The 52,946-nt window shown below is 72.2% G+C and carries 59 protein-coding genes (2 of these 59 only partly in view); 29 read left to right on the top strand and 30 right to left on the bottom strand.

The features are described 5' to 3' along the window. Window positions 1-52, bottom strand: partial view of a PepSY domain-containing protein gene (locus tag ACQKQD_RS08200; protein WP_427508051.1) — the beginning only. 266 nt of this gene lie to the left of the window's left edge; only the first 52 of its 318 coding nucleotides appear in the window; its start codon is at window positions 50-52; its stop codon lies off the left edge, out of view. A 112-nt stretch (window positions 53-164) separates the two neighbouring features. Here ACQKQD_RS08200 and ACQKQD_RS08195 point away from each other — a divergent pair, with 112 nt between their 5' ends. Both ACQKQD_RS08195 and ACQKQD_RS08190 read left to right on the top strand, forming a co-directional pair. Next, window positions 165-743 carry a thermonuclease family protein gene (locus ACQKQD_RS08195; protein ID WP_427508050.1) on the top strand — a complete coding sequence of 193 codons (579 nt, stop codon included), beginning with the start codon at window positions 165-167 and terminating at the stop codon, window positions 741-743. A gap of 85 nt (window positions 744-828) precedes the next feature. Then, a complete protein-coding gene (locus ACQKQD_RS08190; protein ID WP_427508049.1) occupies window positions 829-1,083 on the top strand; it encodes a hypothetical protein in 255 nt (84 codons plus the stop codon). 59 nt (window positions 1,084-1,142) lie between these two features. Here the strand turns inward: ACQKQD_RS08190 and ACQKQD_RS08185 are convergent, their stop codons facing one another. Both ACQKQD_RS08185 and ACQKQD_RS08180 read right to left on the bottom strand, forming a co-directional pair. Beyond that, window positions 1,143-2,129, bottom strand: coding sequence for a catalase family peroxidase (locus ACQKQD_RS08185; RefSeq protein WP_427508048.1), 987 nt, complete (start codon window positions 2,127-2,129; stop codon window positions 1,143-1,145). A 236-nt stretch (window positions 2,130-2,365) separates the two neighbouring features. After that, window positions 2,366-4,726 (bottom strand): transglycosylase SLT domain-containing protein, encoded by a 2,361-nt coding sequence (locus ACQKQD_RS08180; protein ID WP_427508047.1) that lies wholly within the window; start codon window positions 4,724-4,726, stop codon window positions 2,366-2,368. A 200-nt stretch (window positions 4,727-4,926) separates the two neighbouring features. Here ACQKQD_RS08180 and dapA point away from each other — a divergent pair, with 200 nt between their 5' ends. From dapA to ACQKQD_RS08165, 3 genes are all read left to right on the top strand, one after another. Continuing rightward, window positions 4,927-5,826, top strand: a complete 900-nt coding sequence (dapA, locus tag ACQKQD_RS08175; RefSeq protein ID WP_091682544.1) for a 4-hydroxy-tetrahydrodipicolinate synthase — start codon at window positions 4,927-4,929, stop codon at window positions 5,824-5,826. A 15-nt stretch (window positions 5,827-5,841) separates the two neighbouring features. Next, a complete protein-coding gene (gene smpB / locus ACQKQD_RS08170; RefSeq protein WP_020095208.1) occupies window positions 5,842-6,315 on the top strand; it encodes an SsrA-binding protein SmpB in 474 nt (157 codons plus the stop codon). A gap of 259 nt (window positions 6,316-6,574) precedes the next feature. Further along, a complete protein-coding gene (locus ACQKQD_RS08165; protein WP_091980270.1) occupies window positions 6,575-7,144 on the top strand; it encodes a peroxiredoxin in 570 nt (189 codons plus the stop codon). Between the two features lie 4 nt (window positions 7,145-7,148). Here the strand turns inward: ACQKQD_RS08165 and ACQKQD_RS08160 are convergent, their stop codons facing one another. The 3 genes from ACQKQD_RS08160 to rpoZ all read right to left on the bottom strand — a co-directional run bounded on the left by ACQKQD_RS08160 (window position 7,149) and on the right by rpoZ (window position 11,055). Next, window positions 7,149-7,790 (bottom strand): NYN domain-containing protein, encoded by a 642-nt coding sequence (locus tag ACQKQD_RS08160; protein WP_020095206.1) that lies wholly within the window; start codon window positions 7,788-7,790, stop codon window positions 7,149-7,151. A gap of 375 nt (window positions 7,791-8,165) precedes the next feature. Continuing rightward, entirely contained in the window at window positions 8,166-10,439 is a 2,274-nt protein-coding gene (locus ACQKQD_RS08155; protein WP_427508099.1) for a RelA/SpoT family protein, read from the bottom strand. Window positions 10,440-10,644: 205 nt separating this feature from the next. Continuing rightward, window positions 10,645-11,055, bottom strand: a complete 411-nt coding sequence (gene rpoZ, locus ACQKQD_RS08150; RefSeq protein ID WP_010685409.1) for a DNA-directed RNA polymerase subunit omega — start codon at window positions 11,053-11,055, stop codon at window positions 10,645-10,647. Between the two features lie 329 nt (window positions 11,056-11,384). Between rpoZ and fabD the strand changes: the two genes are divergently transcribed. From fabD to fabF, 4 genes are all read left to right on the top strand, one after another. Next, window positions 11,385-12,329, top strand: coding sequence for an ACP S-malonyltransferase (gene fabD, locus ACQKQD_RS08145; protein ID WP_091682547.1), 945 nt, complete (start codon window positions 11,385-11,387; stop codon window positions 12,327-12,329). Between the two features lie 30 nt (window positions 12,330-12,359). Next, window positions 12,360-13,097 (top strand): 3-oxoacyl-[acyl-carrier-protein] reductase, encoded by a 738-nt coding sequence (fabG, locus tag ACQKQD_RS08140; RefSeq protein ID WP_056523896.1) that lies wholly within the window; start codon window positions 12,360-12,362, stop codon window positions 13,095-13,097. Between the two features lie 332 nt (window positions 13,098-13,429). Further along, entirely contained in the window at window positions 13,430-13,669 is a 240-nt protein-coding gene (locus ACQKQD_RS08135; protein ID WP_007559070.1) for an acyl carrier protein, read from the top strand. Window positions 13,670-13,852: 183 nt separating this feature from the next. Next, window positions 13,853-15,115, top strand: coding sequence for a beta-ketoacyl-ACP synthase II (gene fabF, locus ACQKQD_RS08130; protein ID WP_132367551.1), 1,263 nt, complete (start codon window positions 13,853-13,855; stop codon window positions 15,113-15,115). 308 nt (window positions 15,116-15,423) lie between these two features. Here the strand turns inward: fabF and ACQKQD_RS08125 are convergent, their stop codons facing one another. From ACQKQD_RS08125 to ACQKQD_RS08110, 4 genes are all read right to left on the bottom strand, one after another. Then, window positions 15,424-16,137: a YidB family protein gene (locus ACQKQD_RS08125; protein ID WP_427508046.1), complete on the bottom strand. Its 714-nt coding sequence runs from the start codon at window positions 16,135-16,137 to the stop codon at window positions 15,424-15,426. Window positions 16,138-16,213: 76 nt separating this feature from the next. Further along, window positions 16,214-16,414 carry a hypothetical protein gene (locus ACQKQD_RS08120; protein WP_020095200.1) on the bottom strand — a complete coding sequence of 67 codons (201 nt, stop codon included), beginning with the start codon at window positions 16,412-16,414 and terminating at the stop codon, window positions 16,214-16,216. Window positions 16,415-16,498: 84 nt separating this feature from the next. After that, a complete protein-coding gene (locus ACQKQD_RS08115; protein ID WP_020095199.1) occupies window positions 16,499-16,768 on the bottom strand; it encodes a hypothetical protein in 270 nt (89 codons plus the stop codon). A 97-nt stretch (window positions 16,769-16,865) separates the two neighbouring features. Then, complete coding sequence (locus ACQKQD_RS08110) at window positions 16,866-18,881, bottom strand: hypothetical protein (protein ID WP_427508045.1); 2,016 nt, start codon at window positions 18,879-18,881, stop codon at window positions 16,866-16,868. Window positions 18,882-19,080: 199 nt separating this feature from the next. Between ACQKQD_RS08110 and ACQKQD_RS08105 the strand changes: the two genes are divergently transcribed. The 3 genes from ACQKQD_RS08105 to ACQKQD_RS08095 all read left to right on the top strand — a co-directional run bounded on the left by ACQKQD_RS08105 (window position 19,081) and on the right by ACQKQD_RS08095 (window position 20,914). Then, window positions 19,081-20,067: a hypothetical protein gene (locus ACQKQD_RS08105; protein ID WP_427508044.1), complete on the top strand. Its 987-nt coding sequence runs from the start codon at window positions 19,081-19,083 to the stop codon at window positions 20,065-20,067. A gap of 79 nt (window positions 20,068-20,146) precedes the next feature. Beyond that, entirely contained in the window at window positions 20,147-20,395 is a 249-nt protein-coding gene (locus ACQKQD_RS08100; RefSeq protein ID WP_427508043.1) for a hypothetical protein, read from the top strand. Window positions 20,396-20,557: 162 nt separating this feature from the next. Further along, on the top strand, window positions 20,558-20,914 hold the full coding sequence (locus tag ACQKQD_RS08095) for a hypothetical protein (protein ID WP_091682558.1): 357 nt from the start codon (window positions 20,558-20,560) through the stop codon (window positions 20,912-20,914). 27 nt (window positions 20,915-20,941) lie between these two features. Here ACQKQD_RS08095 and ACQKQD_RS08090 read toward each other — a convergent pair whose 3' ends face one another. Continuing rightward, window positions 20,942-21,169, bottom strand: coding sequence for a hypothetical protein (locus tag ACQKQD_RS08090; RefSeq protein WP_091925947.1), 228 nt, complete (start codon window positions 21,167-21,169; stop codon window positions 20,942-20,944). Window positions 21,170-21,605: 436 nt separating this feature from the next. On the opposite strand from ACQKQD_RS08090, the gene ACQKQD_RS08085 reads away from it, so the two are divergent. Next, on the top strand, window positions 21,606-21,857 hold the full coding sequence (locus tag ACQKQD_RS08085; RefSeq protein ID WP_056523875.1) for a hypothetical protein: 252 nt from the start codon (window positions 21,606-21,608) through the stop codon (window positions 21,855-21,857). 51 nt (window positions 21,858-21,908) lie between these two features. On the opposite strand, the gene ACQKQD_RS08080 is transcribed toward ACQKQD_RS08085, so the two are convergent. From ACQKQD_RS08080 to ACQKQD_RS08070, 3 genes are all read right to left on the bottom strand, one after another. Beyond that, window positions 21,909-22,151, bottom strand: a complete 243-nt coding sequence (locus tag ACQKQD_RS08080; protein ID WP_020095193.1) for a hypothetical protein — start codon at window positions 22,149-22,151, stop codon at window positions 21,909-21,911. Between the two features lie 82 nt (window positions 22,152-22,233). Beyond that, a complete protein-coding gene (locus tag ACQKQD_RS08075) occupies window positions 22,234-22,455 on the bottom strand; it encodes a hypothetical protein (RefSeq protein ID WP_427508042.1) in 222 nt (73 codons plus the stop codon). 99 nt (window positions 22,456-22,554) lie between these two features. Next, window positions 22,555-22,734 (bottom strand): hypothetical protein, encoded by a 180-nt coding sequence (locus ACQKQD_RS08070; RefSeq protein WP_427508041.1) that lies wholly within the window; start codon window positions 22,732-22,734, stop codon window positions 22,555-22,557. Window positions 22,735-22,831: 97 nt separating this feature from the next. Here ACQKQD_RS08070 and ACQKQD_RS08065 point away from each other — a divergent pair, with 97 nt between their 5' ends. Continuing rightward, window positions 22,832-23,050 carry a hypothetical protein gene (locus tag ACQKQD_RS08065; RefSeq protein ID WP_210383195.1) on the top strand — a complete coding sequence of 73 codons (219 nt, stop codon included), beginning with the start codon at window positions 22,832-22,834 and terminating at the stop codon, window positions 23,048-23,050. A gap of 95 nt (window positions 23,051-23,145) precedes the next feature. Here ACQKQD_RS08065 and ACQKQD_RS08060 read toward each other — a convergent pair whose 3' ends face one another. From ACQKQD_RS08060 to ACQKQD_RS08040, 5 genes are all read right to left on the bottom strand, one after another. Then, window positions 23,146-23,445, bottom strand: a complete 300-nt coding sequence (locus tag ACQKQD_RS08060) for a PilZ domain-containing protein (protein WP_020095189.1) — start codon at window positions 23,443-23,445, stop codon at window positions 23,146-23,148. A gap of 242 nt (window positions 23,446-23,687) precedes the next feature. After that, complete coding sequence (locus ACQKQD_RS08055; RefSeq protein WP_020095188.1) at window positions 23,688-23,870, bottom strand: hypothetical protein; 183 nt, start codon at window positions 23,868-23,870, stop codon at window positions 23,688-23,690. Between the two features lie 281 nt (window positions 23,871-24,151). Then, window positions 24,152-24,526 carry a hypothetical protein gene (locus ACQKQD_RS08050; RefSeq protein ID WP_100251999.1) on the bottom strand — a complete coding sequence of 125 codons (375 nt, stop codon included), beginning with the start codon at window positions 24,524-24,526 and terminating at the stop codon, window positions 24,152-24,154. Between the two features lie 85 nt (window positions 24,527-24,611). Further along, a complete protein-coding gene (locus ACQKQD_RS08045) occupies window positions 24,612-24,887 on the bottom strand; it encodes a hypothetical protein (RefSeq protein ID WP_026605251.1) in 276 nt (91 codons plus the stop codon). A gap of 223 nt (window positions 24,888-25,110) precedes the next feature. After that, window positions 25,111-25,578 carry a MucR family transcriptional regulator gene (locus ACQKQD_RS08040; RefSeq protein WP_020095185.1) on the bottom strand — a complete coding sequence of 156 codons (468 nt, stop codon included), beginning with the start codon at window positions 25,576-25,578 and terminating at the stop codon, window positions 25,111-25,113. A gap of 318 nt (window positions 25,579-25,896) precedes the next feature. On the opposite strand from ACQKQD_RS08040, the gene ACQKQD_RS08035 reads away from it, so the two are divergent. The 5 genes from ACQKQD_RS08035 (at window position 25,897) to ACQKQD_RS08015 (ending at window position 27,469) form a co-directional block, all read left to right on the top strand. Then, window positions 25,897-26,103: a hypothetical protein gene (locus ACQKQD_RS08035; protein WP_026605250.1), complete on the top strand. Its 207-nt coding sequence runs from the start codon at window positions 25,897-25,899 to the stop codon at window positions 26,101-26,103. Window positions 26,104-26,136: 33 nt separating this feature from the next. Continuing rightward, a complete protein-coding gene (locus tag ACQKQD_RS08030) occupies window positions 26,137-26,322 on the top strand; it encodes a hypothetical protein (RefSeq protein WP_012318898.1) in 186 nt (61 codons plus the stop codon). 52 nt (window positions 26,323-26,374) lie between these two features. Next, a complete protein-coding gene (locus tag ACQKQD_RS08025; protein ID WP_020095183.1) occupies window positions 26,375-26,629 on the top strand; it encodes a hypothetical protein in 255 nt (84 codons plus the stop codon). A 141-nt stretch (window positions 26,630-26,770) separates the two neighbouring features. Continuing rightward, window positions 26,771-27,004, top strand: a complete 234-nt coding sequence (locus ACQKQD_RS08020; RefSeq protein ID WP_026605249.1) for a DUF6894 family protein — start codon at window positions 26,771-26,773, stop codon at window positions 27,002-27,004. A gap of 39 nt (window positions 27,005-27,043) precedes the next feature. After that, a complete protein-coding gene (locus ACQKQD_RS08015; protein WP_427508040.1) occupies window positions 27,044-27,469 on the top strand; it encodes a hypothetical protein in 426 nt (141 codons plus the stop codon). A 16-nt stretch (window positions 27,470-27,485) separates the two neighbouring features. On the opposite strand, the gene ACQKQD_RS08010 is transcribed toward ACQKQD_RS08015, so the two are convergent. Both ACQKQD_RS08010 and thrS read right to left on the bottom strand, forming a co-directional pair. Beyond that, a complete protein-coding gene (locus ACQKQD_RS08010) occupies window positions 27,486-28,496 on the bottom strand; it encodes a diguanylate cyclase domain-containing protein (protein WP_427508039.1) in 1,011 nt (336 codons plus the stop codon). Between the two features lie 277 nt (window positions 28,497-28,773). Beyond that, the gene (gene thrS / locus ACQKQD_RS08005) at window positions 28,774-30,801 is read right to left on the bottom strand and encodes a threonine--tRNA ligase (RefSeq protein WP_020095179.1); all 2,028 of its coding nucleotides are present in this window, start codon (window positions 30,799-30,801) and stop codon (window positions 28,774-28,776) included. Window positions 30,802-31,621: 820 nt separating this feature from the next. Between thrS and ACQKQD_RS08000 the strand changes: the two genes are divergently transcribed. The 5 genes from ACQKQD_RS08000 (at window position 31,622) to ACQKQD_RS07980 (ending at window position 36,007) form a co-directional block, all read left to right on the top strand. Continuing rightward, window positions 31,622-32,596, top strand: a complete 975-nt coding sequence (locus ACQKQD_RS08000) for an IS1595 family transposase (RefSeq protein WP_427508038.1) — start codon at window positions 31,622-31,624, stop codon at window positions 32,594-32,596. Window positions 32,597-32,717: 121 nt separating this feature from the next. Next, window positions 32,718-33,254: an NUDIX domain-containing protein gene (locus tag ACQKQD_RS07995; RefSeq protein ID WP_427508037.1), complete on the top strand. Its 537-nt coding sequence runs from the start codon at window positions 32,718-32,720 to the stop codon at window positions 33,252-33,254. Beyond that, window positions 33,205-33,837 (top strand): hypothetical protein, encoded by a 633-nt coding sequence (locus ACQKQD_RS07990; RefSeq protein WP_427508036.1) that lies wholly within the window; start codon window positions 33,205-33,207, stop codon window positions 33,835-33,837. Before ACQKQD_RS07995 ends, ACQKQD_RS07990 begins: the two co-directional genes overlap by 50 nt. Window positions 33,838-34,016: 179 nt before the next feature. Beyond that, window positions 34,017-34,721, top strand: coding sequence for a hypothetical protein (locus tag ACQKQD_RS07985; RefSeq protein ID WP_427508035.1), 705 nt, complete (start codon window positions 34,017-34,019; stop codon window positions 34,719-34,721). Between the two features lie 380 nt (window positions 34,722-35,101). Continuing rightward, window positions 35,102-36,007 (top strand): NAD(P)-dependent oxidoreductase, encoded by a 906-nt coding sequence (locus ACQKQD_RS07980; RefSeq protein ID WP_056532754.1) that lies wholly within the window; start codon window positions 35,102-35,104, stop codon window positions 36,005-36,007. Between the two features lie 60 nt (window positions 36,008-36,067). On the opposite strand, the gene ACQKQD_RS07975 is transcribed toward ACQKQD_RS07980, so the two are convergent. From ACQKQD_RS07975 to ACQKQD_RS07965, 3 genes are all read right to left on the bottom strand, one after another. Continuing rightward, window positions 36,068-36,304 (bottom strand): DUF6894 family protein, encoded by a 237-nt coding sequence (locus ACQKQD_RS07975; protein ID WP_091680195.1) that lies wholly within the window; start codon window positions 36,302-36,304, stop codon window positions 36,068-36,070. Between the two features lie 72 nt (window positions 36,305-36,376). Continuing rightward, window positions 36,377-38,299, bottom strand: coding sequence for an ABCB family ABC transporter ATP-binding protein/permease (locus tag ACQKQD_RS07970; RefSeq protein WP_427508034.1), 1,923 nt, complete (start codon window positions 38,297-38,299; stop codon window positions 36,377-36,379). Between the two features lie 87 nt (window positions 38,300-38,386). Beyond that, window positions 38,387-38,581 carry a DUF1127 domain-containing protein gene (locus ACQKQD_RS07965; RefSeq protein WP_427508033.1) on the bottom strand — a complete coding sequence of 65 codons (195 nt, stop codon included), beginning with the start codon at window positions 38,579-38,581 and terminating at the stop codon, window positions 38,387-38,389. A 104-nt stretch (window positions 38,582-38,685) separates the two neighbouring features. Between ACQKQD_RS07965 and ACQKQD_RS07960 the strand changes: the two genes are divergently transcribed. Continuing rightward, window positions 38,686-40,020, top strand: coding sequence for a PLP-dependent aminotransferase family protein (locus tag ACQKQD_RS07960; protein ID WP_427508032.1), 1,335 nt, complete (start codon window positions 38,686-38,688; stop codon window positions 40,018-40,020). A 10-nt stretch (window positions 40,021-40,030) separates the two neighbouring features. On the opposite strand, the gene ACQKQD_RS07955 is transcribed toward ACQKQD_RS07960, so the two are convergent. Then, window positions 40,031-41,527, bottom strand: a complete 1,497-nt coding sequence (locus ACQKQD_RS07955) for a LysM peptidoglycan-binding domain-containing protein (RefSeq protein ID WP_427508098.1) — start codon at window positions 41,525-41,527, stop codon at window positions 40,031-40,033. A gap of 227 nt (window positions 41,528-41,754) precedes the next feature. Between ACQKQD_RS07955 and ACQKQD_RS07950 the strand changes: the two genes are divergently transcribed. From ACQKQD_RS07950 to ACQKQD_RS07940, 3 genes are all read left to right on the top strand, one after another. Then, window positions 41,755-42,351 (top strand): TIGR00730 family Rossman fold protein, encoded by a 597-nt coding sequence (locus ACQKQD_RS07950; protein ID WP_091925932.1) that lies wholly within the window; start codon window positions 41,755-41,757, stop codon window positions 42,349-42,351. 34 nt (window positions 42,352-42,385) lie between these two features. After that, on the top strand, window positions 42,386-44,164 hold the full coding sequence (locus ACQKQD_RS07945) for a methanol/ethanol family PQQ-dependent dehydrogenase (RefSeq protein ID WP_427508031.1): 1,779 nt from the start codon (window positions 42,386-42,388) through the stop codon (window positions 44,162-44,164). Between the two features lie 411 nt (window positions 44,165-44,575). Further along, window positions 44,576-47,737: an autotransporter domain-containing protein gene (locus ACQKQD_RS07940; protein ID WP_427508030.1), complete on the top strand. Its 3,162-nt coding sequence runs from the start codon at window positions 44,576-44,578 to the stop codon at window positions 47,735-47,737. On the opposite strand, the gene ACQKQD_RS07935 is transcribed toward ACQKQD_RS07940, so the two are convergent. Further along, complete coding sequence (locus ACQKQD_RS07935) at window positions 47,721-48,641, bottom strand: LysR family transcriptional regulator (RefSeq protein ID WP_427508029.1); 921 nt, start codon at window positions 48,639-48,641, stop codon at window positions 47,721-47,723. The genes ACQKQD_RS07940 and ACQKQD_RS07935 overlap by 17 nt on opposite strands. A gap of 92 nt (window positions 48,642-48,733) precedes the next feature. Here ACQKQD_RS07935 and ACQKQD_RS07930 point away from each other — a divergent pair, with 92 nt between their 5' ends. Next, window positions 48,734-49,615: an aldo/keto reductase family oxidoreductase gene (locus ACQKQD_RS07930; RefSeq protein WP_427508028.1), complete on the top strand. Its 882-nt coding sequence runs from the start codon at window positions 48,734-48,736 to the stop codon at window positions 49,613-49,615. Between the two features lie 158 nt (window positions 49,616-49,773). On the opposite strand, the gene ACQKQD_RS07925 is transcribed toward ACQKQD_RS07930, so the two are convergent. The 4 genes from ACQKQD_RS07925 to ACQKQD_RS07910 all read right to left on the bottom strand — a co-directional run. Then, the gene (locus ACQKQD_RS07925) at window positions 49,774-51,003 is read right to left on the bottom strand and encodes an ABC transporter substrate-binding protein (RefSeq protein ID WP_020092356.1); all 1,230 of its coding nucleotides are present in this window, start codon (window positions 51,001-51,003) and stop codon (window positions 49,774-49,776) included. Window positions 51,004-51,271: 268 nt separating this feature from the next. Then, a complete protein-coding gene (locus tag ACQKQD_RS07920; protein ID WP_427508027.1) occupies window positions 51,272-52,159 on the bottom strand; it encodes a 3-keto-5-aminohexanoate cleavage protein in 888 nt (295 codons plus the stop codon). An 18-nt stretch (window positions 52,160-52,177) separates the two neighbouring features. Then, entirely contained in the window at window positions 52,178-52,936 is a 759-nt protein-coding gene (locus tag ACQKQD_RS07915; RefSeq protein ID WP_020092354.1) for an SDR family NAD(P)-dependent oxidoreductase, read from the bottom strand. Beyond that, window positions 52,933-52,946: the final stretch of a 3-hydroxyacyl-CoA dehydrogenase family protein gene (locus ACQKQD_RS07910; protein ID WP_427508026.1), read on the bottom strand. 937 nt of this gene lie beyond the right edge of the window; the window shows 14 of its 951 coding nt (coding positions 938-951); the start codon falls outside the window, past its right edge; its stop codon occupies window positions 52,933-52,935. Before ACQKQD_RS07910 ends, ACQKQD_RS07915 begins: the two co-directional genes overlap by 4 nt.

The raw sequence follows: 52,946 nt of genomic DNA, 5'->3' as shown, positions 1-52,946 counted from the left end.
CCAGCAGGCCGAGGGCGAGAACGAGGGCGCGTCGGGGCAGGAACGGGCTCATGCGGGCGCAGGCTAGGCCGCGCCGCCTGACGGGACGCTGACAGCCGGCGTCAGGGTCGCGGGGCGGGGCTTCGGCACAAGGGCCGCCATAGCCCTTCCGGAGACCTGAGACCATGTCGCTCTACGTCGGTATCCTCCTCGCCTGCGCGGCCGGCCTCGCCGGCACCCTCCTCTGCCCGGACGACAGGGGCGGCCGCTCGCGCCTGCCGCTCCTCGCCGCGCTCCTGATCGGCGGCCTGTCCTGGCACGCCCCCGCCCGGGCCGGCGAGATCCTGCGCGGCCCCGCCCAGGTGATCGACGGCGGCACGCTGCGCGTCGGCGGGCGGCCGGTGAGCCTGTTCGGGATCGCCGCGCCGGAGGCCGACGCGACCTGCGCGGACGCCCGGGACCGGCCCTACCCATGCGGCCGCGACGCCGCCCGGGCGCTCGCCGACCGGATCGGCGGGGCGGCCGTCACCTGCGAGCCGCGGGGCGAGGCGGGCGCGGCGCTCTGCCGGGTCGGCGAGGCGGATCTCGGGGCCTGGATGGTGGCGCAGGGCCTCGCCCTGCCCGATCGCGACGTCGCGCCGGACTATGCGCCCGCGGCGGACCGGGCCTGGGGGCGCCGCCTCGGCCTGTGGTCGGGGGTGTTCCAGGATCCCGCCGAGCGGCGGGGCCGCCGCGCCGCCGCGGGCCTGCGCGCCGCCGGGTGACGCCCCGTCCTCACGGGAACGCTCCCGGGCGCGCCCGGTTGGACCGGAGAGCCCGCCCGGGCGGCGGTGGACCCGCGGAGGCCCCATGAGGATCCTGACCCGTACCACGCTGCTCGCCGTCCTCCTCGCCGGCGCGACGGGGACCGTTCACGCCGCCGAGGGCCAGGGCAAGGCCGAGGGACGCAAGGATGCCGGCGCGCCCACGACCAGCATGGGCGCGGGCGGCCTCAGCGGCACCGGCGCCACCCGGGACGGCGCCCGCACGGGCCCGGTCGAGAGCAAGGGGCAGCCGGGCGGCGCGAAGCCGCCCTCCGCCCCGAAGGCCGGGACGGGCCGCTGATCCGCTCCGGCACCTCGGGATGAGGCGACGGGTCGGAGACTCCGTCCGGCCGGGCCGCGCTACTGCGAGCGGCGGCTGAACGAGACCGCGTAGGCCTGGACGCGGGCGTCGATCAGCGGGTCGTCCGAGACCTCGATCCCGTCGGTCAGGTTGTTGGGCATGAACAGCAGCGCCTTCTCGGCCTCGGCGCTGTCGGGCACGACCTTGCTCACCGTCACGGTGCCGAGATCGACCGTCTTCCGGTCGTCCGGCCAGGGCTTGGTGGCGTCGTTGGTCGGGTCACCCGGCTCGGCGAGCTGGGCCAGCATCCGGAACCTCGCCGGAGTCTTGGCGACCCGCGGGCCGATCTCGGCCATCAGGAAGTTCGGATCGCGCTTGGCCGCGTCCTCGGGGGCGAGGATCTCCTCGCCCTCCACCGGCACGAAGCGGAACCGGAACGGCTGCCGCTTGCCGGCCGCGTCCACCAGGATGAAGGCGTTGACGCCGTTGTAGGTCTGCCGGGCGAGGCTCGACGGGGTCCTGGCGGTCCCGCCCGCGGTGGCGGCGGCCGGGTGGGCGGCGGCGAAGCGCTCCAGCGCGGTCGGATGGGCGGCCTTCGGGCCGCTCTCGGCGGCGGCCTTCAGGAGGTCGCGGAACTCCTCGCCCGTGGCGACCGGGAAGTACTTGAGCGAGTTCGTGACGACGTCCATCTCGGAGCCGTCGCTCAGCTTGAACTTGAGGGCGAGGCCGTGCGGGTTGGCGTCGGCCGCGCCGTCCGGGATGGTCGGGACGCCGGTGGCGTCCGAGAACCGGATCGTCACCGGCACTGCCGGCCCCTGGAACAGAGAGGCCTTGCTGATCTTCGCCGCCTCGGGCGACGGGGTGAAGCTGCCCTCGGCGACCACGCCCTTGGCGTGGTTGGCCCGGGCGCCCGGATGCTTGCCGAACAGCGTGTTCATCACGTCGATCGTCTGCTCGGCGGTGGAGGCCTCCTGGGCCAGGGCCGGGGCGGCGGCCGCGAGCGCGGTGCTCAGCAGGAGGGCGAAACCCGATCTCGAACGCAGCATGGGAACCTCTCGGCAGCGCGGGCTCTCGGGAGCCGGTCAATGCGGACCGGACCATCTTCTAGGGAGCGAGGCGCCGGAGGCACAACCAAAAGCTATGCCGCTGCGGAGCGGGGTGTGGGGAAAACGGGTGTCGGCATCGCGTGGCCGCGGCGCGAACGGGAGGGTCTCGTGCGTCGAGTGCGTGTCGCGCCCCCTCTCCCGCTCGGGAGAGGGCACCCGCGCCGCGTCCGGGCGGCCTACCGCGCGCCGCGGTGGAGGTCGCCCTCGATCAGCAGGGCGCTGCGGCTGTCGAGCCGCGAGCGGTAGACCTGCAGGTTCTCCATGACCCGCTGCACGTAGTTGCGCGTCTCCGTGAAGGGGATGCGCTCCACCCAGTCGATCACGTCGACGTCGCCCTTGCGCGGGTCGCCGTAGGCGTCGATCCACTTCTTCACGTTGCCGCCGCCCGCGTTGTAGGAGGCGAAGGCGAGCACGTAGGAGCCGCGCCAATCCTCCATCAGCTCGCCGAGATGGGCCTGGCCGAGCCTCGCGCAGTAGGCGGGGTCGCTGGTCAGGCGGTCGACGTCGAAGGCGGTCGAGACCCGGCGGGCGGTGCGCTGGGCGGTGGCCGGCATCATCTGCATCAGCCCCCTTGCGCCGACGCCCGACTGGGCGCGCGGGTCGAACTGGCTCTCCTGGCGGGCGATGGCGTAGACCATGGCCCGCTCGACCTGCGGGACCGCCGTGAAGGTCTCGTAGGTGGGAATGCCGATCGTCGGGTAGGCGTGGGCGTCGAGCGGCAGGCCGCGCTGGACCGCGAGCTTGCCGATCGCCACCAGGGCGCGGGCGTCCTTCATGTCGGTGGCGAGGTCGCCGAGCGCCTGGAGCTCGCGCGGGTCCGAGAGGTCCCGGGCGGCGTCGATGTAGAGCGGCAGGGCCAGCTCCTTGATCCCGGCCTCGCCGAGCAGGCGCAGGGCGCGGATGGAGAGCCGCCCGTCGAAGGCCTGGCGCTCCGCGCCCTCGAGGTCGGCCGGCGCCCGCAGGGGCAGGCTGGTCTGGCCGAGCCGGGCCCGGGCCACCTGGCCGTAATAGGCGATCGGCTGCAGGGCGGCGCGCTCGTAGAAGCGCTTCGCCTCCTCCGACTGGCCGAGCGCCTCGGCCGCCCGTCCCTGCCAGTAGGCGGCCCGCGCCACCGAGATCGGGCTCTCGGCGATCGCCGCCACCCGGGCGAAATGCTGCGCGGCGGCGGCGGGATCGCCGGCGAAGCGGAGCGCGATCCAGCCGGCGTGGAACTCGGCCTCGATACGCTTCTCGGGCGAGCGCGCCGCCGGCTGGCTCGCCACCGCGTAGGCGGTCTTGGCATCGCCGAGGTCGAGGAGCTTGCGCGCCACGATCCGGCGCTCGATCCACCACTCGTCGCCGTCGACCAGCACGTCCGGGTTGCTCGGCGCCGTCGCGAGCACGGCGGCGGCGGCTTCGGCCTTGTCGGCCCGGCGGAGATACTGCGCCCGGGAGAAGATGTAGGACGCGTCGCTGCGCAGCGACGGCGGCACCGCGGCGAGCGCGGCCGCGGCGCCCGAGGACTTGTCCTCCACGGCCCGGCGGGCGCGCACGAGGCTGGCATAGGCGCCGCCCGCGTAGCCGGCGGCCCGGCCGGCGCTCTCCCAGTCGTCCTTCAGGAGCGCCCGCTCCATCCGGTAGCGGTGGTCGACCCGGGTCAGCGCGTCCGGGAAGGCGTCGAGCACCTTCGCTTCCAGGCTCCGCCCGAAGCTCTCGGTGCGCCAGAGGTCTCGGACCATCTCGGCGGCGTCGGCGTCGCAGCCGTCGGCGCGCAGGGCCAGCGCCAGGGCGAACTTGCCCGGCGCGCTCACCGGCTTCGCCGTGGCGAAGTAGGCCCGGACCGTCGCGGGCGCCTTCTTCTCGGAGAGCAGCGCCTCCTCGGCCCGGCGGCGCAGCAGCGGACCGGCCGGCCAGTCCGGATTGGCCCGGACGAAGGCCACGGTGCGGTTGAAGCCGATCCCGGCGCCCGCGCGGATCGCCACCCATTCGAGCAGCGCCTTCGCGGCCGGGTCGGTGAAGCCCTCGCGCATCCGGTCGCCGTCGGCGACGCGGCCCTTGCGGTAGAGGTCGATGGCGCCGCGCAGCAGCGTCGGGTCGGTGTCGCCGGAGATCTTCGGGCGCGCGGGATCCGGCACCTCGGGCACCGGGGCCGCCGGGGTGACCGCGGCGTCCGGCAGCGGGAAGGCCACTGGGGCGTCGGGGTCCGCGGAGGCGTAGGCCGAGGCCGCGGCCGGCAGCGTCCGGGCGGGCTCCTCGCCCTTGTCGTCGCCGCTCGAGGCGTGGACCGGGTCGAGCTTCAGGGCGTCGGCCGCGACAGGGTCGCTCGCCTTCACGGCCTGCGCGCCTCGGACCTGGGCGGTCGAGAGGGCGGCGTCGCTCGCCGGCGGCGCGGGCTGTGTCGCTGGCTGCGTGGCCGGCGGCGTCGCGGGCGCGTCGATGCCGGCTTGGCCGGCTTGGCCGGCCGGGCCGGCGAGCGCCACGCCGACGGTGGCGACGAGCGCGGCGGCGGTGAGGGACGTGCGCTTCGGGGCCGGATGCGAGGCCGCGGGTCGGATCACGATTCCCCCCTACTGATCACCGGAGCGGGAAAGGTCGAGGATCGGGCCGTGACCATTAAGATCGCGTTAACCGTCCCCACGATCTGTTTGCGCGCCGTGACGCGACCGCCTATGTCTGCCGGTCCGTGCCCGTACGATGCGGACCACGCGCGGCGCCGAGACCGCCGAAATCCCAGCTGGGACCCTTTGGGACGCCTGAGATGACCGAGATGACCGGGAGCCGCCTGCGGGGCTCGCTCACCGCGCTTGTGACGCCCTTCCGCGACGGGGCCTTCGACGAGGCCGCCTTCCGGAAGTTCGTGCGCTGGCAGATCGAGCAGGGCAGCCACGGCCTCGTGCCCACCGGCACCACCGGCGAGAGCCCGACCCTGACCCATTCCGAGCACGACCGGGTGGTCGAGGCCTGCATCGACGAGGCGGGCGGGCGCGTGCCGGTCGTGGCGGGCGCGGGCTCCAACTCCACCGCCGAGGCGGTCGAGCGGGCGCAGCACGCCGAGCGCGCGGGCGCCGACGCCGTCCTGGTTGTGACGCCGTACTACAACAAGCCGACGCAGGCGGGCCTCTACGCCCACTTCAAGGCCGTCAACGACGCGGTCGGCATCCCGATCATCATCTACAACATCCCGCCGCGCTCCGTCGTCGACATGAGTGTCGAGACGATGGCCCGGCTCTTCGAGTTGAAGAACATCGCCGGCGTGAAGGACGCGACCGCCAAGATCGATCGCGTCAGCCAGCAGCGTCAGGCCATGGGCGCGAGCTTCATCCAGCTTTCGGGCGAAGATGCGACGGCGCTCGGCTACAACGCCCACGGCGGCCACGGCTGCATCTCGGTGGTGGCGAATGTCGCCCCGCGCCTCTGCGCCGACCTGCAGGAGGCGACGCTCGCCGGCGACTACGCCAGGGCGCTGACCCTCCAGGACAGGCTGTTCCCCCTGCAGACGGGCCTGTTCGCCGAGGCCAACCCGGCGCCGGTGAAGTACGCGCTGTCGCGGCTCGGCCACATGACCGACGAGCTGCGCCTGCCGCTGGTGCCGGTGACCGAGCCCACCAAGCGCATCGTCGACGACGCCCTGCGCCACGCCGGCCTGCTGGTCGACTGAGGGAAGTCACGCATCATGGCCCCGAAACCGGAGCCCAGTCGGCGCATCGTCGCCGACAACCGCGCCGCGCGCTATCACTACACGATCGAGGACACGCTCGAGGCCGGCATCGCGCTGACCGGCACCGAGGTGAAATCCCTGCGCGGCGGCAAGGCGACGATCGGCGAGGCCTATGCCGGACCCTCCGGCAACGACCTGATGCTGTTCAACGCCTACATCCCGGAATACCTGGAGGCGAACCGCTTCAACCACGACACCAAGCGCCCGCGCCGCCTGCTGCTGCACCGCCGCCAGATCAACAAGCTGATCGGCGCGACCCAGCGCCAGGGCTACACGGTGGTGCCGCTGAAGATCTACTTCAACGACAAAGGGCGGGCGAAGGTCGAGCTCGGCCTCGGCAAGGGCAAGCAGGCCCACGACAAGCGCGAGGCGGTCAAGGAGCGCGACTGGCAGCGCGACCGGGCGCGGCTGCTGCGCGACCGGGGCTGAGGCCGGGCGCGCAGGACGCCTCTCAGGGGCGACCTTCCGCGCCGTCATCACGAGCGCAGCGAAGTGACCCAGGGCAGCGCGACGTCTGAAGACGCGGCGCTCCTGGATTGCTTCGCTCCGCTCGCAAAGACGATCGTTCCGACAGGGGGGGGGGCGCGCGCAGGCCGTGATGCGCTCGCCTTGCGCTGACCGCGCGATGTCACAAGATCCCGGATTAGCCGGTGCCGCGTCCCGAGCCTGCGATCCTGCGGAGCGACCTATGCCCTCCACCCACGATACCCTGCCCGACGACCTGCCGGTCCCCGTCGACGACGGCGCGGCCGATCATCTGCGCGGGATGCGCCTGCCCGACGTGGCGCTCACCGCCACCAACGGCCGCACGGTCTCGCTGGCGCGGCTGCCGGGCCGCACCGTGACCTACGCCTACCCGCGCACCGGCGAGCCGGGCCGGCCGGGTCTGACGCCCGACTGGGACGCCATTCCCGGCGCCCGGGGCTGCACGCCGCAGGCCTGCGATTTCCGCGATCACCACGCCGCGCTGACGGCCCGAGGCGTCGCCCAGGTCTTCGGCCTCTCGACCCAGACGAGCGCCTACCAGCGGGAGGCGGCCGAGCGCCTGCGCCTGCCCTTCCCGCTGCTGGCCGATCCGCACCGGGCCTTCGCGATGGCGGCGCGCCTGCCCACCTTCGAGGCCGGCGGGCAGGTGCTGCTGCGCCGCCTCACCCTGGTGATCGACGACGGCGTCGTGAGCGAGCTGTTCTATCCGGTCTTCCCGCCGGACCGGAGCGCCCGGCAGGTCCTCGACTGGCTCGACGGGGGCAGCGCCTGAGGCGCTACTCCTCCTCGGCCTCCGGCTGGCGGATGCCGTAGCGGTTCTCCAGGCCCGGATTGGCCCTTCCCTCCCCGCGGTAGCGGGTCGGCGCCTCGCCGGAGGCCCGCGCCGGGCGCTCGCCGGGCTCGCGCCCGATCCGGCCCGCGAGGCTCGCGAGGTCGACGAACTCGTCGGCCTGCCGCCGCAGCTCGTCGGAGATCATCGCCGGCTGGGTCTGGATCGTGGAGATCACCGTCACCTTCACGCCGCGCCGCTGCATCGCCTCGACGAGCGAGCGGAAATCGCCGTCGCCGGAGAACAGGATCATGTGGTCGATGTGCGGGCTGAGCTCGAGGGCGTCGATCGCCAGCTCGATGTCCATGTTGCCCTTGTACTTCCGCCGCCCCATCGAGTCCGTGAACTCCTTCACGGGCTTGGTCACGACGCGGTAGCCGTTGTAGTCGAGCCAGTCGATCAGCGGCCGGATCGAGGAGTATTCCTGATCCTCGATCATGGCCGTGTAGTAGAATGCCCGCAGGAGGTTCTCTCGCGACTGAAATTCCTTGAGCAGTTTCTTGTAGTCGATGTCGAAACCGAGGGCCTTGGTGGTGGCGTAGAGGTTGGCGCCGTCGATGAAGATGGCGCTGCGCTGGGTGACTGGCATGAACAGGTCAGGTCCCGAAAAATCGTGGGTGACAGGAAATCGTCTGAACAATCGGTCAGGGTTCGCCCGGGGCGAAAGGCCGGGGCGCGTGGCCGGGACGGTGCGCCGCGATCGCGGCCGCCGCGCTCTGCAAACCGGGGTGGACCGGCGCGGTCGATGACCCGCGCCACCGACGCCCCGTCCGCCGGACCATTCGTTTCAAACGGGTCCGTGTCAAGCAGAGCACGGGATTGTGCGGTCGTGAAAAACTGAACTCTCGGGGCGGATTAATTGACCACGACAGGGCTTCGTCGTGAAAACGGTGGTTTACGTAAGTTGATCCTGTAAACCTCAGATGCGCCGCGCGCCGCGCGCCGCGCGCCGCGCCCGTCGACCTCAGCCGTTCACGCGCTCGACGCTGTTGACCGGGCGCTTGCCGCGCAGTTCGGCGATGATCGCGTTGAGATGCTGGAGATCCCAGACCGACAGGTCGATGGTGATGTCGGTGAAGTCCTGGGTTCGCCGCTTCATCGAGATGTTGTCGATGTTGCCGTCGTGGTCGGCGATCACCTGGGCGATCTGGGCGAACACCCCGGGCTCGTTGATCGACTTGAGCGCCAGCCGGGCGGGGAAGCGCTCGCCGCCGAGCGCCTCCGTGTCCCAGCGGACGTCGAGCCAGCGCTCCGGCTCGTTGTCGAAGGCCGCGAGTGCCGCCGACTGGATCGGGTAGACCGTCACGCCGACGCCGGGGGTCAGGATGCCGACGATCCGGTCGCCCGGGACCGCACCGCCGTTCGGCGCGAAGGTGACCGGCAGGTCGCCCGCGAGGCCGCGGATCGGGATGGCGTCGCTGCGATCCGCGTCCTCCCCCTCCTTGTCGCCCTCCTTGCCGCCCTCGGCGCCCGGGAAGGTCAGCCGCATGGTCTGGTCGGAGGAGCGCACGAGCCGGCCGGCGCCGCTGGCGGCGCCCTGCGCGGCGGAGGGCCGGCGCTCGTCGCGGTGGTCGGGATAGACGGCGCGGACGACGTCGCCCGAGAACATCTCGCCCCGCCCCACGGCGGCGAACACGTCCTCGGTCGTCGCGCGGGCGAGCCGCGGCAGGGCGCCCCGGAGCTTGTCCTCCGAGAAGGTCTTGGCGGCGCGCTCGAAGGCCCGGTCCAGGATCTGCCGTCCGAGGCCGGCATATTGCCGCCGCACGGCGGTGCGGGTCGCCCGCCGGATCGCCGCGCGGGCCTTGCCGGTCACCACGAGGGACTCCCAGGCCGCCGGGGGCGAGGCCCCGTCGGAGCGGCTGATCTCGACCTCGTCGCCGTTGGCGAGTTCGTGCAGCAGCGGCGCCATCCGGCCGTTGATCTTGGCGCCCACCGCGGTATTGCCGACGTCGGTGTGGACCGCGTAGGCGAAGTCGATCGGCGTCGCGCCGCGCGGCAGGGCGATCAGCCGGCCCTTCGGGGTGAAGCAGAACACCTGGTCCTGGAACAGCTCCAACTTGGTGTGCTCCAGGAACTCCTCGGGGCTGTCGCCCTCGGCGAGGAGCTCGATGGTCCGGCGCAGCCACTGGTAGGCGCCGCTCTCCGCGGCGAGCCGCGGATGCACGCTGCCCTCGGCGCGGGCCGGGTCCTTCACCAGCTCGGTGCCGATCTCCTTGTAATGGGCGTGCGCGGCGATGCCGTACTCGGCGATGTCGTCCATGGCGCGGGTGCGGATCTGCAGCTCGACGCGCTGGCTCTTCGGCCCGATCACCGTGGTGTGGATCGAGCGGTAATCGTTCTGCTTCGGGGTCGAGACGTAGTCCTTGTACCGGCCCGGAACCATCGGCCAGCTGGTGTGGACGATGCCGAGCGCCGCGTAGCAATCCTGCACGGTGTCGACGACCACGCGGAAGCCGAAGATGTCGGAGAGCTGCTCGAAGGCGACGGACTTGCGCTCCATCTTCGACCAGATCGAGAACGGGCGCTTCTGCCGGCCGCTGACCTCGGCGGTGATCCCCTGCGCGCCGAGCTTCTCGGTGAGCACCTGCGCGATGGTCTCGACGACGCTCTCGGACTTAGCGGAGAGCCGCGTCAGGCGCTGGGTGATGGTGGCGTAGACCTCCGGCTCCAGGTTGCGGAAGGCCAGATCCTCCAGCTCCTCGCGCAGCTCCTGCATGCCCATGCGGCCGGCGAGCGGCGCGTAGATGTCCAGGGTCTCCTGCGCGATGCGCCGACGCTTGTCGTCGCGCATGTGCTGGAGGGTCCGCATGTTGTGCAGGCGGTCGGCGAGCTTGACCAGCAGCACGCGGACATCCGCCGCGACCGCGAGCAGCAGCTTGCGGAAGTTCTCGCCCTGCGCGGCCTGCTTGGAGACGAGGTCGAGGCGCTTGAGCTTGGTCAGGCCGTCGACCAGGGCGCCGATCTCCGGCCCGAACAGCCGGCGGATCTCCTCGAGCGTCGCCTCGGTGTCCTCGACGGTGTCGTGCAGCACCGCGGCCACGATGGTGGCGTCGTCGAGGTGGAGGTCCGTGAGGATCGCCGCCACCTCGAGGGGGTGGGCGAAGAACGGATCGCCCGAGGCGCGCTTCTGCGTGCCGTGCGCCTGCATGGCGTACACGTAGGCGCGGTTGAGCAGCGCCTCGTCGGCGGCCGGGTTGTAGCGCTTGACCCGCTCGACGAGCTCGTACTGGCGCATCATCCGCCGGGACGGGGCCGGCGCGTCCGGGGTCGTGCGCGGGGTCTGGATCACGCGCGATTGTTCCGCAACCGCCGGGACGGCGCCAGCCCCCGGCGGCGGGGCCGCGCCGGATGCCGGCGGGCCGGCCACGGAACGAGAGAACCCGGCGTCTCCGCCGGGTCCGGTCTCTGTCAGGTCGCGCCCATCCAGGCCCACGTGTCCAGGCTCACTCGCCCTCGTCGTCGGTCTCGACCGGCGGGGCGAGGTTCTCGAGGCCGCGCAGCAGGTCCTCCTCGCTCATGCGGTCGAACTGGACCGCCGCGTCGTCGCTGGAGGATTGCGGCGCCACCGCGGCGGCGGCCGGCGAGCTCGACAGCAGCGGCACGGTCTCGGCCTCGGGCTCGTCCACCTCGACGTACTTCTGCATCGAGTGGATCAGCTGCTCCTTGAGGTCGTCGGCCGTGATGGTCTCGTCGCCGATCTCGCGCAGGGCCACGACCGGGTTCTTGTCGCGGTCGCGGTCGATGGTCAGCGGGGCGCCGGCGGCCAGGAGGCGGGCCCGGTGGCTCGCCAGCAGCACCAGCTCGAAGCGGTTCTCGACCTTCTCGATGCAGTCTTCGACGGTGACGCGCGCCATGCGGGGCGGCTCCTTGGGCTTGAGCGACGGGTGATGTCGGGTATGGCGCCACTCTACACCGGATGCCGTTGTGCAACAAGCACAGCGGGTTGCGCGGCGCGCGCGTCCGGCGCGAACCCGGCGCGCGTCCGGCGCGCGTGCCGGTCCGGTCGGGCCGGACGCCGAGGGGCCGAACGCCGAGGGGCCGGAGGACCGCGTCGCTGCGGCATCATGGTGCGGCGCATTGTTGACACCCGGCGCCGCGGGTGCGAGTGCGCGCGCCATTCCAGAGTTTCGGCCGACACGGGCGGCGCTCGCGCGCCGCGCGGCGCCGGCGACCAGGACGCAACATGCGCGCACTCATCTTTCCGGGCCAGGGCAGCCAGGCGGTCGGCATGGCGCGGGACCTCGCCGAGGCCTTCCCGCAGGCCCGGGCCGTGCTCGACGAGGTCGACGCCGCCCTGGGCGAGAACCTGTCGCGGCTGATGTTCGAGGGGCCGGTCGAGGCGCTGACCCTCACGACCAACGCCCAGCCGGCCCTGATGGCGGCGAGCCTCGCGGTGCTGCGCGTGCTGGAGGCCGAGCGCGGCCTCGACCTCGGGCGCGACGTCGCCTGCGTGGCCGGCCACTCGCTCGGCGAGTACGCCGCGCTCGCGGCCGCGGGCAGCCTCACCGTCGCGGACGCCGCCAGGCTGCTGCGCCTGCGCGGCGAGGCCATGCAGGCGGCCGTCGCGCCGGGCGCCGGCGCCATGGCGGCGCTGATCGGCACCGATCTCGAGGCCGCCCGGTCCGTCGCCGAGGCGGCGGCCGACGAGGCCGGCGACGGCGCGGTCTGCGACGTCGCCAACGACAACGGCGGCGGCCAGGTGGTTCTCTCCGGCGACCGCGCGGCCGTGGAGCGCGCCGTCGGCATCGCCACCGGCCGCGGGATCAAGCGCGCCGTGATGCTCAACGTCTCGGCGCCGTTCCACTGCCGCCTGATGGCCCCGGCCGCCGAGGCCATGGCCCGGGCGCTCGCCGAGGTCGCGCTGGCGGCCCCGCGCGTCACCCTCTACGCCAACGTCGCGGCCGCCCCGGTCACCGATCCGGAGGCGATCCGCGCGGCCCTGGTCGAGCAGGTCACCGGCACCGTGCGCTGGCGCGAGAGCGTCGCCGCCATGGCGGCCTCCGGCGTCGACCGGTTCTACGAGCTCGGCGCCGGGAAGGTGCTGACCGGCCTCGTCAAGCGCGTCGCCCCCCAGGCGAGCGCCGCCGCAATCGGCACCCCCGCCGACGTCGCCGCCTTCGCGCTCTGATCCGCGCGCTCTGATCCGACGGAGTCCCGCATGTTCGACCTCACCGGCCGCAAGGCCCTCGTCACCGGCGCGACCGGCGGCCTCGGCCAGGCGATCGCCCGGGCCCTGCACGCGCAGGGCGCCGCCGTGGCGCTCTCGGGCACGCGGCCCGCGGCCCTGGAGGCGCTCGCCGCCGAACTCGGCGAGCGCGCCAGCCCCGTCGCGGCCGACCTGTCCGACAAGGACTCGGTCGAGGGCCTCGTCCCGGCCGCCGAGGCCGCGATCGGCCCGCTCGACATCCTCGTGAACAATGCCGGCATCACCCGCGACAACCTCTTCATGCGGATGAAGGACGAGGAGTGGGAGCAGGTGATCGCCGTCAACCTCACCGCCGCCTTCCGCCTGTCGCGGGCCGCCGTGAAGGGCATGATGCGCCGCCGCTCCGGGCGGATCGTCAACATCGGCTCGGTGGTCGGCAGCACCGGCAATCCCGGCCAGGGCAACTACGCCGCCGCCAAGGCCGGCCTCGTGGGCATGACCAAGGCGCTCGCCGCCGAGGTCGCCTCGCGGGGAATCACCGTCAACTGTATCGCCCCGGGCTTCATCAGCTCGCCCATGACCGACGCCCTCAACGAGAAGCAGCGCGAGGGCATCCTCGCCCGCGTGCCCGCCGGGCGGCTCGGCGAGGGGTCGGAGGTCGCGGCGGCCTGCCTCTACCTCGCCTCCGCGGAGGCGGGCTACGTCACCGGCCACACGCTGCACGTGAATGGCGGGATGGCCATGTACTAGGGCGCGTATACCGGTTCCCGGCCGGCGGGAACGGCGCGCGAATCACCCCCGCCGACACGCAAGTGCCACACCCATGAAGGCTTTCTGAACGGGCCCTCGCCAGGGCTGGAACCCTGTGCTACCACGCCCCGCAGCCGTACAGGGGGTTGACGGTTCAGCGGGTTTTCAGTCCAAGGCCCTCCGGCGGGGGCGTCCCGGCTCACGCGCCGGTTCACCTCAGAAGCACGCGCGATCGGACACCGGCCCGTCACAACAAGCCCGCAGGGGCGCGACGCGGCCACGGCACCACCCCGAGAAGACTGACAGACCAGAAGGACGAGGACGGAAGACCGATGAGCGATATCGCTGAGCGCGTGAAGAAGATCGTCGTCGAGCACCTGGGCGTCGAGCCCGAGAAGGTGGTCGAGAGCGCCAACTTCATCGACGACCTCGGTGCCGACAGCCTCGACACGGTCGAGCTGGTCATGGCCTTCGAGGAGGAATTCAACGTCGAGATCCCGGACGACGCTGCCGAGACCATCCAGACGGTCGGCGACGCCGTGAAGTTCCTGGAGAAGAACTCCGCCGCCTAAAGGCGCCGGGGACCGGGTTTGACGCGGCGCGGGTGAGGCGAAACAGCCCCCGCGCCGTTATGCGTTTCAAGGCTCGGCGTGGTGACGGGTCCCGCAGGGACCGATTCTGCCTCCGAGCGAGTTAGGACGATGCGCGACCGCGGCGGTGCCGGCGGGGCGGCGCCTCAAGACGGGACAGGGCACATGCGGCGGGTGGTGGTCACGGGTCTGGGGATGGTCACGCCGCTGGGCAGCGGGGTGGAGCACACCTGGAGCCGGCTGATCGCGGGCGACAGCGGCGCCGGCCCGATCCGCGGCTTCGAATCCGCCGACCTGCCCTGTCGGGTCGCCGCGCAGGTCCCGTTCGGCGACGGCACCGACGGCACCTTCAACCCCGACCTCGTGATGGAGGTGAAGGAGCAGCGCAAGGTCGACCCGTTCATCGTCTACGCGATGGCGGCGGCCGACGAGGCCCTGAAGGATGCCGGCTGGCTTCCTAAGAGCCACGAGGACCAGTGCGCCACCGGCGTGCTGATCGGCTCCGGCATCGGCGGCATCGGCGGCATCTACGACGCCTCCGTGACCCTGCACGAGAAGGGCCCGCGCCGGATCTCGCCGTTCTTCATCCCGGGCCGGATCATCAACCTCGCCTCCGGCCAGGTCTCGATCGCCCACGGCCTCAAGGGCCCCAACAACGCCGTGGTCACGGCCTGCTCCACGGGCGCCCACGCGATCGGCGACGCGAGCCGCCTGATCGCGCTCGGCGACGCCGACGTGATGGTGGCGGGCGGCGCCGAATCGCCGGTGAACCGCCTGTCGATCGCGGGCTTCTCCGCCTGCCGGGCCTTGACCACGGGCTTCAACGACACGCCCGAGAAGGCCTCGCGCCCCTACGACCGCGACCGCGACGGCTTCCTCATGGGCGAGGGTGCCGGCATCGTGGTGCTGGAGGAGTACGAGCACGCCAAGGCCCGCGGCGCGAAGATCTACGCCGAGGTGGTGGGCTACGGCCTCTCGGGCGACGCCTACCACATCACCTCCCCCTCCCCGGACGGCGACGGCGCCTTCCGCTGCATGACCGCCGCGGTGAAGCGCGCCGGGATCTCCCCGTCCGAGATCGGCTACATCAACGCCCACGGCACCTCGACGCCCATGGGCGACGAGCTGGAGCTGAAGGCCGTGGAGCGCCTCCTGGGCGACGCCGCCGCGAACGCGACCATGTCGTCCACCAAGAGCTCGGTCGGCCACCTGCTGGGCGCCGCCGGCTCGGTCGAGGCGATCTTCTCGATCCTAGTGCTGCGCGACAACGTCATCCCGCCGACGCTCAACCTCGACAACCCCTCCGTCCAGACCAAGATCGACCTCGTGCCGTTCGAGGCCAAGCGCAAGCAGGTCGACGTGGTGCTGTCGAACTCCTTCGGGTTCGGCGGGACGAACGCGTCGCTGGTGATGCGGCGGGTCGCGTAGGCGCGTCGCCGTCCGACCGCGACACCGGCCGCACCTCGTCCCGACGCTCCGACTTCCGTCCGACATGCGGAATGCGGCCTCCGAACGGGCGATCGTGCCCGCCGAGGCTGCTCCCGAAACCCGCGTCGCTGGGTCCGGATCCGTGCGCGCTGCGGGCGAGAGCCCGCGCGCACCGAGATCCTGACCTCCCGCGCGGCATCCGCGACGGCGGGCGTCTTCGAGCGCGCGCAGCGCCCGGGCCCTTCAGGATGCCGGCGTGATCGGGATCCGCGGCGGGCGCGCCGCGCGGCCCCTGACCCCGTGCTCGGCTACCATCCCCGCCGCTCCGCCTCGCCCGGCACCCGCCCCTGCGGCGTGAGCGTGTGCACCACCTCCGGCAGCGTCTGGGCGAGCTGCGACAGCAGGGTCTCGCGGTCCATCCCGGTCTGCTGCTGGAGGGTGTCCACCGTGTCGGGGCCGAGCGCCCGGGCGAGCTGGTCCGGGGCCACCGGGCGGTTGGTGCCGTGGCCGATCCAGGACTCGATCACGTCGCCGAGGCCGCCCTGGCGGAACCGGTCGACCAGCCCGTCGAGGCCGCCGAGGTCCCCCTGCCCGTCCGGGGTGGCGCGGCTCGGCGGCGGGGCGTCGCCGGGGCCGTCGAGCATGCCGGAGAGGTCCGAGAAGTCGCCGGGCGGCAGGGACGGGTCCGATGGCCCGCCCAAGCCGCCGTCGCGGCGGCCGCCGTACTGGTCCCAGCCGCCGATATCGCCACCCTCTTCCGGAGGACGGCGCCCGCCGGCATCGGCGGGGTGCTGGCCGGGATCGCGCCCGTAGGGTCCGGCGCCGCCGGAGCGGTCGGCCTCGGGGCCGGGCTCGCCCCGGTGCCCGCGGCCGAAGATGTCGCCGAAGCCGCCGCTGGCGCCCTTGGCCAGCAGGAGCATCAGGAGTGCCTTGACCAGGGGCGACATACCCCCGGACCCCTGCTTCTGCCCGCCGAACACCTGACCGAGCACGCCGCCGATCGCCGATTCGAGCAGTCCCATGCGCGTCTCCCCCCGTAGGCCCGGGCCGGACGGGCCCGGGCGAACAACATTCCGGGGCGGGCGCGGGTTGCCTCGCTCAGCGGGCCGGCGTCGCGAGCGCCGCCTGCGCGGTGCCGCCACCGGTCGTGGCGTCGGCGGGCTCGACCAGCGGCACCGTCGCGGCCGAGAGGATCAGTCCGGCCAGGAACAGGCCGGTGGCGGCGGCGCCGGCGCGGGGGCGCGGCAGGCGAACGGCGCGGCGTCGCGCGGGATGGGGACGGTCGACGGTCCTGGGCATCGCGGCCTCTCCGGGTTCGGGGCGGGCCCTGGGGCCCTTTCTGCCGGAAAAACGCCGTCGGGGGGCGGAGAGGTTCCCGCGCCGTCAGGTCCGGCCGGCGAGGCGGCGTCCCAGCGCCCCGAGCAGGCAGGCCGCGCAGTAGACCGGCAGCATCAGGGCCGCGCCGTCGAGCCACAGGCCGGGCAGGCCCGGCACGAACCCGGCGATCGCCGCCGCGGCCACGAGCCCCGCGACCACGCAGAGCCCCAGCGAGGCGGCGAGGCGGTCCGGCCAGCCGACCAGCGCGCCGACCACGAGGCCGAGCGCGGCCGCCCCGGCGAGCCCGGGCCAGAATCCGGCGAGCAGCAGCGTCACGGCCGTCCGGCCTCCCTGCGGGCGCGATGGTGGCGCGCGGCCGGGCGCGCGGATGGGCGCGGCCCGGCTGGCGGATGCGCGGCGGAGCGGATCTCCCTCACGGCAGCAGCGCGAAGACGACGGGGCCGGCCGGCCCGTCCGGCCCGGCCGTGACCTGCTCCGGCCGGGCTCCGGCCTGGAGGAGATACTCCACCACCGCCTGGGCGCGCAGGCGCGGCAGGTCGACCGGCGGCTCGTCGGGGGCCTCGGCGGGCTTCTTCGCCGCCGCCTTGCCGGGCGCGGCCGGCTCCTTCCTGGCCGCGCCCGCCTTGCTCCGATCCTTCGTTGCGTCCTTGGCCGCGTCCTTGGCCGCGATTTTGGCCGCGTGCGTCGCGGCTTCCTTGGGCGCCGGGGCCGGCGGCGCGGGTGTGGCCGGCTTGGCGGCGTCGGCGACCCGGGTCGGCTCGGCGGTCGCGCCCTCCCCCGGTGCCGGTCCGGCGGCCGGGGTCGCGGGCGGCTTCGCCGGGTCGGCGGGGCCCGAGACCGCGACGCGCAGCGACGGGCAGGTCTTCGCCAGGGCGGCCAGCGCGTCGAGGGTCGGGTAGAAGGCGGGCGTCAGCACGGCGCCGCCCGCGGGGAAGTGCAGGTCCGTCCCCGCCAGGGCGGCGGTGAAGTCGGCGCGGCAGGTGGCGGGGTCGCGCCGCTCCGCCGCGTCCCGGGCCGTGACGCTGGCCTGCCCGGTCCAGCCCGGGGGCAGCGCCTCGGCGAGCCGGTCGGGGGTGCGCGCGGCGCCCTCCCGGTAGAGGCTCTCGCCGGTGAGCGTCACGGCGCGGTCCGAGACCGCGACGGTCCCGCCCGCGAGGTTCGTCACCAGCGGGGCGGCGGCGGCCAGCGCGTCCCCGAGATCCGGCGGGGCGCCGTCGGCGAGGCGGGTGCGGTCGATGACCGGCTCCCGGAACAGGCGCGGGCGCAGGGCGGCCAGCACCCGCTCCCGGGTCGCCGCGTCCGGCAGGTGGCCGGTGAGGGTCACGGCGTCGGCAGTCCGGCGGATCGCCACCCGGTAGGGCGAGAGCGGCCGCGCCGTGAGCGCCACCCGCCCGGCCGCCACGCCGGCGGGCCGGCCGTCGCGCATCAGCGCCTCGGCGTCGGGGAGCGCCTGCCCGTCGATGGCGTCGCCGGTCACCGAGACCGCCCCGTCCCGGAACACGACCTGCCCGGACTGGATCAGCTCGGCGAGCTTGAACGCGAAGGCGATGAGGCTCTTCGGGTCGATCGCCGGGTCGAGCCCCCGGGCGGCCAGGAGCCGGTCCTCCACGGTGCCGCCCGCGGCGGCCTCGGTGGCGGCGCGCAGGGCGGCCTCGCGGTCGGCCGCCGAGGGGGCGAAGCCGTCGAGGACGAGGCCCCGGCCCGATTTCTCCACGGCGAACCGGTACGCGGCCACCTTCGGGGGCAGGATCTCGACCCGCCCGACGCTGAACCCCTCCGGCGGGTCCGACAGGGCGGCCCGCAGGGCCTCGTAGGCCGGCACGTCGAGGGCCTCGCCCGACAGGCTGAGCACGGTGTCGCTGAGCGCCGCCCGCCCGCCCTTGGCGAGACCGGAGAGCCGGGCCGCGAGGAACGCGGCCGCGCCGGCGAAATCCGGCGGCGCGCCCCGGGCGGCCCGGGCGGTGTCGTCGAGGCCGGTGCCGGGATCGAGGGCGCCGGTGATCCGCGCCTCCAGGGCCCGCCGGCCGATCTCCACCGGGCGGCTGCCTTCGAGGGCGATCCGGTTCTGACCCGTGCGGATCGCCGCCCACTGGAAGGGCGCGGCGGTCTCCACGATGCCGAGTTCGGAGACGATGCGGCGCGGGCCGTCGAGGGCCGCGAGGCGGGACAGCACGGTGGCGCGCTCGGCGACGTCCGGCGCCTCGCCGGCGGCCACGAGGTCGCGCCCGACGGCCTCCAGGCGCAGCCACGGCTCGCCGGTGGCGGTGGCCGTGCCGGCGGCGATCGCCGCGCCCTCCGCCGCGAGGCCGTCGGCGATCCGCGGGGCGGCGTAGAGGGTCGCGCTCGCCCAGATCAGCGCGAGGGCCGGAAGGCCGGCGAGCCAGCCGGCGCCGCGCAGGCCTTGGGCGAGAGTTTCGGGCAACGGCACGGTCGCAGGTTCGGGCGCGGGTCGGGACGTGGGGGCAGGCGGATCCGGTGCCGAGAGCACACCGTCTTTCCGGCAGCATGAAGGCCGGCGGCCTCCTTTCTCCCACGGGTCAGCGCCGCGCCGCGTCCCCGCGCCGCCGGAACCGGCCGGACGCCCTCCGGTTTCCGAGCCAGACCCCGTCCCCGCTGAGGAGCGTGCCATGCGATCCATCCTCGCCGCCGCCCTGCTGCCGGCGATCGCCGTCCCGGCCGGGGCCCAGAGCCTGTCGGCATCGCTTGAGCCGATCGCCCCCGTCGCCAATCCGGGCCAGCTGAGCCTCGGCGGCAGTTCCACCACCGGGCCGTTCCCGACCGTCTCGGCGCAGACCGGCGGCCTCGTGAATGCCGGCCAGCTGAGCTTCGGCGGGGGCGGCGGCGGTGGCGGCGGCCGCATCGGCGCGTCGGGCGGCCTCTCGGCCGGGACGACGCTCGGCGCCACGACCGCCGGTTCGGGCGGGGCGGGCCAGCTCGGCGGCCTGGGATCCACCGCGACCGGCGGTGCCGGCGTCACCGGCACGACCCTCGGGACCGGCGGGACGATCGGCGCCACCGGTGCCCGCAGCGGCCTCAGCGGCGCGTCCCGCACGGGCCTGGGCTCGACCGCGGGGAGCCTCCTGACACCGACCCTCGGAACGGGCGGTCTCGGGGGTGGGTCGGGCCTGTCCCCCGGCCTGGGCACCGGGCTCTCGGGAGCCGGCCTCGGCGCAGGTGTCGGCGCAGGTGTTGGCACGGGTCTCAACGCTGCCGGAAGCCTCGGCTCCTCGCTCGCGACCGGCTCGTCCGGCGTCGCGTCGGCCGGTCTCGGCAGCGGCGTGGCCGCGTCGGGCATCGGCGCGACGGGTGCCACCCTGTCCCCCGGCGGTCTGTTCGGGCTGTTCGGACTGTTCGGGCTCGGGACCGGAACGGCCGCGAGTGGAGCCACGGCCGCGACGGTTTCCGGGACGGGCGGCGCCGGCACGGGCGGCGCCGGGATCCCCGGGACGCCCGGGCTGCCCGCGGACGATCCCGCCCAGGCGGCCCGCACCCTGCCGACCGGCGGCGGGGCGATCGGCGGTGCCGGGATCGGCGGCGCGGCGGCCGCGCCGGTCCGGACCGGCGACCTCTGCGGCGGGCCCTTCGCCGAAGCCTGCCTCGGCCAGGGGTTCTGAGCGGCCTCCGGGGCCGGAACCGCGCCGAACCGCTGCCGTTCCTTCTGTGCCGGCACCTCGGCCGGGACAGGAGACAGAGATGAACGTCATGCTGGGCCGCGTCTCGCTCGCGGCCGCTCTCGTGATCGGCGTCTCGGGCGCTGCCCTGGCGCGCGATACCGGGCCGAAGGCCCACGGCGCCAAGGGCACGGCCGGCCTGCACGGGATCGGCTTCAACGAGCCGAAATTCCGCTCGGACCTGCGCACCGGCAAGGAGCAGCCCTATACGTGGCCGGTGAGCGACCGCTATCGCCCGGTCTCGCAGCCCTTCTACGGTCGGGCCTACTGAGCCGCCCGGCGCACGCTCCGCCGAATGGATGAGTGGCGGCGCCCCGCTCCGCCGCGCACAACCGGGGCCGGCCCCGTTCCGTCATCGGAGCGGGCGCCGATCCGGCGATGGCCCAGAGGCACGGGGTCCGTGGCGTGCCGGCTCCCGAGGCAGGAGAGTGTGATGCATCCGCTGAACCGGCGCGTCGTCGCGGTCCCGGCCGTCGCGCTTCTGGTCGTCGCGCCCCTGCCGGGGCGCGCGGGCGAGTTCGCGCAGGTCCCGCCGGTGCCGGGCATGGCCCTGACCCTGCCCGATCCCGGCATGGCCAACGGGGCGCCCGCGCCCGCTCCGACGGCGGCACCGACCCCCGCCGCGGCCGCGGAGCCGCCCGCTCCGGTCAGGGCGGCCTCCGTTCCGGCGGTCGAGCGCCGGTTCCGGGGCCTGGGCAGCGGGCTCTCGTCGATCGACGGGCAGCTCCCGAACCAGCGCACCGGCCAGCGTCACCAGCACGTGGTCCGCGACATCTGCATCGGCTGCTGATCCGATCCGCCTCCGGCGCGGCGCCGGTTAGTGCGGCGCCCGCGCTCGGGAATTCGCTTGGATCCAGCGCGGCGAGAGGATGTCGCCGGCCTCAGTGATGATCCAGGGTTGGGCCTCGCCGGATTCCATCGCCGCGATCGCGACGGCGAGGGCCTCGCGCAGGGTCGCGAACGGCCGCCCCTCCGCGGCGCGGGCCGGTGTGCCCTTGGGCCAGATGGTCAGTTCGGCTCGTCTGTCGAGGTCGGAGGGCGTCATCGGCGCTCTCGTGGTGCTTCGCAGAGTGCTTCGGCGGGATGTGGGCGTTCTACCGTGCCTGTGTGCGTGCCCGTGTGACGCGGATCTGGCGCCGCGGTCTCCGATTCGCGCCACGGGCCGCGACGCCAGCAACGCGCGCGCTCGCCCGGCGGTTTCGATCGGTTCGGGGGCGCGCGCGAAAAACAAATCACCCGCTCCTCAAGTTTGATTTGAGAACGTGCCGGTGGAAGTTTAGTTCATTTGCATCGAATGCATGGCGCGCGGGATCGGTGCCTGAATTCACGGCTGAGAATTCCTGGGAAACACTGCAGTACCGTGCCGTCCTGGCGATATGGTGCAATGCGAAAAATGCATGCCGCGACGCACAAATCCGTGGTCTCATGCGCTGGTCGATCGCATCCCGCGGTCGACACCGCGATCGAACCGGAGACGCACCATGCGCACGATCCTCATCCTCGCGTCGGCCGCGCTCACCTCGGCGGCCTTCACGGGCCTCGCCGCCGCCGACGACCGCCTGCACCTGACGCCGCCGCTCTATCGCGATCAGGCCCGGCCCGCCCAGCAGATCCGCGCGATCCACGATCTGACCACCACGCCCCAGCCCGTCGCCGCGCCGGCGACCGTCAATCGGACGGTCTCGTCCCTCGGCCGGCCGATCGTCCAGGCCGCCGTCGAGGCGAGCCGCTGAGCCGGCTGCCGGAGACGGAGCGCCCCGGGCTGCTCCGTCTCCGGCCGACGCTCAGACGATGTGCAATTCCTGCGCGGCCACCGACGGTTCCACGCCGCGACGGATCAGGCGCCGCGTCCGCGCCCGCTGATCGCGCGCGGTGCTGAGGGCAGTCCCCGCCGCGCGGTACCCCTCGAACCACAGATCCGCCCACGCATACTGCGCCGCCATCGCGAGCAGGACGGCGTTCTCGGCCTGTCTCAGGCCCAGCCGCAGGCTCTCATCCGCCAAGCGGCCAACCTCCCCGTACATCATCTCCAACTCCGCGTCCGAACACGGCCGGCAGCGCCGCGAAGGGCCGCCGGCCACCCGCCCAGAGGCCGCTCGGCTCTCCCGCTCAGTGCGACGCCGCCCCGGCAGCGTCGCGAGCGGCGGCCGCCGCTTCCCGGGCCGTATCCTGCCCTCGCACCCCTTTCGTGCGGACCGTGTCGGGGGCGCGGCGCGCCGCTCCGACGACGCTTCCGAAGGCCGTCCGGGCCTGTGCGAGACCGGTCCCGGCGACGTCGCGGATCTGGGTCGGGACCTCGTGGCCCGACGACTGTGCCATGCACTGTGCCATGCGTGGTCTCCTGTCGGCCGCCATCCGGGTTCGGCCGGCCCGTTTGTGCATCGCACATGGACCGGCGTCCAGGGATCGCCCGCGCGTCGGCGCGACCGGTCAGATCTCCGTCTCGCGCCGGACGATCGCCTCTTCCCCGCTGCCCTTCTGCGCGAGGCCGACCTCGGGATCCTCGGTCGGGATCGTGGCCGGCGCCGCCTTGATGCGCTCCGCCGGAGGCTCGTCCGCCTCGCGCGCGTCCGGTCCGCGGCTCGTCGGGTCTGCGGTCTCGCGCGTCATGCGGTCTCTCCCTGCCTGCAGCCAACGCGACGGGGCGTGTGCGGGTCCCGGGGCTCCGTCACGATGGCGGGAGGCGCGACGCGGATCGCGGCTCTATATGGGAGGTGCGAGCAGGGAGAGTGGTGTGTTCACCGTCAAGGGGATTGATCCGTCCGGGCGCGTCATGACGTTCGCCTGCGGGACGGACGAGCAGGCGATGGAGAAGACTTGGGAGCTGGCCCGGCGCGGCTTCCGCGAGATCACGGTCGCCGATCCGAAGGGCAAGGAACTCTCCGCGGCCGCCTTCGAGCGCTCGCTCAACATCGACTGGGAGTGACGCGCGTCGGCGCGCGCCGGGAGCCCCGCCGCCCCCGACCCTGCCGACGACACTCTGGCCGCGCCGAGCGCCGGTCGACCCGAGGCAGGCGCCTGTCAGGTCGCCTCGAGTTCGCGCCAGAGGTTCGCGCGGCCCGACCGCGCCGTCTCGGGGATGTCGGTCGTGGCGCCGATCTCCTCCGCCTTGCGCCAGATGGCGCGGCAGACGAGGATCTCGCTGCTCGCATCGATGCTGAGGATGAAGCTGTCCGGAACGATCTCGGCATCCGGGAGCGCGACCCGCACGCCGCCGGCCGATCGGTCGTAGACGATGCACGGCAAGCTTCGATGCTCGTCGACCGAGATGCTGCCGGTCTCGTTGAGAAGCGTGCGTGGAGCGCTGCGTCGTTCGAACATCACCGCCTCGAGAACCTCTGCCCGACAGGATCGGTCACCCGGGTTCAAGGGCGGTTTGCGAAATGCCTCGAATTGTCGGGAAGCTGCCGTCCCTGTGAATTCTGCGCTCTTCATGCGCGCTCGGCCGGAGGCCGGATGCGCGGAGCACCGCCGCCCCCCGAGCGACCGGGGCGACGGATCCGCAGGGACGGAGACGGCCTCGGTCGGACCGCTCGGCGCGTGTGACCGGCCTCAGGATCGACCTACTCGGTCACGACCTCGACGAGGGTGGTGAGAAAGCCCAGCGCGACGGCCCCGATGCCGCCCATGAAGGCCGCATCCCACCCGGCGAACTCCCTCGACTGGGGCGCGCGCAGGAAGGCGAACAGCGTCACGGCGGCCCCGCAGACGACGAGAGCGAGGGCCAGCAGGATCGATCGAGACATGGCGTTTCCCTATGCGCCGGTCTCGCGGCCCTTGAGGGCTCTTGTAAACGGACGAGTGCGACCGGCTTGATCTGTTCAGTCTCGTCCGTCGTCGAAACATGACAGACGAGAGCGCGGTGAACAAGGTGTTCATCTGTTCTGCACTGCGGAACAGCGGCCGGAATGACGCTCTCATCTGATCCGCACAGGACTGAAGTCGCGCGCGGCCAGGGCTGCCCTTCACGAGGGGCATCGACCGGCCGGCCGCGGGGAGTGCCCCGCCGGGACGGGATCCGGCGCGGTCAGTCGATGAAGACGCGGACGCCGTCCGTGTTGAGCAGGTCGCGCTGGTCGGCGCACCATTGCTCCGGTCCGACCGCGGCGATCTCGTCCGCGACCCGCCGGCCCTCCTCGGCGATGGCCTTCCGGGCACGCTGGTGGCCAAGGCCGGCGTCGAGGGCTCGGCGGACCGTGCGGGACAGGCCCTCGGACACCGTGTCGTCGATGGTGTAGAGCTTGCGGCAGTGCAGGACGATGCCGGCCTGCGCGCCGACGATCCGCACGAGACCCCGGATCGTCTCCGCGCGCTTGGTGTCGTCTGCCTCCTCGGCAGCCCGGGCGGTGCCCGGCACGACCGCCGTTCCCAGGAGGGCGGCGAACAGCAGGGCGCGAGTCATCCGGGGCATTCCTTCTGGCCGATGCCGGAGCCGTCTCCGGAACGCCGCACCGGGCGGCCGCGCCCGCCCCGTCAGATTCGGCCGGTCACTTCCGGGCGGCCATCAGGTCGTGGGTCAGAACGGTCAGCTTGCCGATCAGGTTGCTGATATCGGAGCCCTTGCACGACCATTGCGTGCCGACCGCCTCGCCATCGGCCGAGACGGAGACGACCGCCACCGAGCGCAGGCGACCCTCGCGGGCCAGGGCCAGCTGATCCTGCAGCACGGCGATGATCGACGCGGTGTCCTCGTCCACGACAGCGGGCGCGATATGCGCTGGGAACGGCACGACCGAACTCGTCATCGTCTGCTCTCGCTTCATCTCGCCGACCCCTTCGGTAGCATCCTCGGGCCCCGGCGTGCGCATCAGCTTTGTGCAGAGTGTGGCAGCTTGTCCGTGTCCCGCGATGTCCTGGACGTGTGTGGCGACGATGCAACGGTCTCGGCGCGGCTCTGGGCCGCGCGGCGGCACGAGGCGCCGGGCTCCGCGGCGCTTCGTTACGAGGGGGCCCCGCCGAGCGGGGCGCCCCCGGAGGTCGTCATCCTCAGGCGGCCTTGCGGCCCTTGCGCTCGCGCTCGGCCATGGCGCCGGGCTGGCCCAGGCCGATCGCCTTGGCGAGGGCGGAGCGCTGCTCGGCGTAGCTCGGCGCGACCATCGGATAGTCCGCCGGCAGGCCGTAGCGGTCGCGGTAGCTGCGCGGATCCAGGCCGTGGCTGGTCAGGTGGCGCTTCAGCGTCTTGTAGGTCTTGCCGTCGATGAAGCTGACGATCCCGTCGTGCCGGACCGACTTGCGAATCTGGGCCGCGCTCGGCTTCTCGACCTCGGCCTGCGGAACCGCCCCGATCTCCGCCGTCAGAGTCCCGGTGACGAGCCCGCTGATCGCGCCGTGCACGCGCGCGATCAGGGCCGGAAGCTCCGCGGCCGGCACCGGATTGTTCGACACGTAGGCGGCGACGATATCGCCCGCCAGCTCGATGAAGTTGGAGTTGGGCCCTGTGGTTTCTTCTGACACTGTAAGATTCCTGGTGTGCCCCTCGCCCGGGATCTGCTACTTTTGAGCACTGAATGCAAGTTACAAAACCGTTGGCGGGCCGCTTCCGGTGCATGATCGGGGTGCCCGCCGCGGAGATCGGCCGGCCATTTCTGGCGATTTCCGGCGGAGTATTTCCGAGCGCCGTCCGAGGCGGCCTATCGACTGCGGTAGAGTTTCCGCTCTGCAGAACGACCAGAACGTGCATCTGGCGGACTTGAAGTCGGCCCGGGCCGGCCGATGGGCCGTTCCGCCGTCATCCGCGGTGACGCAGCGCCCCGGTCGTGGCATGGCGCGGCCATGCTGATGCTCGCCCTCCTCATCGCCCTGCTGGCCGTCGTGGTCGCCATGTTCGTGCTGCGGCGGTGGACCGGGCGGCTGGCCTCGCTCGCGACGCTCCTGGCCGGAGCGATCATGGTCCTGTGGCTCGCCGAGGTCGGCCTGCTTCCCGGAACGCAGGGCCCGTTGACGGCGTACCGCCCCCTCGTGCCCGGGCTCGACCGGTAACGGTTCGGTAAGCGTACCGGCGGAGCATGGGGCATGCCCACGCTCTCCGCCCCGCGCCTGCTCACGTTCTTGGTGTCGGCCGTGCTGATCGGCCTCGCCGTCGCCAGCCTCTACACGCGCATCCCGATGGTCGGAAAAACCGTCGTGGCGCACCGGCAATGGTTCTTCATCGGCGCCTACGCCCTGCTCGCCCTCGGGGTGACCACCCGCAGCCTGTAGCGGACCGCGCCGCGGTCCGTTCGCCACCGCGCGCCGCGCCGAGGAGGCCGGAATGGCCCTGAAGACCACCTACCTCGTGCAGCCGTTCGAGCTGCACCGGAATCGCCTGCGGCCGGCCCGTCAGGAGCCCGCGCAGAGCGAGTTCGGCGCCCTCAAGAAGGCGGAGGCGCTGGCCGCCCGCATGCCCGGCGCGGCGGCCCTCAGGGTCGTGGCCGACGACGAGACCGGGGAACTCGAGGGCGTCACGATCCTCGGCCAGTTCGGGACCGTTCCGGACGATTTCGCCGAGAGCCTGCTGGGGGGCTGATGCGGCCCGCGGGTCCCGGCTTACATCCGGCCGCGTCTGGGGGTGCGACACGGGCGACCTCCGATTGCGGCCCTCCGGAAACTACGTAGAAACAGCGGAGACAGATCCTTGCGAGCTCCGGCGCTCGCCGAGCTCGCATCCGTGCCCCGCTATTTCATCGACCTCCACGACGGCGCCAACTTGGTTCGCGACCGCGACGGCTTCGATCTTCCGGATCTCGCCGCGGCGCGGGCGCAGGCGGTGCGCATCCTGACGCGGCTCGCGCAGGGCTTGACCGATCCGATGGAGCGGCAGGATTACGTGCTCGCCGTGCGCGACGAGCAGGGCGCGGTCCGCCTGCGCCTGCGACTCTCCTACGATGTCGAGGGCGGCTGACGGCCCGGCCGCGCGCGGGTCGGGAAAGCGGGAGATCGTATGCGACGCTCAACAGGTCTGACCGGCTCGCTCGCGGCGGCGCTCCTGCTGCTCGCCGCCGCCGGGCCGGCAGGGGCGCAGACCGCGCCGCCCCCGCCCACGGGATCCGCCGCGGCGACGGCCGACAACGCCGTGCTGCTGACGGTCTTCCTGCGCCACGACCAGTCCCGCCCGCTGGCGGAGCTGAACGCGCAGCTCGCCAAGCAGGGCTTCTACAAGGCCTTCCCGCCGCCGGGCATCGAGGTCGTCTCGTGGAACGTCGTCATGGGGATCGGGCAGATCATCGTCCTGCGGCTGCCCGCCTCCCGCCTGCGTGAGGTCAACCGCGTCCTGGAGGACACCGCCTGGGGCGCGTACCGGACCGAGTTCTTCCCGACCTACGATTACAGGGCCGTGGGCCTCGCGGAGCACGAGAAGGCGCGCTGAGACCGTCCCGGCCGCCTCAGGCCGGAGCCGCGCCGCCCGGACCGACCGGCCCGAGATCCAGCGCGTCGTCCCACAGGTAGGGGTGGCCGAGGCGCTTGGCCGCGTACATCGCCGCGTCCGCCCGCTCCACCAGGGCCTCAGGCCGGGTGGCGTGCAGGGGCGCGCAGGCCACGCCGATCGCCGCGCCGATGCGGATCGGCGATCCGGTCCCGAGATCGTACGGCTCGGCGAGGCGCGCCTGGAGGCGCAGGGCGAAGCCGAGGGCCGGCGCCGGCGCCGCGTCGCCGAGCAGGATGGTGAACTCGTCGCCCCCGAGCCGCGCGGCGCAATCCCCCGCGCCGAGCGCCGCCCGCAGGCGCTCGGCCAGGTGTCGCAGGAGCGCGTCGCCCACCGCGTGCCCGTGGCGGTCGTTCACCGGCTTGAAGCCGTCGAGGTCGAGGCACAGCAGCGCGCAGGGCGCGCCGTCGAGGTCGGCCAGGGTCCGGTCGAGCCGGGCCGCGAACAGGTGGCGGTTCGGCAGGCCGGTCAGCGGGTCGTGGTGGGCCATGTAGCGCAGGAGCGACTCCGCCCGGCGGCGCTCGGTCACGTCCTCCCACAGGGCGGTCCAGCCGCCGCCGGCCTGCGGGTGCAGCGTGATCGCGACCTGGCGCCCGTCCGCGAGCGTCTGGACCACGGCATCGGTCGCGCCCCGGGCGAGGAGCCGCCGCCGCGCCGCCCAGAGGCCGCAGGGATCCCGGTCGGCCGGGACCGCCCCCGCGGCGCTCGCCGCGCCCACCGCCCGGGCATGCATGCCGGGCCGGATCCGGTTCGCGGGCGGCCCGAACAGGCGCCGGAACCCGTCGCTCACGAACAGCAGCCGGTCGGCGGAATCGAACAGGCACAGGCCGTGCGGCAGCGAGTCCAGCGCCTGGACGATGCCGGGTCCGAGCTTGCGCCCGCGGCCGAGCCCGTCCTGGCGCCGGGCGCAGGCCGCCTGCCGGTGGCGCCGCGCCAGCCTCGTCGCCGCCCTGCCCGCCTCCGCCGCCATGGCCGGTCCCCCGAAACGCCCGACAGCGTCGTCGGGCGATCGCCGGAACGTGCCGGCTCGGAAATTAGTCTCCGGTCTTCATAGAATGGGATTCCTTTCGCCAACCTTGACGAAAGTCGTGCGCGTTGAGCGATCTTCGCGGAGATTGACCATCCTCAAGTTGAGGTGGTGATCGCGGCGCGCGAACTCTGTCGGTCGACGGGTCCGCGCGGTCGGGCTGCGCCGACGTCCCGGGGGGCGCCGCGCGGCCCCCGGGACGACGTCTATCGGCGGCGCGTCAGGGCGCGTCGTGCGGGCCGTGATGGCCGTCGAGCACCGTGTCGCTGGTCGGGACCGTCGCGGCGACGGCCTCGGCGCGGCGGATGTCGGGCGCGGTCGCCTCCTCCACGAAGGCCGCCACGGCCTCGCTCAGCGGCAGCGTGCGGGTCTGCTGGCTGCCGAGCCGTCGGATCGAGACCGTGCGCTCCTCCGCCTCGCGGCGACCGAGCGCCAGCAGCACCGGCACCTTGGCGAGCGAGTGCTCGCGGACCTTGTAGTTGATCTTCTCGTTGCGCAGATCCGCCTCGACCCGCAGGCCGGCGCGCTCCAGGGTGCGGATGACGTCCCGGGCGTAGGGATCGGCCTCGCCGGTGATCGTCGCCACCACCACCTGGACCGGCGCCAGCCACAGCGGGAAGTGCCCGGCGAAGTGCTCGATCAGGATGCCGGTGAAGCGCTCCATCGAGCCGCAGATCGCCCGGTGGACCATCACGGGCGGCTTCCGGGCGCCGTCGGCGTCGATGTAGAAGGCGCCGAACCGCTCGGGCAGGTTGAAGTCCACCTGCGTGGTCCCGCACTGCCAGTCGCGGCCGATGGCGTCGCGCAGCACGTACTCGAATTTGGGCCCGTAGAACGCGCCCTCCCCCGGGTTGACCGCGGTCCGGATCCGGCCGGCCGACTGCTCCTCGATCTGCGCCAGCACGCGGGTCATCACGTCCTCGGCGTGGTCCCAGAGGGCGTCGGAGCCGACGCGCTTCTCGGGCCGGGTCGAGAGCTTCACGACGATCTGGTCGAAGCCGAAATCCGCGTAGGTCGAGAGGATCAGGTCGTTGATCTTCAGGCACTCGTCGGCGAGCTGGTCCTCGGTGCAGAAGACGTGGGCGTCGTCCTGCGTGAAGCCGCGCACGCGCATCAGCCCGTGCATGGCGCCGGACGGCTCGTAGCGGTGGACGATCCCGAACTCGGCCATGCGCAGGGGCAGGTCGCGGTAGGATTTCAAGCCGTGCTTGAAGATCTGCACGTGGCCCGGGCAGTTCATCGGCTTGAGGGCGAACCAGCGCTTGTCCTCGGCCTCCTCGCCCGCGGACTGCGCGGCGAACATGTTCTCCCGGTACCAGCCCCAGTGGCCGGAGGTCTCCCACAGGGCCTTGTCGAGGATCTGCGGGGCGTTCACCTCGGCGTAGTCGCCACGCAGGCGCCGGCGCATGTAGGCGATCAGCTCCTGGAAGATCGTCCAGCCCTTGGCGTGCCAGAAGACGACGCCCGGCCCCTCCTCCTGGAAGTGGAACAGGTCCATCTCGCGGCCGAGCCGTCGGTGGTCGCGGCGCTCGGCCTCCTCCAGCCGGTGCAGGTAATCGTCGAGATCGGCCTGGTTCGCCCAGGCCGTTCCGTAGATGCGGGTCAGCATCGGGTTGTTCGAGTCGCCGCGCCAGTAGGCCCCCGCGACCTTCATCAGCTTGAAGGCGGTGCCGACCTTGGCCGTCGAGGTCATGTGCGGGCCGCGGCAGAGGTCGAACCAGTCGCCCTGGCGGTAGATCTTCAGGTCCTCGCCCGGCGGGATCGCGTCGACCAGCTCGACCTTGAAGCCCTCGCCCTTGCCGGCGAACAGCGCCCGCACGTCCTCGCGCGTCCAGACTTCCTTCGTGAAGGGCGCGTCGCGCGCGATGATCTCGCGCATCTTCGCCTCGATCTTCGGAAAGTCCTCGGGCGTGAACGGGGTCTCGCGATGGAAGTCGTAGTAGAAGCCGTTCTCGATCACCGGGCCGATCGTGACCTGCGTCTCCGGCCAGAGCGCCTGCACGGCCTCGGCGAGCACGTGGGCGCAGTCGTGCCGGATCAGCTCCAGGCTGCGCGGGTCGGTGCGGTCCAGGAACTCGATGCGGGCATCGCGGTCGATCGGGTCGTCGAGGTCGGCGACCGTGCCGTCGAGCGCCATGGCGACGGTGCGCTTGGCCAGCGACTTGGCGATGCCCTCGACCACGGCCCGGCCGGTCGTGCCGGCGGCGATCTCCCGCGTGTTGCCGTCGGGGAAGGTGAGAATCGGCATGGTACGAGCGTCTCCGGGCTCAGTCCTGCATACGGGGCAGGTAAGCGGTTTCGAGGGAGCGGCCGTGTAGACCGATTTCTCGGGCGAGGGAACAACGGTGCGGCGCAACTTCACGCATCCCTGCCCTTCGTCCGCCGTTCGGGTGCGCGTGATCGTCCCCGCGCGCGTGTGGCGCCGGGGGCATGGCCCGGGAGGCGAGCACGAGGGACGCGGGACGCCGCGGGAACCCAGGTGTCGGCCAAGTACGCGCGGGATCCGATCCCCGCGGCGCCCCGCGGCATCGGCCGGGCATGGTCCCCGGCCGGTGCCGTCTGTCTCGTCGCGACGTCTCCGACGTCCCGGTCCTGCGACTCCCCGTGAGCGGTCTCTGTCGAGGTGCAGGCACGCCGTACTCGCACGCCGTGCCCGCACCTCCGGAACCCGCATCGGCGCCGTGGCCTTCCAGCCGTCCCCCGCCTCGTAGTGGGCGGGTCCGCAGGTCGCTCAGGGTCGGCCCAGAGGCGGGTCGGCGCGGGGGCATTTCCTCACCCCGCCGGGCACAGTGCCGCCCGGTCTCACGCCCGCGTCCGAGGCACGCCCCGCACCGGTCCATCGCCCGGGGCGATGGCGGCTGAGAGCCACCGACGCGGGCGCCGCCCCGTCCCCGGACCCGCACGGTCAGCCACCGGGCGGGCCCCCGAAGGACGGCCCGGGATCGCTCCCGGGCCGCCGCGGACAGGTGCGGTCAGGAAGCACAAAATAGGAACATTGTCGCAATTATATACGTGACAAAGCAGAACGGTCGAGGTAAGTTCGGGCTATCGAACGAACGGCTCTCGCCATGAACCTCTCTGATCCCCGCTTTCACGACGACACCGCGGCCCGCGAGTGGCTTGAGGCTCGCCGTTGGCGGAACGGTAAGGTGTGCCCTCACTGCGGCAATGCGGATCAGGCTGCGATCACCGGCCTCAAGGGCAAGAAGCACCGCCCCGGCGTCTGCCAGTGCAACGCCTGCCGTGAACAATTCACGGTCACAGTCGGCACCGTCATGGAGCGATCCAAGATCCCGCTGCACAAGTGGGTGATGGCCACGCACCTGATGGCGGCGAGCAAGAAGGGTGTCTCGGCCCACCAGCTGCACCGCATGCTCGGCATCACCTACAAGACGGCGTGGTTCATGGCCCACCGTTTGCGCGAGGCCATGCGCCCGGCCGCTGACGCTGGCCCTATCGGCGGCGAGGGCAAGACGGTCGAGGCTGACGAGACGTATTTTGGCAAGACGGAGGAGAGCCGCCCGTCCCCGAAGCGCAAGGGCCTGCCCTACACCAAGGGCGGTCGCTCAGGCCCGTCCAACAAGCTCGCTATCGTGTCACTGGTCGAGCGCGGCGGCTCTGTCCGCTCGTTCCACCCGGCCGTTGCCACCAAGCCGGTCGTGACCGAGATCGTGAAGGCCAACATCGCTCGCGAGTCCAAGTTCTACACGGACGAAAGCCGCCTCTACACCGGACTGTCGGCGCATTTCGCAGAACACAGCACCGTCAAGCATTCGGTTGGCGAGTACGTGCGTGGCGAGATCCACAGCAACACGATTGAAGGCTTCTTCTCGATCTTCAAGCGCGGCATGAAGGGCATCTATCAGCACTGTGGTGAGAAGCACCTTCACCGCTACCTCGCCGAGTTCGACTTCCGCTACAACCATCGCATCGCGGTCGGGTTCAGCGACTATGAGCGCTCCTGCCGCCTCGTTGAGGGCATGGCAGGCAAGCGCCTCACCTATCGGCGGATTGACGGCGCCGAACGACACCTACAGGGATGAGAGAAAGGTGTGGAAAGCGAGTCGCGGGCGCAAGCTTAAGTGTTGATAAATCAAGCTTGGCCTTACTGGAGTCCTTGGACCGGCAACACCGTGTGGTATGCTATATGCCAGCGAGGCGGCTATGAGCGATCCTCACATGTCTATGGTGATCGACGCCGTTGACGGACGGAACGAACCTATTGGGCAGATCCCCCGCAACGAGGTGTTCGCCAAAAAGGCAAACTTTCGCACCGTCCACATCCTTATCCGCAGTTTGGATCGAACCTCACTGCTGTTGCAGAAACTGCCTCAAAATCATCCGCGCAGCCCAGCGCGGCTAGGCTCGTCTGTCGCTGGCTATTTGCATGCCGGTGAGTCTTATCAGCGCGCAGCAAGGCGTAAACTGAAAGAGGAACTTGGGATCAATAAGGTCTTTCGTCTTTGGCCGGTTGACCTCATTGAGATGCACGATGAAGAGGTGTCCAAATTCATTCAAATCTATACCTTCCCATACGACTACAGTGGGCAGTTTGATAAAAGCCGCATTGAGAATGTATCTTACTATCGATTTGCGACGCTAGACAGGCTACTCATACAGGAGCCAGATCGGTTCACGGCGACCTTTTTGCATGTCTATAAAAGATTTCGCGAAATCCCAAAATGGCAGCCAGCCAGATAAGGACGCAGTCAAAGCTCAACGCGACCTTCTTCTCAAGGTCTATGACGCCGCAATCGCCGAGTACAGGTTCAACGTTCAACTAAATTGGGACCGTGTCAAATTCTACATCGGCCTCGCAGTGTCTGGCATTGCCGCCGGGACTGCGGTCTTTAAGATATACAACGACAGTTTTTTCGCCTCATTCCTGCTAATGATTTATTTTTTTATCCTAGCTGCGGTGACAACATTTGGCTCTAGAGCGATCTCCAAGGGGAAAGAATACTCTCGTCAAGCAGTCCTTACAAAGACTTTGGTTGAGCGTGAGCTTGGGTTATTCCGCCAACTGGAAGGGCTGAAAGATCCTGATTTGCACCTTGGGATTGCAGTCACTCCCGGCCAAAGAAAGTATATCAATGTAATATTTGGTCGAAAGGAGCGCGAGGCAAAGAAGCCAGATCCAGGATCCATTTTGCAAGCAACGCAATGGATTTTCGTAGCACTTATAGCTGTTCAGATCATGTTCGGAATTTTGGCTTGGTTTGGCGCCGCGTCTGTTCATGATCGGCCGACAAAAAATGCGTCTAGTCAGCGGCAGGGCTCCTAAGCCGCTTTCGCTTCGGCGCCAGCGCCTTCCCCACCGCCTGCCGATCTGGCGGCGTGGACAGCAGCCGGTCGGCTATCTCGCCCATACGAGCCCAATCGGGTTGAGCGTTTATCAGAGCCTTGTCGGCATCCTCGGGTTGTGCGCCCTTAGCGGATCGTCGCTTCGCATCGTGATCGGTCATGGCTTCAAAGCCCCGGCAAAACCATAGCAAGCCTACCTCATCAAACCTCTGGGATCGACCTCCGGTCCTCCCAACAGGGGACGCCTCCCAGGACGACATCTATCGCGCCGTAGGGCACGCCCTAAGCCGGTGGGAATATCTTGAGACCGAATTAGCTGCGCTGTTCGCGTTGCTCTGCGACACGACATCAATTGCGCCGCAGCTTGCATATGGCTCTGCTATGGCATTCGGCGCCCGTCGAGACATGCTTGTCGCCGCTAGTCAGGCATACTTTGCGTCCATGCCATTTGATCGTGTTCTTTTTGACCGCATAATTGAGGAAATTGGAAAATTGAGCGGCCTAAGGAACGACATCGCCCACGGCACCGTAATGGTTTTCTCAGGAGCATATGGTTCGGGGTTTTATCTCGGGCCGCCGCCTTACAACTTCTCAAAAAACAAGCACCTGACAGGCGCTGGCCACAAATATCAATACACCTCAGCGCAGATCGTTGACATAAAGAATGTGTTCAATATCTATCATGCTCAAGTCAAAATGCTTCGCGATACTCTTGAGGCAGAGCGGCAATCATGGCGAGAAACACGTCCCGAGCCATTGAGCGAGCTAGAGGATCAAGAATGCCCTCAGGATGCCACGCTTCAATCTCCCGAACTCCAGCCTCAAGCATCTGATCCGTCACCTCAATCGGGTGGTCAGTCTTAAATTCCTCGTTCGACACAGCGGACAAAACCTAGCTAAGGCCGTGCGGCCAAAGACCGATTTTGCCACAGGAGCTTGTCCCTGTCTGCTTTGTCAGGTATATAATTAGGAACATTGTCAAGGAAAACTGAGCCGCGCGCCCCGGTCGACGCCCATCTCCGTCATCGCGAGCGCAGCGAAGCGACCCAGGGCCGCGCGACGTCGTTGAGCGGGGCGCGACCCTGGCCCGCTCCGCTCCGCTCGCAAGGACGTCGGTGCCGAGAAGCCATCGGCCGCAATTCCAGGGCCGGGGCTGGAAGACGGCCCCGTCCGGCGACATGCTGGCGCGGCGCCTCCCCCGCACGGACAGGAGGCGCCCGGACACTCGGAACAGGGACACCCGCATGGCCGCGCGCCTCGCCCTCCTCGGCCTCGGCGCGATGGGGCACCCCATCGCCCGCAACCTCGCGGCCAAGCGGGGCTCCGACGCCGAGACGCTCGTCGCGATCGACACCGACCCGGCGCGCCTCGCCGGCCTCGCCGCGCCGGGCCTCGTCGCCACCACCGATCCCGGCCAGGCCGCCGGCGCCGACGTGCTGTTCCTGTGCCTGCCGAACGGCGACGCCGTCGAGGCGGCCCTCCTCGGGGACGGCGCCCTGGCGGAGCGCCTCGCCCCGGGGGCGGTCGTGGTCGACCTCAGCACCATCGCGCACGCCAAGGCCCTCACGGTCGGCCGCGCCGTGGCGGCGACCGGACGCGCCTTCGTCGACGCGCCCGTCTCCGGCGCGCCGGCCGGCGCTGAGGCCGGGACGCTCACCGTGATGTGCGGCGGCGCGGCCGGGGCGGTCGCCCGGGTGCGCCCGCTCCTGGAGCGGATCGGCACGACAATCCTGCACATGGGCCCGGCCGGGTCCGGCCAGCTCACCAAGACGATCAACAACGTGCTCTACGACATCAACATCGCGGCGCTGGCCGAGGTGCTGCCGATGGCCGTCGCCATGGGGCTCGACCCGGATCAGGTCGCCCAGGTGGTCACGACGGGCACGAGCCGGAGCTACGCGGCGCAGTACTTCGTGCCGCGGATCCTCCGGGGTCAGTTCGACGAGGGCTACCCGATGGGGGCGGCCTACAAGGACCTCGTCGCCGCCGCGGCGGTCGCGGCGGAGAACGGCTTCCCGATGCCGGTCACGGCGGCCGCCACCGCCACCTACCAGACCGCCCTGCGCCAGGGCCACGGCGACCGGGACAAGGGCGCCATGGTGCTGCCGTTCGAGGACCTGCTCGGGGTCCGTGTGCGGTCGCGGCCGTAGGGGCCGGCCGTAGCGGCCATCGGGCGGTCGATCCCGACCGACCCGCCCGCGCCCTGGATCTTACGGCAGCTCGAGCACGTCCCTCAGCGGCACGACCGCCAGGACCTGACCCGACGCGTCGGCGATCTCGAAGGCCTGCCCGGCCAGCACCGCGCCGTCGACCCGCTGGATCTCCAAGAGCGCCCGGGCGGAGCGCTCGGCCTCGGTGCGGGCGGCGTCGAGGTCGGGCAGGTCGGCGCCGTCGAGATCCTCGACCAGCCACTGACCGTCCCGGATGTGCAGGTAGAAGTGCGGCATAACCGCAGAACCGCGCTTACCGCCTCCGGTTGCGTCCCGGCCGCGTTGCGCGGACCGCGTGTGGCCTTTCGGTCACTCCGCGGCCTCGGTCTCCGGCACGGCGGCGTGGCCCGTCCGGGGCGGGAGCACCGGCGCGTCGGCGCGCTGGAGCACCTCCAGGGCGGCGTCGGCCTCCCGCTGGCGGTCCCAGAGCGCCGCGTAGACGCCCCCGGCCTCCAGCAACGCGGCGTGGGTGCCGCGCTCGACGATGCGGCCGTGGTCGAGGACCAGGATCGCGTCGGCGTTGACCACCGTTGACAGCCGGTGGGCGATCACCAGGGTGGTCCGGCCGCGGCTGACCCGGTCGAGCGCCGCCTGGATCTCGGCCTCCGTGAAGGAGTCGAGCGCCGAGGTCGCCTCGTCGAGGACCAGGATCGGCGGCGCCTTGAGGATCGTGCGGGCGATGGCGACCCGCTGCTTCTCGCCGCCCGAGAGCTTCAGGCCGCGCTCGCCCACCGGGGTGTCGTAGCCCTCCGGCAGCCCCGAGACGAAGCGGTCGATCTGGGCGAGGCGGGCCGCCTCCCGCAGCTCCGCGTCGGTGGCGTCGGCCCGGCCGTAGCGGATGTTGTAGCCGATCGTGTCGTTGAACAGCACCGTGTCCTGCGGGACCATGCCGATCGCCGCCCGGAGCGAGGCCTGCGTCACCGCGGCGATGTCCTGCCCGTCGACGCTGATCCGGCCCCCTTGCGGCTCGTAGAACCGGAACAGCAGGCGCGAGAGCGTCGACTTGCCGGCGCCCGAGGGCCCCACCACCGCCACGGTCTGGCCCGCCGGGATCTCGAAGGTGACGCCGCGCAGGATCGGCCGCTCGGGATTGTAGGCGAAGCGCACGTCCTCGAACCGCACCGTGCCGCCCGCCACGGTCAGCGGGGCGGCGCCCGGCCGGTCGGCGATCTCGGGGTTCTGCCCGAGGATGCGGAACATGTCGTCGATGTCGATCAGCGCCTGTTTGATCTCGCGGTAGATCATGCCCATGAAGTTGAGCGGCATCGCGAGCTGCACCAGCATTGTGTTGGCGAGCACGAAGCCGCCGATCGTGGTGCGCCCGGCCAGGATGTCGCGCGCCGCGAGCCACATCACCACGGTCATGCCGAGCGTGAAGATCACCGCCTGCCCGGCATTGAGCACCGCCAGCGACACGTAGGTCTGCGTCGAGGCCTTCTCGTACTTGGCCATCGATTCGTCGTAGCGGCCGGCCTCCCGCACTTCCGCGCCGAAATACTTCACCGTCTCGTAGTTGAGCAGCGAGTCGACCGCCTTGGTGTTGGCGTCGGTGTCGGAGGCGTTCATCCGGCGGCGGATCGCGATCCGCCACTCGGTCGCCTTGTAGGTGAAGGCCAGGTAGGCCGCGACCGTCAGGAACGCGGTCAGCGCGTAGGTCCAGTTGAACTCGTAGGCCAGCACGCCGAGCACCAGCACGAACTCGACGATGGTCGGCACCAGGGTCAGCACCATCAGGCGCGACAGTTCCTCGATGCCGGCGCGGCCGCGCTCCAGCACCCGGGTCAGGCCGCCGGTCTTGCGCTCCAGGTGGAAGCGCAGGGACAGGCGGTGCATGTGCTCGAAGGTCTGGAGCGCCAGCCGCCGCACCGCGTGCATCGCCACCTTGGCGAACAGCCCGTCGCGCACCTGCGTCAGCGCCGACATGGCGATCCGCGAGAGGCCGTAGAGGGCGATCAGCAGCATCGGCGCGGCGAGGAGGCCGGTGGGCACGGCCTCGTCCTTGCCGCCGACCGCCGCGACCAGCGCGTCGGTGATCCACTTGAAGGTGAACGGCGTCACCATGGTCACCAGCTTGGCGGCGAGCAGCAGGCCGAAGGCCAGGAAGACCCGGCGCTGCAGGTCGGGCCGGCCGTGGGGCCAGAGATGCGGCCAGAGCCGCCGGTAGGTGGCGATCAGGCCGGGGCGCTCGGCCGGGATCGGCGTCCCGGCCGCGGGCGCGGTGTTGTCGGTCATGAAGGGTTCTGCGGGGCGGGATGTCCTGGCCCCGCATATAGGCCCGCTGCCGCGCCGGAGCACCCGCGCTGCGTGCAGGCCCCCGCCTCACGCCCGCCAGAACGGCTTCGCGACCTCGGCGCGCAGGTCCCAGGGCTCGAGGCCGGCGTCCCGGGCCTGGTCGGGGTGGAGCGCCGCCAGGGCGCGGCGGGTGCGGATCCGCTGCAGCCACGTGCGGAGCAGGGACGGGCGCGCGGCCGGACGCGTGACGGCGGACGAGGAGGACAGGGTGACGGCTTGCATCGCAGACGATCCGGTGGCGGGAAGGCAGTCCGGCCGGGATTGCTGGCGGAGCATTGATCCGATACAAAGCTCGGATCAATTGAAACATTGACCTCGGAGCAATTATGCGCCCCGCGGATTACCGCACCGTCGCCGACGCGATCGCGGCCGACATCGCGGCGGGTCGGCTGCGCCCCGGCGCGCGGCTGCCGCCGCAGCGCGACTTCGCCTACGCGCGGGGCATCGCGGTCTCGACGGCGAGCCGGGTCTACGCCGAGCTGGCCCGCCGGGGGCTGGTGACCGGCGAGGTCGGGCGCGGGACCTACGTCCGCAGCGAGCCGGCGCGCGCCGGACTGCTCCGCCCAGAGCCGCCCCCGGCCGCCCTCGACCTGCAGCGGACCCACTCGCGCCTGCCCGAGCAGGAGGTGGTCCTGGCCGAGACCCTGGCGGCGCTCGCCCGCGACGACGGCCAGATCGGCTTCACGCAGTACGGGCCGGCGGGCACGCCGTCGGCGCAGGCGATCGCCGCCGGGTTCCTGGCGCGGGCGGGCTACGCCCCCGATCCCGCCGACATCCTGTTCACCGGCAACGGCCGGCAGGCGCTGGCCGCCGCCCTGGCGGCCCTGGCTGCGCCCGGCGAGCGGATCGGCTGCGAGCCCCTGACCTATCCCGGGGTGAAGGGCATCGCGGCGCGGCTCGGGATCACGCTGATCCCGCTCGCCATGGACGCGGAGGGCGTCTGCCCCGAGGCGCTGCTCCAGGCCCACCGCGCGACCCCGCTGAGCGGCGTCTATCTCCAGCCGACCCTGCACAACCCCCTCGGCGCCACGATGGGGCCGGCGCGCCGGGCCGCCCTGGCGGAGGTGCTGGATCGGACCGGGCTCACCGCCATCGAGGACGCGGTCTACAGCTTCCTCGCCGAGGCGCCGCCGCTCGCCGGCCTCGCGCCGGACCGGGTGATCTTCGTGGACAGCCTGTCGAAGCGGGTGATGCCGGCGCTGACCGTCGGCCTGATCGCCGCGCCGCCTGCCCTCACCGACCGGCTCGCCGCCTCCGTCCGCCAGGGCGCCTGGACGGTGCTCGGCCTGTCGCTCGCGGCCGGCATGCACTGGATGGCGGGGGGCTCGGCGGCGGCGCTGGCCGAGGCCAAGCGCCGGGACGCCGCGGCCCGGCAGGCCCTCGCCCGGGCGGCGCTCGCCGACCTGCGGGTCGTGGGCGATCCGCAGGCCTACCACCTCTGGCTGGAACTGCCCGAGACGTGGCGGGCCGAGGCCTACGCGGCCGCGGCCCTGCGTCAGGGCATCGCCCTCCTGCCGGCCTCGTCCTTCGCGGTCCATCCCGGCCACGCGCCGAACGCGGTGCGCCTCGCCCTGGCCTCGCCGTCGCGGGAGGAACTCGACCGGGCGCTGCGCGGCCTGCGCCGGCTGGCTTTCGCGGGCGACGACCAGGTGGTGGAGTAGGCGGCGCCGCTCAGCCGCGCTTGTCGGTGGGCAGCACGAAGATCTGGCCCGGGTAGATCAGGTCCGGATCGCGGATCTGGTTCTGGTTGGCGTCGTAGATCACCGTGTAGCGCTCGCCGCGGCCGTAGGTGCGCTGGCTGATCCGCCAGAGGTTGTCGCCGCGGGTGATCCGGGCGGTGCTGATCTCCGGCACGAACACTGCGCCGACCCGGTCCGGCTCCGCCATGTCGGCCACCTGGGGGTTCGAGACGGCGGCCGGCGGCGAGGCCGCGGCCGGCCGGTCCCGGTCGGCACCGTCGCGCGCGGCCTGATCGGGGCCGGCGCGATCCCGCGCGCCGCTCTGGGCGGGCGACGGTCCGGACTCGGCGGTCTCCCGGGCGGCGACCTGCGTCGGCTCCGGCACCGACAGGGGGACCGCGGCGCGGCCGGCGACCTTGCCGGTGGCCGGATCGACCTGGTCGATCCGCACCTGGTACTGCCCGGGCTTGATCCCGCGCCCGATCGTGAAGGTCGCCCGGCCGTCCGGCCCGATGCTGCCCGGGGCGATCATCGTGTCGTTGAGGTAGAGCTGGATCCGCGCCCCCGGCGTGCCGGTGGCCGTCACGAACAGGCGGCCGTTCCCCTGCACGTCCACGCTGGCGATCCGGGTCGGCCCCGCCCCGGACGCCGCGGTCTCGCGGGTCTCCCCGCTCCCGGCCGGCCGGCCGGCCTGCGCCGCGTCGGCGTCCCGGGTACCCGGCTCGGAAGCCGGACCGGAGGATCTGGCGCCGCCCTTCGCGTCGGCCGTCGCGCCCGGCGCGCCGGGCTGCGACAGCACGACGGTCGCGGTGTCCGGGGCGGTCAGGGCCACGAGGGGCTGGCGGTCCCGGCCGGGGGCCACGTCCACCGCGACGCTCTGCTGCGACTCGGTCGCGCGCCCGTCCGCGCCGGTCATGCGCAGGCGGAGCGTGCTGGCGCCCGTCGGCAGGGCCGGCGGCACGATCGCGAACTGACCGTTGGAATCGGCCTTCGCCCGGGCCACGGGCTTGCCGTCGACCAGCATCTCGATCGCGGCGTCCGGCGCGCCGCGGCCGGCCACCACGGCGTCGCCGTTCGGCTCGACGCGGACGATGTCGAAGCGCGGCGCCTCGGCCGCCTCCGGCAGGCGCGCGTCCTGGCCCGGACCGGCCTGCTGCGCCCCGGCGGTGCCGGCCTGCGGCGCCCCGGGGGTGCCGGCGCGGGGGGCCTGCGGGAGCGCTGCCACGGGGCCCTCCCCCGGCGCCGGGCTCGCCCGGCCCGGCTTGTCGTCGCGGAAGTCGATCGTCGGGTCGGCGCGGCCGGCCAGGGCGCCCGGATCGGCGAGGCTGCGCAGGCTGCCGCTCGGCGCCGACGACGCGGACGGCTCGGGACCACCGCGGCCGGTGAGCCGCCGCAGGGAGTCGCCGCCGAACAGCGCCAGCACGAGTCCCAGTCCGCCGAGAAGGCCGGCCAGCGCCAGGGCGAGACTGCGCCGCACCTGTCTCGACATCGCCACGAAGGCCTCCCCTCATCCTGCCGCCGCCCGGCGGGCGGCCGTCCGCCCGCGCGAAAAGCCGTCGACGGCGCCGCCCATAATACCGTACATGGTCCCCACACCAAGCCGTCCTGCCGCCCAGGCGGGTGAATCCCACGCGAATTCAGCAGTTTGGCACGTGGAGTGTTGGGCGCGGGGCGCGATCTGGACGGCTCGCAACGGACGCGCGAGGAGGACGCCGGATGGCTCCGGTGAGGACAGTCTGTGTCTATTGCGGCTCCGGCTTCGGCCGCGACCCGGCCTTCCGCGAGGCCGCCGAGACCCTCGGGACCGCGGTCGCGCAGGCCGGGATGGGCCTCGTCTACGGCGGCGGCGACGTCGGGCTGATGGGCACGGTCGCGCGGGCGGCGCTCGCCGCCGGCGGCCACGTCACCGGCATCATCCCGGACTTCCTCCAGGCGCGCGAGCACATGCTGGCGGACATTCAGGAGACCGTGGTGGTCTCCGACATGCACACCCGCAAGCGCCTGATGTTCGAGCGCTCGGACGCGTTCGTGACCCTGCCGGGCGGCATCGGCACCCTGGAGGAGCTGGTCGAGCAGCTGACCTGGGCGCAGCTCGGGCGCCACCGGAAGCCGGTGGTGCTGGTCTCGGTGGCGGAGTTCTGGGCGCCGCTGCTGGCCCTGTTCGAGCACATGCGCGGCCACGGCTTCATCCGCGAGGGCCTCGACCTGAGCTACCTCGTCGCGCGCGAGGCGGCCGAGGTGGTGCCGATGCTCCGCGCGGCCGGCCACGAGCCGGACCCCCAGGCCGAGAGCATCGTCCAGCAGCGCATGTAGGTGCGCGCGCCGCGCGGCGATGAGGATCACGAGGATGCGTGCGTCGATGCGTGCTTCACTGCTCGCGGCCCTGCCGCTCGCCGGCCTCGCCTCCGCGGCGGCGGCCGGCCCGTCGCCGGTCCTGCAGACCCTGGACTACGCCAACACCCGCTACTCGGCCCTCGACCAGATCGACGCCGGCAATGTCGGGCGCCTGAAGGTCGCCTGGACCTTCTCCACCGGCGTCCTGCGCGGCCACGAGGGTGCGCCGATCGTGGTCGGACACCTGATGTTCGTGCACACGCCGTTCCCCAACGTGGTCTACGCCCTCGACCTCGACCGGGGCGGGAGGATCCTGTGGCGCTACGCACCGCGGCAGGACGCGAGCGTCATCGCCGTGATGTGCTGCGACACGGTCTCCCGGGGGCTCGCCTACGCGGACGGGCGGTTGTTCCTCCAGCAGGCCGACACCACCGTGGTGGCGCTCGACCCCGAGACCGGCCGGGTGCTGTGGTCGGTGAGGAACGGCGACCCGGGCCGGGGCGAGACCAACACCGCCACGGTCCTGCCGGTGCGCGGCAAGCTCATCGTCGGGCTCGCGGGCGGCGAGTACGGGGCTCGCTGCCACGTCACGGCCTACGACCAGGCGACGGGCCGGCGGCTCTGGCGCGCCTACGCCACCGGGCCGGACGCCGACATGCTGGTCGATCCGGAGACGACGACCGAGCTCGGGCGCCCGGTCGGCCGCGATTCCTCGCTCAACAGCTGGGAGGGCGACCAGTGGCGGACCGGCGGCGCCTGCAGCTGGGGCTGGTTCTCCTACGATCCGGACCTGAACCTCGTCTATTACGGCACCGGCAATCCCTCGACCTGGAACCCGAACCAGCGCCCGGGCGACAACCGATGGGCGCAGGCGATCATCGCCCGCGACGCCGATACGGGCATCGCCCGCTGGGTCTACCAGATGACCCCCCACGACCAGTGGGACTACGACGGCGTCAACGAGATGATCCTCACCGAGCAGGTGATCGACGGCCGCGCCCGGAAGGTGCTGACCCATTTCGACCGCAACGGCTTCGGCTACACGCTGGACCGGGCCACCGGCGCGCTGCTGGTGGCGGAGAAGTTCGACCCCACGGTGAACTGGGCCAGCTGGATCAGCGTGGATCCCGCCGCGCCCGATTACGGAAAGCCGGTGGTCGACAAGCGCTACGCCCCCGGCGAGGCCGACGAGGACGAAGCAACCAAAAATATCTGTCCCGGGGCGCTCGGTGCCAAGAACCAGCAGCCGGCCGCCTATTCGGCCAAGACGCGGCTGTTCTACGTGCCGACCAACCACATGTGCATGGATTACGAGGCGTTCCGGGTCACCTACACGCCCGGCCAGCCCTATGTCGGCGCGACGCTCACCCTGCACCCGCCCGAGGGCTCGGACCGGACCGGGGCGTTCATCGCCTGGGACGGCGCGAAGGGCCGGATCGCCTGGACGATCCCGGAGCCGTTCTCGGTCTGGTCGGGGGCGCTCGCCACGGCGGGCAACGTGGTCTTCTACGGCACGCTGGAGGGCTACCTGAAGGCGGTCGACGCCCGGGACGGGCACGAGCTGTACCGGTTCAAGACCCCGTCCGGGATCGTCGGCAACGTCACCACCTACCTGCACGGCGGCAAGCAGTACGTCGCGGTGCTGTCCGGGGTCGGCGGCTGGGCCGGGATCGGCCTGGCGGCCGGGCTGACCGACCCCGCGGACGGTTCGGGGGCGGTGGGGGGCTACGCGGCCCTGTCGCAGTACACGGCGCCGGGCGGGCAGCTCACGGTGTTCGAACTGCCGCAGTGAGCCGCCCCGGCGGCGTCCGCACGCGCCACCGGGCGATTCGCACGGCATCTCCCCGACCTTCCGAGGCGCTCCCGCGCCGGGTCTGGCTGGACGCATCCCGGGCCGCCTCTCCTGTCCCGCATGACCCCGCCACCGGCGCCGGTGGCCGGTCTCGGGCGGGCCTATCCAGACGCGGCCGCGCCGCTCACGGCGATCGATGACCGGTCAGAAGTGCTGTTCGGGCAAATTCAGAAGTAAAAATTCCAATTTCTCAAATATAGCTATAAGAAATAAGCCGCCTCACAGAGTCTTGCTCAGAGGATACGAATCGAAAATGCGTCCGATTTTGAACGAACTATGACGATCTGACCTCGATGATCTTGGATATGGGGCGCGCGACCGGCCGGACGGGGCGGTGTCGGGGAGCGCGTCATGACACGAGGATATGGGGTCTCACTCGCCGCGCTGGCGGTCGTGCTGCTCGGTCCGGGCGCCCAGGCGCAGACGGCCGGCAACGGCGTCGACATCCTGTCGGGTTTCCGGCGGATCTGGATCCCCGGACGGACCTACGACACCGGATCGCCCACGGCGCTCGGGGCGCCCCTCCTGCTGCGCAACATCCAGATCGTCGCCGAGCGGGCGCGGGAGCGGACCGGCGCGCAGGAGATCGCCGCCTATTACGACGACCGCCGCAACCAGAGCTACAGCGTCATCGACGGCCTCGGACCGCTGACGCGGGCCTATCTGGCGGGATCGGGGGCGACCACCACGATCCCGGCCTTCGACGCGACCACGTCGCGCGTGCAGTACGTCGACCAGGGGACCGGTGCCGGCGTGACGACGTCGCCCCTCGGGAAGGTCGTGCAGCTGGTCAACGCGTTCCGGACCAACGCCTCCACCGGCCCGGCCAAGGACGCCTACAGCTATCCGCGCCCCTGGCGGCAGAGCCTGGACGGCCAGGGCCTCGGCTTCGTCGTGCCGCCCTCCCTTGGGCCGGAGAAGAGCCCGACCCCCGCGACGGACGGCGGCTTCCCGAGCGGCCACACCAACGCCGCCTACCTGTCGGCGCTGGCCCTGGCCTACGCGGTGCCGCAGCGTTTCCAGGAACTGCTCACCCGCGCGAGCGAGCTCGGCGACAACCGGATCGAGGCGGGCATGCACTCGCCCACCGACGTGATCGGCGGCCGCGTGCTGGCGACCTACTTCGCCATCCGGGCGCTCAACGACCCGGCGAACGCGGCCCTGCTGGGCGAGGCCTTCGCGCAGGCGCAGAGCTACCTGAGCCAGGCCTGCGGCGGCCCGCTGGAGCGGTGCGCCCACGCGCCCGTGGATCCGGCCACCGACCGGTTCTCCGATTACGCGCGCAACAAGGCCGCCTACACGGCGCGCCTGACCTACGGCCTGCCACCGGTCGGGCCCACGGACCGTCCGCCGGTGGTCCCCGTGGGTGCCGAGGCGCTGCTCGCGACCCGCTTTCCCTACCTCACGGCGGCGCAGCGCCGCGACGTGATCGCGACCACGGAGCTGCCCTCCGGCGGCTTCCTCGACAACGGGCTGGGCTATGACCGCATCAACCTGTTCGCCGCCGCCGACGGCTACGGCGCCTTCAACGGCACGGTCACCGTCACGATGGACGCGGCCAGGGGCGGGTTCTCGGCCTACGACGTCTGGCGCAACGACATCGGCGGCGCGGGCGGCCTCGTAAAGCTCGGCAGCGGGACGCTGGTCCTGACCGGCGCCAACACCTACGCGGGCGGCACGACGATCGGCGGCGGGACGCTCGTCGGCCATGCCGGCGCCTTCGGCACGGGCGCCATCGTCGACGACGCGGCGCTCGTCGTGGATCAATCGACCGACGGGACGCTGGCCAACGCCGTCTCGGGCTCGGGGACCCTCACCAAGACCGGGGTGGGCACCCTCACGCTCACCGGGCTCAGCACGCTGACGGGCGCCACCGCGGTGCAGGCCGGTCGGCTCGTCGTGAACGGCGGCCTCGCCCACTCGGTCGTGTCGGTGCTGCCGGGGGCCGAGCTCGGCGGCTCGGGCACGCTGGGCGGGATCGTCGCGCTCGCGGGCGCCACGGTGGCGCCGGGCAATTCCATCGGCACGCTCACGGTCGCCGGCAACGTCGGCTTGGCGCCGGGGTCGACCTACCGGGTCGAGGCCGACGCCGCCGGCCGGGCCGACCGGATCGCCGCCACCGGCACCGCCACCCTGTCGGGCGGCACCGTCCAGGTGCGCGCCGCCTCCGGCGCCTACAACCCGCGCACCACCTACACGATCCTCTCCGCCGCCGGCGGCGTCTCCGGCCGGTTCGCCGGCGTGACCGCGAACCTCGCCTTCCTCACCCCGGGCCTGCGCTACCGGACCGACGCGGTCGACCTGACGCTCACCCGCAACGACGTGCCCTTCGCCGCCAGCGCTACCTCGCGCAACGGCGCGGCCGCCGCCAACGCGATCCAGGCGATCGGCGCCGGCCGGCTCTACGACGCGGCGGTCGCCTTCACGGCCAACGAGACCGGCAGCGGCTTCCGGGCGCTGGCCGGCGACATCCACGCCGGCACCGTGTCCACCGCCTACGAGACCGCCTTCTTCGTGCGCGAGGCGGTGCTCGACCGGCTGCGCTGGGGCGATCCCGGTGCCGGGCTCGACGCCGGCGCCCTGCCGGCCGCCGACGCGGCCGACCTGCCCGGCCGGGCCCCGGTGGTGGCGACCGTGCCGGTGCGCACCCTCGACCCGCAGGTGTTCGGGCTCTGGGGCCAGGGCTTCGGCGCCCTCGGCACGGCCGATGGCGGCGGCAACGCGTTCGACCTCGACCGGCAGATCGCCGGCTTCGCGGCCGGCGCGGACGTGCGGCTCCCCAGCGGGCTGCGCTTCGGCGCGGCCGGGGGCTACACGGAGGCCTTCCTCGACAGCGCCGGCCGGGCGGGCGGCGCGAGCCGGGCGGAGAGCGCGACGCTCAGGAGCGGGTTCGGCGGCCTGTACGGCGGCTACGAGCTCGGCCCGCTGTCGCTGCGGCTCGGCGCGCTCTTCGCCGACACGGACGCGCGCACCCGCCGCGCGGTGCAGTACGGCCTGTCCGACACGCTGAGCGGGCACGGCGGCGGCTCCACGGTGCAGGGCTTCGGCGAGATCGGCTGGAGGATCGCGCTGGGCACGCCGGCGGCGCGCTTCGTCGAGCCGTTCGCGGGCGGGGCCTATGTCGGCATCCGGCGCGGCGCCTTCGCGGAGGCCGGGGGCGCGGCGGCGCTGGCGAGCTTCGCGCGCGACTACGACCTCGGCGCGGCGACGGTCGGCGTGCGGGCGCAGGCGCGCCTGGACCTGGGTCTCGGCCTGCCGGTGACGCTGCGGGGTCTCGTCGGCTACCGGCGCGCGTTCGGCGACGTCGTGCCGACGGCTCTGCTGGCCTTCGGAGCGGGCGGCCCGGCCTTCCTGAGCGCGGGCGTGCCGATCGCCCGGGACGCGCTGGTGGCGCAGGTGGGCCTGGACCTGGCGGTGGCGCCGGACGCGAGCCTGGGCGTGGCCTACACGGGTCAGACCGGCGCCCGCGCCCAGGATCAGGCCGTGACGGGCCGCTTCACCCTCCGGTTCTAGCGCGCGACGCCTGCGCGCCGACGAAGTCCACGAAGGCGCGCAGCGGCGCCGGCAGGTGCCGCCGGCCGGGATAGTAGAGGAACGGGCCGGAGAAGACCTGCCACCAGGGCTCCAGCACCGGCTCCAGGGCCCCGCTCGCGAGCTGCGGCCGCAGCCAGTCCTCGAACAGGTGGACGATCCCGGTGCCGGCGATCGCGGCCTCGACCGCGAGGTCGCTGGCGCCGACCCGCACGATCAGCGGGCCGGACGGGTCCACCCGGACGATGTCGCTGTCGCGCTCGAACTCCCAGGGCGCCGTCAGGGCGCCGCTGGGGAAGCGCCCGAGCAGGCAGGCATGGCCCAGGAGATCCCGCGGGTGCTCCGGCCGGCCGCGCTTCTCGAGATAGGCGGGCGCCGCCGCGGTGGCGAAGCGCTGCCGCCGCGGGCCGATCGGCACGGCGATCATGTCCTGCTCCAGCCGCTCGTCGTAGCGGATGCCGGCATCGCAGCCCGCCGCCAGCACGTCCACGAACCCGTCCTCGACCACCACTTCCAGGCGGATCTCCGGGTAGGCCGCCAGGAACGGCGGCACGAGGGCTGGCAGCACCAGCCGGGCAGCGCTCAGCGGCACGTTGAGCCGGAGCGTGCCCGCGGGACGGTCGCGGAACCCGTTCACCACGTCGAGGGCGGATTCCACCTCGGCGAGCGCCGGGCCGAGCCGCTCCAGCAGGCGGGCCCCCGCCTCGGTCGGCGCGACGCTGCGGGTGGTGCGGTTCAGGAGGCGCACCCCCAGGCCCGCCTCCAGCCGGCGCACCGCCTCGCTGAGGCTCGACGCGCTCGCGCCGCCGGCGCGGGCGCCCTCGCGAAAACCGCCGGCCCGCGCCACGGTCACGAAGGCGGCGAGGTCCGTGAGATCCTGGGTCATCGTTCGAGAATCCGCACGGCCCGTGCCGATTGTCACGGCTTATCGGCGCAAAGCGTGGCGTCTACATCCGGAGCGCCAACAGGAGATCCGTCATGACCGCCATCACCGCCGACATCGCGCAGGCCGGGACCTTCCCCCTCGGTGGCCGGAAAGTGAAGCGACTCGGCTACGGGGCCATGCAGCTCGCCGGGCCCGGCGTGTTCGGGCCGCCGAAGGACCGCGCGGCGGCGGTCGCGGTGCTGCGGGCGGTCGTGGCGGCGGGCGTCGACCACATCGACACGAGCGACTTCTACGGGCCGCACGTCACCAACCAGATCATCCGCGAGGCGCTGCACCCCTATCCGGACGACCTCGTGATCGTCACCAAGGTCGGCGCCACGCGTGGGGCCGACGCCTCGTGGAACCCGGCCTTCTCGGCCGCGGACCTCACCCGGGCGGTCCACGACAACCTGCGCAACCTCGGCGTCGACGCCCTCGACGTGGTCAACCTGCGCCTGATGTTCGACGTCCACGGCCCCGCGGAAGGCTCGATCGAGGCGCCGCTGACGGTGCTGGCGGATCTCCAACGCCAGGGGCTGATCCGCCGGATCGGCCTGAGCAACGCGACGCCCCGGCAGGTCGCGGACGGGCGGCGGATCACCGACATCGTCTGCGTGCAGAACCAGTACAATCTCGCCCATCGGGACGACGACGCCTTCGTCGACGATCTGGCGGCGGCCGGGATCGCCTACGTGCCGTTCTTCCCGCTGGGCGGGTTCAGCCCGCTGCAGTCGGACACCCTGTCGGCGGTGGCGGCCGGGCTGGGCGCGACGCCCATGCAGGTGGCGCTCGCGTGGCTGCTGCGCCGGTCGCCCAACATCCTGCTGATCCCGGGGACGTCGTCCCTCGGCCACCTGCGCGAGAACCTCGCGGCGGCCGAACTCGCGCTCCCGGACGACGCCGTGGCGGCGCTGGATCGGATCGGGGCGGCGTGAACGGTTTCCGTCCGGACGCCTCGGTTGCGGTCTCCCTCACCGTCATCACGAGCGCAGCGACGTGACCCAGGGCAGCGCGACGACGGCGGCCGTCGCGCCGTCTGGATTGCTTCGCTCCGCTCGCAAGGACGGCGGTGCGGAAAGGAGCGACCCGAGGCCTACTTCGCCGTCATGCCGGCCACCATCGGGCAGCCGCCCTCGCTCATCGGGCGGAAGGCCTGCTCGGCCGGGATCGTCTCCAGCACCTTGTAGAGATCCCACGCGCCCTTCGACTCGGAGGGCGCCTTGGCCTCGAACAGGTACATCGGGTGGATCTTGCGCCCGTCCGGCCGGATCGTGCCCTTGCCGAACAGCGGGTCGTCGGTCGGCATCTCTTTCATCTTGGCGACCACGGCAGCGCCGTCCTTGGCCGAGTGCAGGGCCGCCACCGCCTTCAGGTAGTGCAGCGTGCTGGCGTAGACGCCCGCCTGGTACGAGGTCGGCTTCTTGCCGGGCATGCGCTTCTCGAACCGCTCCGCGAAGGCCCGGGTGCCGTCGTTGAGGTCCCAGTAGAACGAGGCGGTGAAGGCGAGGCCCTGCGCCACGTCCAGGCCCAGCGAGTGGATGTCGGTGATGGCGATCAGCAGGGCGGCGAGCGTCTGACCGCCCTGGCGGATGCCGAACTCGTGCGCCTGCTTGATGGCGTTGGCGGCGTCGAGCCCGGCATCGGCGAGCCCGATCACCTGCGCGCCCGAGGCCTGGGCCTGGAGCAGGAACGAGGAGAAGTCCGGGTTCGGGAACGGCGTGCGCACGCCGCCGACGACCTTGCCGCCGTTCTTCTCCACCACCGCCTTGGTGTCGCGCTCCAGGGCGAGGCCGAAGGCGTAGTCGGCGGTGATGAAGTACCAGGACTTGCCGCCGCGCTTGAGGATGGCCTTGCCGGTGCCGTTGGCCAGCGCCGCGGTGTCGTAGGTCCAGTGCACGGTGTTGGGCGTGCAGGCCGGGCCGGTGAGGTCGGCGGTGCCGCCGCCCGAGTTGATGAACGCCTTGTTCTTCTCCTTGGTGATCTGCGCGATGGCGAGCGCCACCGAGGAGGTCGGCACGTCGAACACCGCGTCGACGCCGTCGCGGTCGTACCATTGCCGGGTGATCGAGGCGCCGACATCGGGCTTGTTCTGGTGGTCGGCGGCGACGACCTCGACCTTCAGCCCGTGTTCCTCCGGCTTGAAATCCTCGACCGCCATGCGGGCGGCCACCACCGAGCCCTCGCCGGTGGAGTCGAAGTAGACGCCGGAGCGGTCGTTCAGCACGCCGATCTTCACCGGCACGAGGTCGGCCGCGAGCGCCGCGCCGGCGCCGAGCGCGCACAAGCTCCCGAGCAGCGCCGCGGCGCGGTGGCGGAGCGTCATGTCTCTCTCCCTGTCGTGTCCACCCGGCGGCGTTGATCGCCGCTCGGGCTGTTTCCGAAGGCAGAGTATCCGTGGCGGTCCGCGGCTGGAACGGGTGCGCGTGAGGATGCCGGCGATCCGTCAGGGGCAGCCCTCCCCGCCCGAGACGGCACCGCCGTCTTTGCGAGCAGAGCGAAGCAATCCAGCAGCACCACGCTCGCCGAGGTCGCGCTGTCCTGGGTCGCTTCGCTGCGCGCGCGATGACGGGTGAGCGGCGGCGATCGGCCTCTCAACCGCCCCGCGGCGTCAGTCCAAACATCGCCCGCGCCTGATCGGGCGTGGCCGGCTCCCGGTCGATGTGGGCCAGCAGGCTCACCGCCTTCTCCACCAGGGCGGCGTTGCTCGGCGCGAGCGTGCCCCGGGACAGGTACAGGTTGTCCTCCAGCCCGACGCGGACGTTGCCACCCATGCCGGCGGCGACCGCGAGGATCGGGAACTCCTCCCGGCCGATGCCGAAGGCCGACCAGACCGCGTCCTCCGGCAGTCGGGCGCGCATCGCCACGAGGGCCTCCGGCGTCGCGGGCGCCCCCCAGGGGATGCCGAGGCAGATCTGGAACAGCGGCGGGCGCGCCAGATGCCCCTCGGCGATCAGGTGCCGGGCCAGCTCGATCTGGCCGAGATCGAACACCTCGATCTCGGGCTTCACGCCCGCGTCGCGGATGTGGCCCGCCATCGCCCGCAGGTGGCCGGGGGTGTTGAGGAACAGGTGCTCGCCGAAATTCATCGTGGCGATGTCGAGAGTGCAGATCTCCGGCCGCAGCGCGCCGACATGCCGGGTGCGGGCCTCCGGTCCCACGAAGGTCGTGCCCGGGCCGGCGACCGACGGGTCGGGGTCGCCCGGCACGAACCGGCCTCCCGCCCCCGTGGTCAGGTTGAGGATCACGGCGTCGTTCTTCTCGCGGATCCGCTCCACCACCTCGCGGTAATGGGCGAGCTCCATGCTCGGCGCGGCCGTCTCGGGGTCGCGGACGTGGATGTGGACCACGGCCGCCCCGGCGGCGGCGGCCTCGAGGGCCGACCGGGCGATCGCCTCCGGGCTCACCGGCACGGCCGGGTTCTTCCGCGGCGTGTCGAAGGAGCCCGTGAGGGCGCAGGTGATGACGGTGGTGCTCGCCATGTGTGTGCTCCCCGCGCGTCAGATCGCTCCGCCGTCGACCGTGATGGTCTCGCCCGTGATGTAGGCCGCGCCCGCGCCCAGGAAGAAGATCGTCTCGGCGATGTCCTCCGGGCGGGCCATGCGGCCGAGCATGGTGCGCCCCACGGTCGAGGCCTTGCGCTCCTCCGACCAGGGCTCGGTCCAGGGCGTGGCGACGAGGCCGGGCGCCACCGCGTTGACGCGCACGTCCGGCGCCAGCGCCCGGGCGAGGCTGCGGGTCAGGTTGATCAGTCCGGCCTTGCTCGCCGAGTAGGCGACCGACGAGCCGCGCCGCCCGAGGCCGGCCACCGACGCGGTGTTGACGATGGCGCCGCGGCTCGCCTTGAGGGTCGCGGCCGCGGCCTTCGCGCAGCGGAACGGCCCGAGCAGGTTGGTCGCCAGGATCGTGGCCCAGAAATCCTCGGTCATCGCGTCGAGATCCTCGAAGGCGATGGGCGTGGTCGTGCCCGACGTGCCGGCATTGTTGACGAGCACGTCGAGGCCACCGAGCCGGTCGATGCCGGCCGCAACCATCGCCTCGGCCTCGCCCGCCCGCGACACGTCGCCGGGCAGCGCGATCACCGAGAATCCGGCTCCGGCGAGCCGGGCGGCCTCTTCGGGGCCGCGGGGATCGTCCGGCAGGTGGTTCAGCGCCACGGTGGCGCCGTTGCGGGCGAAGATCGCGACGGTCGCGAGCCCGATTCCCGACGAGGCTCCGGTGACGAGGACGCGCCGTCCGGACAGGTCCGCTCCGATCATGATCCCTCCA

It is taken from the genome of Methylobacterium sp. NPDC080182, assembly GCF_050281105.1.
Classification (GTDB): Bacteria; Pseudomonadota; Alphaproteobacteria; order Rhizobiales; family Beijerinckiaceae; genus Methylobacterium.
This window is presented reverse-complemented; position numbering and strand designations above follow the sequence as displayed.

Bases quoted from the DNA above. Each gene is read 5' to 3' on its own strand.
- ACQKQD_RS08195 (WP_427508050.1), top strand. From the start codon at position 165: ATGTCGCTCTACGTCGGTATCCTCCTCGCCTGCGCGGCCGGCCTCGCC.
- ACQKQD_RS08190 (WP_427508049.1), top strand. From the start codon at position 829: ATGAGGATCCTGACCCGTACCACGCTGCTCGCCGTCCTCCTCGCCGGC.
- ACQKQD_RS08185 (WP_427508048.1), bottom strand. From the start codon at position 2,129: ATGCTGCGTTCGAGATCGGGTTTCGCCCTCCTGCTGAGCACCGCGCTC.
- dapA (WP_091682544.1), top strand. From the start codon at position 4,927: ATGACCGAGATGACCGGGAGCCGCCTGCGGGGCTCGCTCACCGCGCTT.
- smpB (WP_020095208.1), top strand. From the start codon at position 5,842: ATGGCCCCGAAACCGGAGCCCAGTCGGCGCATCGTCGCCGACAACCGC.
- ACQKQD_RS08165 (WP_091980270.1), top strand. From the start codon at position 6,575: ATGCCCTCCACCCACGATACCCTGCCCGACGACCTGCCGGTCCCCGTC.
- ACQKQD_RS08160 (WP_020095206.1), bottom strand. From the start codon at position 7,790: ATGCCAGTCACCCAGCGCAGCGCCATCTTCATCGACGGCGCCAACCTC.
- ACQKQD_RS08155 (WP_427508099.1), bottom strand. From the start codon at position 10,439: ATGATGCGCCAGTACGAGCTCGTCGAGCGGGTCAAGCGCTACAACCCG.
- rpoZ (WP_010685409.1), bottom strand. From the start codon at position 11,055: ATGGCGCGCGTCACCGTCGAAGACTGCATCGAGAAGGTCGAGAACCGC.
- fabD (WP_091682547.1), top strand. From the start codon at position 11,385: ATGCGCGCACTCATCTTTCCGGGCCAGGGCAGCCAGGCGGTCGGCATG.
- fabG (WP_056523896.1), top strand. From the start codon at position 12,360: ATGTTCGACCTCACCGGCCGCAAGGCCCTCGTCACCGGCGCGACCGGC.
- ACQKQD_RS08135 (WP_007559070.1), top strand. From the start codon at position 13,430: ATGAGCGATATCGCTGAGCGCGTGAAGAAGATCGTCGTCGAGCACCTG.
- fabF (WP_132367551.1), top strand. From the start codon at position 13,853: ATGCGGCGGGTGGTGGTCACGGGTCTGGGGATGGTCACGCCGCTGGGC.
- ACQKQD_RS08125 (WP_427508046.1), bottom strand. From the start codon at position 16,137: ATGGGACTGCTCGAATCGGCGATCGGCGGCGTGCTCGGTCAGGTGTTC.
- ACQKQD_RS08120 (WP_020095200.1), bottom strand. From the start codon at position 16,414: ATGCCCAGGACCGTCGACCGTCCCCATCCCGCGCGACGCCGCGCCGTT.
- ACQKQD_RS08105 (WP_427508044.1), top strand. From the start codon at position 19,081: ATGCGATCCATCCTCGCCGCCGCCCTGCTGCCGGCGATCGCCGTCCCG.
- ACQKQD_RS08100 (WP_427508043.1), top strand. From the start codon at position 20,147: ATGAACGTCATGCTGGGCCGCGTCTCGCTCGCGGCCGCTCTCGTGATC.
- ACQKQD_RS08095 (WP_091682558.1), top strand. From the start codon at position 20,558: ATGCATCCGCTGAACCGGCGCGTCGTCGCGGTCCCGGCCGTCGCGCTT.
- ACQKQD_RS08090 (WP_091925947.1), bottom strand. From the start codon at position 21,169: ATGACGCCCTCCGACCTCGACAGACGAGCCGAACTGACCATCTGGCCC.
- ACQKQD_RS08085 (WP_056523875.1), top strand. From the start codon at position 21,606: ATGCGCACGATCCTCATCCTCGCGTCGGCCGCGCTCACCTCGGCGGCC.
- ACQKQD_RS08080 (WP_020095193.1), bottom strand. From the start codon at position 22,151: ATGATGTACGGGGAGGTTGGCCGCTTGGCGGATGAGAGCCTGCGGCTG.
- ACQKQD_RS08075 (WP_427508042.1), bottom strand. From the start codon at position 22,455: ATGGCACAGTGCATGGCACAGTCGTCGGGCCACGAGGTCCCGACCCAG.
- ACQKQD_RS08070 (WP_427508041.1), bottom strand. From the start codon at position 22,734: ATGACGCGCGAGACCGCAGACCCGACGAGCCGCGGACCGGACGCGCGC.
- ACQKQD_RS08065 (WP_210383195.1), top strand. From the start codon at position 22,832: ATGGGAGGTGCGAGCAGGGAGAGTGGTGTGTTCACCGTCAAGGGGATT.
- ACQKQD_RS08060 (WP_020095189.1), bottom strand. From the start codon at position 23,445: ATGTTCGAACGACGCAGCGCTCCACGCACGCTTCTCAACGAGACCGGC.
- ACQKQD_RS08055 (WP_020095188.1), bottom strand. From the start codon at position 23,870: ATGTCTCGATCGATCCTGCTGGCCCTCGCTCTCGTCGTCTGCGGGGCC.
- ACQKQD_RS08050 (WP_100251999.1), bottom strand. From the start codon at position 24,526: ATGACTCGCGCCCTGCTGTTCGCCGCCCTCCTGGGAACGGCGGTCGTG.
- ACQKQD_RS08045 (WP_026605251.1), bottom strand. From the start codon at position 24,887: ATGAAGCGAGAGCAGACGATGACGAGTTCGGTCGTGCCGTTCCCAGCG.
- ACQKQD_RS08035 (WP_026605250.1), top strand. From the start codon at position 25,897: ATGCTGATGCTCGCCCTCCTCATCGCCCTGCTGGCCGTCGTGGTCGCC.
- ACQKQD_RS08030 (WP_012318898.1), top strand. From the start codon at position 26,137: ATGCCCACGCTCTCCGCCCCGCGCCTGCTCACGTTCTTGGTGTCGGCC.
- ACQKQD_RS08025 (WP_020095183.1), top strand. From the start codon at position 26,375: ATGGCCCTGAAGACCACCTACCTCGTGCAGCCGTTCGAGCTGCACCGG.
- ACQKQD_RS08015 (WP_427508040.1), top strand. From the start codon at position 27,044: ATGCGACGCTCAACAGGTCTGACCGGCTCGCTCGCGGCGGCGCTCCTG.
- ACQKQD_RS08010 (WP_427508039.1), bottom strand. From the start codon at position 28,496: ATGGCGGCGGAGGCGGGCAGGGCGGCGACGAGGCTGGCGCGGCGCCAC.
- thrS (WP_020095179.1), bottom strand. From the start codon at position 30,801: ATGCCGATTCTCACCTTCCCCGACGGCAACACGCGGGAGATCGCCGCC.
- ACQKQD_RS08000 (WP_427508038.1), top strand. From the start codon at position 31,622: ATGAACCTCTCTGATCCCCGCTTTCACGACGACACCGCGGCCCGCGAG.
- ACQKQD_RS07995 (WP_427508037.1), top strand. From the start codon at position 32,718: ATGAGCGATCCTCACATGTCTATGGTGATCGACGCCGTTGACGGACGG.
- ACQKQD_RS07990 (WP_427508036.1), top strand. From the start codon at position 33,205: ATGTCTATAAAAGATTTCGCGAAATCCCAAAATGGCAGCCAGCCAGAT.
- ACQKQD_RS07985 (WP_427508035.1), top strand. From the start codon at position 34,017: ATGGCTTCAAAGCCCCGGCAAAACCATAGCAAGCCTACCTCATCAAAC.
- ACQKQD_RS07980 (WP_056532754.1), top strand. From the start codon at position 35,102: ATGGCCGCGCGCCTCGCCCTCCTCGGCCTCGGCGCGATGGGGCACCCC.
- ACQKQD_RS07975 (WP_091680195.1), bottom strand. From the start codon at position 36,304: ATGCCGCACTTCTACCTGCACATCCGGGACGGTCAGTGGCTGGTCGAG.
- ACQKQD_RS07970 (WP_427508034.1), bottom strand. From the start codon at position 38,299: ATGACCGACAACACCGCGCCCGCGGCCGGGACGCCGATCCCGGCCGAG.
- ACQKQD_RS07965 (WP_427508033.1), bottom strand. From the start codon at position 38,581: ATGCAAGCCGTCACCCTGTCCTCCTCGTCCGCCGTCACGCGTCCGGCC.
- ACQKQD_RS07960 (WP_427508032.1), top strand. From the start codon at position 38,686: ATGCGCCCCGCGGATTACCGCACCGTCGCCGACGCGATCGCGGCCGAC.
- ACQKQD_RS07955 (WP_427508098.1), bottom strand. From the start codon at position 41,527: ATGTCGAGACAGGTGCGGCGCAGTCTCGCCCTGGCGCTGGCCGGCCTT.
- ACQKQD_RS07950 (WP_091925932.1), top strand. From the start codon at position 41,755: ATGGCTCCGGTGAGGACAGTCTGTGTCTATTGCGGCTCCGGCTTCGGC.
- ACQKQD_RS07945 (WP_427508031.1), top strand. From the start codon at position 42,386: ATGCGTGCGTCGATGCGTGCTTCACTGCTCGCGGCCCTGCCGCTCGCC.
- ACQKQD_RS07940 (WP_427508030.1), top strand. From the start codon at position 44,576: ATGACACGAGGATATGGGGTCTCACTCGCCGCGCTGGCGGTCGTGCTG.
- ACQKQD_RS07935 (WP_427508029.1), bottom strand. From the start codon at position 48,641: ATGACCCAGGATCTCACGGACCTCGCCGCCTTCGTGACCGTGGCGCGG.
- ACQKQD_RS07930 (WP_427508028.1), top strand. From the start codon at position 48,734: ATGACCGCCATCACCGCCGACATCGCGCAGGCCGGGACCTTCCCCCTC.
- ACQKQD_RS07925 (WP_020092356.1), bottom strand. From the start codon at position 51,003: ATGACGCTCCGCCACCGCGCCGCGGCGCTGCTCGGGAGCTTGTGCGCG.
- ACQKQD_RS07920 (WP_427508027.1), bottom strand. From the start codon at position 52,159: ATGGCGAGCACCACCGTCATCACCTGCGCCCTCACGGGCTCCTTCGAC.
- ACQKQD_RS07915 (WP_020092354.1), bottom strand. From the start codon at position 52,936: ATGATCGGAGCGGACCTGTCCGGACGGCGCGTCCTCGTCACCGGAGCC.